The organism is Chryseobacterium indoltheticum, assembly GCF_003815915.1.
GTDB classification, from domain to species: domain Bacteria; phylum Bacteroidota; class Bacteroidia; order Flavobacteriales; family Weeksellaceae; genus Chryseobacterium; species Chryseobacterium indoltheticum.
The window spans coordinates 3,169,494-3,227,164 of record NZ_CP033929.1 but is presented as its reverse complement, the minus strand read 5'-3'; the positions used below and the strand labels follow the sequence as shown (position 1 = coordinate 3,227,164).

General features: G+C 34.4%; 53 protein-coding genes (2 of these 53 cut by a window edge). 50 read left to right on the top strand and 3 right to left on the bottom strand.

Features of this window, described 5'->3' with window-relative positions; all coding sequences use genetic code 11:
- The 6 genes from EG358_RS14970 to EG358_RS14945 all read left to right on the top strand — a co-directional run.
- Positions 1-614 carry the 3' portion of a pirin family protein gene (locus EG358_RS14970; protein WP_076560805.1) on the top strand. Its footprint begins 262 nt before the window's first position, so 614 of the gene's 876 nt are visible here — the last part of the coding sequence; its start codon lies off the left edge, out of view; its stop codon occupies positions 612-614.
- A 367-nt stretch (positions 615-981) separates the two neighbouring features.
- Positions 982-1,671 (top strand): hydrolase, encoded by a 690-nt coding sequence (locus EG358_RS14965; RefSeq protein ID WP_076560807.1) that lies wholly within the window; start codon positions 982-984, stop codon positions 1,669-1,671.
- Positions 1,672-1,736: 65 nt separating this feature from the next.
- Positions 1,737-3,509, top strand: coding sequence for an amidohydrolase (locus EG358_RS14960; protein ID WP_076560809.1), 1,773 nt, complete (start codon positions 1,737-1,739; stop codon positions 3,507-3,509).
- A 196-nt stretch (positions 3,510-3,705) separates the two neighbouring features.
- On the top strand, positions 3,706-4,131 hold the full coding sequence (locus EG358_RS14955) for a DoxX family protein (protein ID WP_076560811.1): 426 nt from the start codon (positions 3,706-3,708) through the stop codon (positions 4,129-4,131).
- A gap of 1 nt (position 4,132) precedes the next feature.
- The gene (locus EG358_RS14950) at positions 4,133-5,503 is read left to right on the top strand and encodes an alginate export family protein (RefSeq protein WP_076560813.1); all 1,371 of its coding nucleotides are present in this window, start codon (positions 4,133-4,135) and stop codon (positions 5,501-5,503) included.
- Positions 5,504-5,681: 178 nt separating this feature from the next.
- Positions 5,682-6,431, top strand: a complete 750-nt coding sequence (locus EG358_RS14945; protein ID WP_076560942.1) for a M17 family peptidase N-terminal domain-containing protein — start codon at positions 5,682-5,684, stop codon at positions 6,429-6,431.
- A 95-nt stretch (positions 6,432-6,526) separates the two neighbouring features.
- Here EG358_RS14945 and EG358_RS14940 read toward each other — a convergent pair whose 3' ends face one another.
- Both EG358_RS14940 and EG358_RS14935 read right to left on the bottom strand, forming a co-directional pair.
- Positions 6,527-7,999 carry a contractile injection system tape measure protein gene (locus EG358_RS14940; RefSeq protein ID WP_076560815.1) on the bottom strand — a complete coding sequence of 491 codons (1,473 nt, stop codon included), beginning with the start codon at positions 7,997-7,999 and terminating at the stop codon, positions 6,527-6,529.
- A gap of 49 nt (positions 8,000-8,048) precedes the next feature.
- A complete protein-coding gene (locus EG358_RS14935) occupies positions 8,049-8,363 on the bottom strand; it encodes a hypothetical protein (RefSeq protein WP_076560817.1) in 315 nt (104 codons plus the stop codon).
- A 712-nt stretch (positions 8,364-9,075) separates the two neighbouring features.
- On the opposite strand from EG358_RS14935, the gene EG358_RS14930 reads away from it, so the two are divergent.
- From EG358_RS14930 to EG358_RS14855, 17 genes are all read left to right on the top strand, one after another.
- The gene (locus EG358_RS14930) at positions 9,076-9,645 is read left to right on the top strand and encodes a DUF4255 domain-containing protein (RefSeq protein WP_076560819.1); all 570 of its coding nucleotides are present in this window, start codon (positions 9,076-9,078) and stop codon (positions 9,643-9,645) included.
- 43 nt (positions 9,646-9,688) lie between these two features.
- The gene (locus EG358_RS14925) at positions 9,689-11,455 is read left to right on the top strand and encodes a phage tail sheath family protein (protein ID WP_076560821.1); all 1,767 of its coding nucleotides are present in this window, start codon (positions 9,689-9,691) and stop codon (positions 11,453-11,455) included.
- 77 nt (positions 11,456-11,532) lie between these two features.
- Entirely contained in the window at positions 11,533-13,116 is a 1,584-nt protein-coding gene (locus EG358_RS19855; protein WP_076560823.1) for a phage tail sheath family protein, read from the top strand.
- A gap of 34 nt (positions 13,117-13,150) precedes the next feature.
- The gene (locus EG358_RS14915) at positions 13,151-13,582 is read left to right on the top strand and encodes a phage tail protein (RefSeq protein WP_076560825.1); all 432 of its coding nucleotides are present in this window, start codon (positions 13,151-13,153) and stop codon (positions 13,580-13,582) included.
- Positions 13,583-13,606: 24 nt separating this feature from the next.
- Positions 13,607-14,959: a phage tail sheath family protein gene (locus EG358_RS14910; protein ID WP_076560827.1), complete on the top strand. Its 1,353-nt coding sequence runs from the start codon at positions 13,607-13,609 to the stop codon at positions 14,957-14,959.
- A 34-nt stretch (positions 14,960-14,993) separates the two neighbouring features.
- On the top strand, positions 14,994-15,425 hold the full coding sequence (locus EG358_RS14905; RefSeq protein WP_076560825.1) for a phage tail protein: 432 nt from the start codon (positions 14,994-14,996) through the stop codon (positions 15,423-15,425).
- Between the two features lie 2 nt (positions 15,426-15,427).
- Entirely contained in the window at positions 15,428-15,895 is a 468-nt protein-coding gene (locus EG358_RS14900; RefSeq protein WP_076560829.1) for a phage tail protein, read from the top strand.
- 198 nt (positions 15,896-16,093) lie between these two features.
- Positions 16,094-16,255: a DUF5908 family protein gene (locus tag EG358_RS19720; protein ID WP_164462484.1), complete on the top strand. Its 162-nt coding sequence runs from the start codon at positions 16,094-16,096 to the stop codon at positions 16,253-16,255.
- Complete coding sequence (locus tag EG358_RS14895) at positions 16,255-16,974, top strand: CIS tube protein (protein WP_076560832.1); 720 nt, start codon at positions 16,255-16,257, stop codon at positions 16,972-16,974. The genes EG358_RS19720 and EG358_RS14895 overlap by 1 nt, the downstream gene beginning before the upstream one ends.
- Before the next feature lies 1 nt (position 16,975).
- A complete protein-coding gene (gene vgrG, locus EG358_RS14890; RefSeq protein ID WP_076560835.1) occupies positions 16,976-18,721 on the top strand; it encodes a type VI secretion system tip protein VgrG in 1,746 nt (581 codons plus the stop codon).
- 2 nt (positions 18,722-18,723) lie between these two features.
- Positions 18,724-19,014 carry a PAAR domain-containing protein gene (locus EG358_RS14885; RefSeq protein ID WP_076560838.1) on the top strand — a complete coding sequence of 97 codons (291 nt, stop codon included), beginning with the start codon at positions 18,724-18,726 and terminating at the stop codon, positions 19,012-19,014.
- 151 nt (positions 19,015-19,165) lie between these two features.
- The gene (locus EG358_RS14880; RefSeq protein ID WP_076560841.1) at positions 19,166-19,576 is read left to right on the top strand and encodes a GPW/gp25 family protein; all 411 of its coding nucleotides are present in this window, start codon (positions 19,166-19,168) and stop codon (positions 19,574-19,576) included.
- Positions 19,577-19,664: 88 nt separating this feature from the next.
- Positions 19,665-22,715, top strand: a complete 3,051-nt coding sequence (locus EG358_RS14875; protein ID WP_076560843.1) for a baseplate J/gp47 family protein — start codon at positions 19,665-19,667, stop codon at positions 22,713-22,715.
- A gap of 24 nt (positions 22,716-22,739) precedes the next feature.
- Complete coding sequence (locus tag EG358_RS14870) at positions 22,740-25,574, top strand: hypothetical protein (RefSeq protein WP_076560845.1); 2,835 nt, start codon at positions 22,740-22,742, stop codon at positions 25,572-25,574.
- A gap of 12 nt (positions 25,575-25,586) precedes the next feature.
- Positions 25,587-28,832: an Ig-like domain-containing protein gene (locus EG358_RS14865; RefSeq protein ID WP_076560848.1), complete on the top strand. Its 3,246-nt coding sequence runs from the start codon at positions 25,587-25,589 to the stop codon at positions 28,830-28,832.
- 121 nt (positions 28,833-28,953) lie between these two features.
- A complete protein-coding gene (locus tag EG358_RS14860; RefSeq protein ID WP_076560850.1) occupies positions 28,954-31,536 on the top strand; it encodes a PKD domain-containing protein in 2,583 nt (860 codons plus the stop codon).
- A gap of 90 nt (positions 31,537-31,626) precedes the next feature.
- The gene (locus EG358_RS14855) at positions 31,627-32,538 is read left to right on the top strand and encodes a hypothetical protein (protein ID WP_076560852.1); all 912 of its coding nucleotides are present in this window, start codon (positions 31,627-31,629) and stop codon (positions 32,536-32,538) included.
- Positions 32,539-32,605: 67 nt separating this feature from the next.
- On the opposite strand, the gene EG358_RS14850 is transcribed toward EG358_RS14855, so the two are convergent.
- Positions 32,606-33,268, bottom strand: a complete 663-nt coding sequence (locus tag EG358_RS14850) for a S24 family peptidase (protein WP_076560855.1) — start codon at positions 33,266-33,268, stop codon at positions 32,606-32,608.
- 907 nt (positions 33,269-34,175) lie between these two features.
- Between EG358_RS14850 and EG358_RS19715 the strand changes: the two genes are divergently transcribed.
- From EG358_RS19715 to EG358_RS14730, 27 genes are all read left to right on the top strand, one after another.
- Positions 34,176-34,334, top strand: a complete 159-nt coding sequence (locus EG358_RS19715; RefSeq protein WP_159436372.1) for a hypothetical protein — start codon at positions 34,176-34,178, stop codon at positions 34,332-34,334.
- A 300-nt stretch (positions 34,335-34,634) separates the two neighbouring features.
- Positions 34,635-34,802 (top strand): hypothetical protein, encoded by a 168-nt coding sequence (locus EG358_RS19710; RefSeq protein ID WP_159436373.1) that lies wholly within the window; start codon positions 34,635-34,637, stop codon positions 34,800-34,802.
- Between the two features lie 58 nt (positions 34,803-34,860).
- Complete coding sequence (locus EG358_RS14845; RefSeq protein ID WP_076560857.1) at positions 34,861-35,241, top strand: hypothetical protein; 381 nt, start codon at positions 34,861-34,863, stop codon at positions 35,239-35,241.
- A 435-nt stretch (positions 35,242-35,676) separates the two neighbouring features.
- Complete coding sequence (locus EG358_RS14840) at positions 35,677-39,654, top strand: AHH domain-containing protein (RefSeq protein ID WP_076560859.1); 3,978 nt, start codon at positions 35,677-35,679, stop codon at positions 39,652-39,654.
- Between the two features lie 11 nt (positions 39,655-39,665).
- Positions 39,666-40,181: an imm11 family protein gene (locus EG358_RS14835; RefSeq protein WP_076560861.1), complete on the top strand. Its 516-nt coding sequence runs from the start codon at positions 39,666-39,668 to the stop codon at positions 40,179-40,181.
- Between the two features lie 147 nt (positions 40,182-40,328).
- Positions 40,329-41,117 carry an AHH domain-containing protein gene (locus EG358_RS14830; RefSeq protein WP_076560863.1) on the top strand — a complete coding sequence of 263 codons (789 nt, stop codon included), beginning with the start codon at positions 40,329-40,331 and terminating at the stop codon, positions 41,115-41,117.
- 3 nt (positions 41,118-41,120) lie between these two features.
- On the top strand, positions 41,121-41,762 hold the full coding sequence (locus tag EG358_RS14825; protein ID WP_076560865.1) for an imm11 family protein: 642 nt from the start codon (positions 41,121-41,123) through the stop codon (positions 41,760-41,762).
- A gap of 16 nt (positions 41,763-41,778) precedes the next feature.
- Positions 41,779-42,267, top strand: a complete 489-nt coding sequence (locus EG358_RS14820; RefSeq protein WP_076560868.1) for a hypothetical protein — start codon at positions 41,779-41,781, stop codon at positions 42,265-42,267.
- Complete coding sequence (locus tag EG358_RS14815; protein ID WP_076560871.1) at positions 42,234-42,596, top strand: AHH domain-containing protein; 363 nt, start codon at positions 42,234-42,236, stop codon at positions 42,594-42,596. Before EG358_RS14820 ends, EG358_RS14815 begins: the two co-directional genes overlap by 34 nt.
- A 16-nt stretch (positions 42,597-42,612) precedes the next feature.
- Entirely contained in the window at positions 42,613-43,296 is a 684-nt protein-coding gene (locus tag EG358_RS14810) for a hypothetical protein (protein WP_076560872.1), read from the top strand.
- 150 nt (positions 43,297-43,446) lie between these two features.
- On the top strand, positions 43,447-43,779 hold the full coding sequence (locus tag EG358_RS14805) for a hypothetical protein (protein ID WP_076560874.1): 333 nt from the start codon (positions 43,447-43,449) through the stop codon (positions 43,777-43,779).
- A gap of 110 nt (positions 43,780-43,889) precedes the next feature.
- A complete protein-coding gene (locus EG358_RS14800) occupies positions 43,890-44,579 on the top strand; it encodes a hypothetical protein (RefSeq protein ID WP_076560876.1) in 690 nt (229 codons plus the stop codon).
- Positions 44,580-44,637: 58 nt separating this feature from the next.
- Positions 44,638-44,814: a hypothetical protein gene (locus EG358_RS19705; RefSeq protein ID WP_159436374.1), complete on the top strand. Its 177-nt coding sequence runs from the start codon at positions 44,638-44,640 to the stop codon at positions 44,812-44,814.
- Positions 44,815-44,921: 107 nt separating this feature from the next.
- The gene (locus EG358_RS14795; RefSeq protein WP_076560878.1) at positions 44,922-45,506 is read left to right on the top strand and encodes a T6SS immunity protein Tdi1 domain-containing protein; all 585 of its coding nucleotides are present in this window, start codon (positions 44,922-44,924) and stop codon (positions 45,504-45,506) included.
- Between the two features lie 436 nt (positions 45,507-45,942).
- On the top strand, positions 45,943-46,773 hold the full coding sequence (locus EG358_RS14790; protein ID WP_076560880.1) for a hypothetical protein: 831 nt from the start codon (positions 45,943-45,945) through the stop codon (positions 46,771-46,773).
- 352 nt (positions 46,774-47,125) lie between these two features.
- Positions 47,126-47,956 carry a hypothetical protein gene (locus tag EG358_RS14785; protein ID WP_076560882.1) on the top strand — a complete coding sequence of 277 codons (831 nt, stop codon included), beginning with the start codon at positions 47,126-47,128 and terminating at the stop codon, positions 47,954-47,956.
- A 389-nt stretch (positions 47,957-48,345) separates the two neighbouring features.
- Positions 48,346-48,906, top strand: coding sequence for a hypothetical protein (locus tag EG358_RS14780; RefSeq protein ID WP_076560884.1), 561 nt, complete (start codon positions 48,346-48,348; stop codon positions 48,904-48,906).
- 89 nt (positions 48,907-48,995) lie between these two features.
- Positions 48,996-49,262 (top strand): hypothetical protein, encoded by a 267-nt coding sequence (locus EG358_RS14775; protein WP_076560886.1) that lies wholly within the window; start codon positions 48,996-48,998, stop codon positions 49,260-49,262.
- A 5-nt stretch (positions 49,263-49,267) separates the two neighbouring features.
- Positions 49,268-49,792 (top strand): hypothetical protein, encoded by a 525-nt coding sequence (locus EG358_RS14770; protein WP_076560888.1) that lies wholly within the window; start codon positions 49,268-49,270, stop codon positions 49,790-49,792.
- Complete coding sequence (locus tag EG358_RS14765; protein ID WP_123890123.1) at positions 49,789-50,148, top strand: hypothetical protein; 360 nt, start codon at positions 49,789-49,791, stop codon at positions 50,146-50,148. The genes EG358_RS14770 and EG358_RS14765 overlap by 4 nt, the downstream gene beginning before the upstream one ends.
- Positions 50,149-50,156: 8 nt before the next feature.
- Positions 50,157-50,714: a hypothetical protein gene (locus EG358_RS14760; RefSeq protein WP_076560893.1), complete on the top strand. Its 558-nt coding sequence runs from the start codon at positions 50,157-50,159 to the stop codon at positions 50,712-50,714.
- Positions 50,715-51,297: 583 nt separating this feature from the next.
- Positions 51,298-51,747 carry a hypothetical protein gene (locus EG358_RS14755; RefSeq protein ID WP_076560894.1) on the top strand — a complete coding sequence of 150 codons (450 nt, stop codon included), beginning with the start codon at positions 51,298-51,300 and terminating at the stop codon, positions 51,745-51,747.
- The gene (locus EG358_RS14750; RefSeq protein WP_076560896.1) at positions 51,747-52,367 is read left to right on the top strand and encodes a hypothetical protein; all 621 of its coding nucleotides are present in this window, start codon (positions 51,747-51,749) and stop codon (positions 52,365-52,367) included. Before EG358_RS14755 ends, EG358_RS14750 begins: the two co-directional genes overlap by 1 nt.
- Positions 52,368-52,578: 211 nt before the next feature.
- Complete coding sequence (locus tag EG358_RS14745) at positions 52,579-53,451, top strand: immunity 49 family protein (RefSeq protein WP_076560898.1); 873 nt, start codon at positions 52,579-52,581, stop codon at positions 53,449-53,451.
- Positions 53,452-54,491: 1,040 nt separating this feature from the next.
- Positions 54,492-54,902, top strand: a complete 411-nt coding sequence (locus EG358_RS14740) for a 5-fold beta-flower protein (protein ID WP_076560900.1) — start codon at positions 54,492-54,494, stop codon at positions 54,900-54,902.
- Positions 54,903-55,403: 501 nt separating this feature from the next.
- On the top strand, positions 55,404-56,261 hold the full coding sequence (locus EG358_RS14735) for a hypothetical protein (RefSeq protein ID WP_076560902.1): 858 nt from the start codon (positions 55,404-55,406) through the stop codon (positions 56,259-56,261).
- A 251-nt stretch (positions 56,262-56,512) separates the two neighbouring features.
- Positions 56,513-57,671: the beginning of a coiled-coil domain-containing protein gene (locus tag EG358_RS14730; protein WP_115596380.1), read on the top strand. 2,561 nt of this gene lie beyond the right edge of the window; 1,159 of the gene's 3,720 nt are visible here — the first part of the coding sequence; it begins with the start codon at positions 56,513-56,515; its stop codon lies beyond the right edge, outside the window.

Sequence of the window (57,671 nt, the reverse complement as noted above, 5' to 3'; positions counted from 1 at the left end):
GAATGCATTTTGGTGTTCTCAGAGTTTTGAATGATGACAAAGTGGAAGCGGGAAGAGGTTTCGGAACGCATCCCCACGACAATATGGAAATCATCAGTATTCCCTTGGAAGGTGATTTGGAGCACAAAGACAGTATGGGAAATTCGGCGATTATCAAGAGTGGAGACATTCAGGTGATGAGTGCCGGAACCGGAATTATGCACAGCGAATTCAATAAAAATAATGACAGTTTGGTGAAGTTTCTTCAAATCTGGGTGTATCCAAACAAAAGAAATGTTGCACCGCGATATGACCAGATTACTTTAGACAAAACAAAAGGTCAGAATAAATTTCAGCAGATATTGTCTCCCAACACAGATGACGAAGGGGTTTGGATTCATCAGGATGCCTGGTTTCATTTAGGAAACTTCGAAAATAATATTGAAACCAATTATCAAATCAAGAAAAAAGGAAACGGTATTTATGCTTTTATTTTAAAAGGAAGCGCAGAAATTGAAGGACAAAAAGTGGAAACGAGAGACGGTTTCGGAGTTTGGGATATTGCAGATTTAAATATCAAATCAACAACAGAAGGTACAGGAATTTTATTGATGGAAGTTCCGATGACGATGTAGTTGAAAAAATTAAACAGTCACTTTTAGGAGAGTGAAATGTTTATAGAAAATAGGCCTGGATTTTATTATCTGAGCCTATTTTTTTTGTTTTAAACTAAATCTTCTTTTAAGTTTGATTGAGTTTAAATAATTGATTGTTAGAGTATTAATATGCTGTGTAAATGTTTTTTTTATTGATTTAAAAGTGCCTGTCTATAATGAACAATAAAAAGGATTTAAATTTTTTTTAGAAATGTAATTTATTAAACTAGTTAAATGTGTAGGGTTTCTAACCGCCCTAAATTTGTCATATCAAAATCAAACAAATACTTCAGACAGAATTTAATTATCAATAAAAATAAACAACAACATTTAAAAATTAAACATTATGAAAAACTTAATCTTAACATTCGCAACAGTAGTATTATCAGTAACAGCATTTGCTCAGAAACCCGGAAAAACGATGCTGAACCCAACCAACCACGCTCTGGTTTTAGTTGACCACGAAGGGCAAATGGCATTCGCAACAAAAAGCATTAGCATGGAGGAATTAAGAAACAATGTAGCATTAATTGCAGGCGGTTCAAAAATCTTCAACATTCCGACCGTGGTAACAACAGTAGCAGAAAAATCTTTCGCCGGACCTGTTTTCCCGGAAATTTCGGAAGTTTATCCTGAAGCAACAAGCGGATATGTAGACAGAACCACGATGAATACTTGGGAAGATCTTAATGCTCACAAAGCGATTACCGGAAAAAATAAAAAGAAATTGGTTTTCGCAGGATTATGGACGAGCGTTTGTATCGTGGGTCCGGCTTTATCGGCCATCGACGAAGGTTATGAAGTGTATGTCATTACGGATGCTTCAGGTGATATTTCAAAAGAAGCTCACGACCAGGCTGTTACAAGAATGGTTCAGGCCGGTGCACATCCGATTACGTCAGTTCAGTATGTTCTTGAATTACAGAGAGATTGGTCTAGAAAAGAAACGTACAAACCGGTCAATGATTTAATGAAAAAATATGGTGGTGCTTACGGATTGGGAATTCAGTACGCTCAGGATATGCTTAAACACTAAACAATTCAACAACGGCAGGTTGAAAACCGACCTGCCTTTTTCTTCAACCCATTAAAAAGTAGATTATGAAACCACTCCATAAAATTCTATTCTCATTCGTCTTAGGTGCCGGAATGTTCAATGCTCAGAAAGCAGATTTAATTGTAACCAACGGGAAAATCACCACAATGGATGATAAAAATCCGGAAGTTCAGGCGGTTGCTATTAAAGACAACAAAATTTTCCAGACGGGAACAAATGCCCAGATTTTAAAACTAAAAGGAAGCGCTACAAAAATCATTGATGCTAAAGGAAATCGTGTGATTCCGGGATTGTTTGACAGTCACTTACACGTCATCCGAGGCGGGAGATTTTACAATACAGAGCTTCGCTGGGACGGTGTAAAAACTTTGAAAAGAGCTTTGGAAATGTTGAAAGAACAGGCTCAGAGAACGCCAAAAGGTCAATGGGTAAGAGTGATTGGTGGCTGGAACGAGTATCAGTTTGAGGAAAAAAGACTTCCAACTTTGGCAGAAATCAATGAAGCTACAGGCGATGTTCCGGCTTTCGTAATGTATCTCTACGGAAAAGCGTGGCTGAATAAATCAGGTTTGAAACAATTAAATATCAATGGTGAAACGCCAAACCCAATGCAGGGTCTGATTGAAAAAGACAGCAACGGCGACCCGACAGGTCTTTTAGTTGCAGAACCAAATGCGTTTATTCTTTATTCAACTTTGGCAAAATTGCCTGAGCTGACCGAAGCGGAAAAAGAAAATTCCACACTGCAATATATGACCGAACTGAATCGTCTTGGCGTGACGGCTGTGATGGATGCGGGCGGTGGTTTTCAAAATTTCCCAGATGATTACGGAACAACCGATGCTTTGAACAAAAAAGGAAAAATTACGGTTCGTTTGCCTTATTATCTGTTCGCTCAAAAGAAAGGTTCTGAATTATCAGATTACACCAAATGGACAGGAATGGTAGACATCGATGACCACGGGCACAACGACCACAACGGAATCGATTATCACGTAGAAGGTGGCGGCGAAAATCTGGTTTCAGACGGCGCAGATTTTGAAAATTTCCTTTTCCCAAGACCCGAATTGCCTGCAACGATGGAGAAAAGTATGAAAGAAGTCGTAAGTCTTTTGGTAAAAAAAAGATGGCCTTTCAGAATCCACGCCACGTACAATGAAAGCATCACAAGATTCTTAACCGTCATCGAAGAAGTAAATCAAGAAACGCCTTTGAACGGATTGGTCTGGTTTTTCGACCACCCAGAAACGGTTTCTGAAGATAATATGAAACGCATCAAAGCTTTAAATGGCGGTATTGCAGTGCAGCATAGAATGGCGTATCAGGGTGAAAGTTTTATCCACCGTTATGGGAAAAAGGCTGCTTTAGCTTCTCCACCAGTTAAAAAAATGCTGGAAATGGGAATTCCTGTAGGATTAGGAACAGACGGAACCAGAGTCGCAAGTTATAATCCGTGGGTGGCTTTGTACTGGATTACTTCAGGGAAAACCTTGGGCGGAACTCAAGTGATGGCCAAAGAAAATGCTTTAGACAGAAAAACAGCGTTATCACTTTCAACTTTTGGAGGATATGAATTGATAAAGGATTACGAAAAAGGAAAAATCAAAAAAGGATATTTTGCAGACCTTATAATTTTAGACAAAGATTATTTCAGTGTTGAAGAAGAAGAAATCAAAGACATTACTTCCAAATTAACCATCGTTGACGGAAAGGTGGTTTATGGAGACGAAACCTACAAAAATGTTTCTCCAGCTGCACTTCCGGTACTTCCAGAATGGTCTCCTGTAAAATACTACGGAGGTTACCAGACAAAATAACTAAGATTTAAACAAAATAATTTCGCAAAAAATTCCCCTCCTCTGGAAATCGAGGAACGAGATTCGCCGAAACAATTAAATAAGTAAAAAAAATTGAGGCACTGGTAGCGAAAATTCAAAGAATTTTTGACGAGGTGGTTTAAAACTGACAATCAAAATAACTCAATACACACCCGAAAACTCAAACCTAAAAATAATGAAAAAGCTCATCCAAACTATCATCAATACAAACCTCGAAGGCAAATTAATTCACTTGGCATTATTCGTTTTCAGAATTGCATTATCATTAGAATTAATTGTTGCCCACGGAATGAAAAAACTCGGAGTAGGCGTTGCAGAAGCAGAACAGGTTCCGAATCCTTTACATCTTCCGGAAGCATTCAACAGTCTTTTTGCAGACGCAGCCAATCTGGTATTTCCTGTATTTGTCATCTTCGGATTATTCACAAGAATAGCAATTCTGCCAATTTTAGCGGTGACTTTGACCGGATATTTTATACTTCACTGGAACGATGCTTTGCTGATAAAAGACACGCCGTTTATGTACAGTCTGTGTTATCTGTTTCTGCTTTTTGTTGGTCCTGGAAAATACTCAATCGATCAATATTTAAGAAAAATTTAAAATGAAAAATCTGATTAAGATAGTATTGATTGTCCAGATTATGCTACCAACAGTAGTTTCAGGTCAATTTAAATTGATGAGGTTTGATGAAGATTATTCAACATACAAAGATTCTGCAGATACTTTTTACAATTCCATCAAATACATTCCGCTTTCCGAAAAAAATAACAATACATATTTATCATTAGGCGGAGAGGCGAGAGCAGAGTTTGTGGAATTTAATAATGAAGACTGGGGAAGATTGGGAATCGGAAGCAACCCGTTTTTTATTCAAAGATATGCGGTTCACGCAGATTTGCATTTAGGTTCACGAGTGAGAGTTTTCGGACAGTTGAGAAGTGCCTGGGAAAACGGGAGGAAAAATGGACCGAGACCGATTGATGAAGACCATTTGAATGTTCAAAACCTTTTCATCGACGTTGATGCCATTAAAAATGAAAAAGAAAAATTGACTGTTCGTGCCGGAAGGCAGGAGTTGGATTACGGAAGCGGAAGACTTATTTCTGTGCGTGAAGGTCCGAATTTGAGGCTGTATTTTGACGGACTGAAACTGATGTACAAAAGAGGAAACTTTAAATCGGATGCGTTTATGATGATGGCGAGTGAAATCAGTACCGGAGTTTTTGATAATAAACCTTCAAAATCGGTTAATCTCTGGGGAAGTTACAACACTTTGGCTCTTCCGAAAAGCGGGAATCTGGAATTTTATTATTTGGGAATTCACCGAAAGGAAACCCGTTTTGAAGATGGAACAGGCGATGAAACCAGACATACTTTGGGCGGAAGATTCTACAGATATGGCGGCGGATTTATTTATAATTTTGAAGGCGCTTATCAGTTTGGAAATTTTAATAAAGGAACCATCAGCGCGTGGACTGTTTCTGCAGACATCGGATATCTATTCGAAAATGTGAAAGGAAAACCAACCATCAATCTTCGAAACGATTACATTTCCGGAGACCGAAACAGAGAAGACGGAAAATTGGGAACTTTCAATCCATTATATCCAAAAGGCGGTTATTTTGGGTTCAATCCGCAAATAGGACCTGTGAATTTAATTGACATTCATCCGTATGCAACCGTAGATTTGAACAGCAAAATGACGGTGCAGGCCGATGTGGTTTTCAACTGGAGATATTCTACGCAGGACGGCGTTTATAGACCGAGCGGTTCTTTAAACCTGACTTCAATGGATTCTAAAAAGAAATACATTGGAACCGCTTTTTTAGGAAGCTTTAATTATAAAATCAATAAATTTTTCACTTTCAATACGGGAATTCAGTATTTCAAAACCGGCGATTTTGTGGATGATATTATTGAAAATGACAAAGACGGATTGTTTATCAACTCAAGAATTGTTTTCAAATTTTAAAGATTAATTAAAAATTTGAGAATGTGGCAATTTGAAAATTAGTCTCATTACTTATCTCACATCAATGGCAAATGTTATTTCTAAAACTACCTTTGAATAACATTAAAACAAAAATAAATTAACAAAAGTGTCATCAGCCAATAGTAAACTGCTAAAGCTAAAAAACAAAAAAAATATCATGAAAAATATCGTAAAAAATACTTTAAGAAAATCATTATTAATCGCAGGATTAGCATTTTCAACTATTACATTTGCGCAAACTGCTACAACTACAGCCAACGCGACTGCAAAAACCACAGCCATCGGAACATCCAAAAATTGGGGTTCAGTGGACGGAATTTCAATGATTGGATTGGTTCAGGGTCCATCATCGGCCGACGCCGAACTTCAGGTTGCCTGTGTTTTCGAATATACAGATAACGACATTCACAGCGCTGAGGCTTTACCGGCTAATTTAAATGGTTTGGTACATTTGGACGAAGCTTTGAAAGGTGAATTTACCAAAATCAGACAGTCTGGACAATTCAAAGGACATTCTCTGGAAACCTTATTGATTACACCTCCCGCAGGTTCTATGTCAGCAAAAAAATTGTTATTAATCGGTTTAGGGGATCGTAACAACTTTACTCCCGAACTGATGACTTCCGTAGCAGAAGTGGCTACCAGAGAAGCTTTGAGATTGGGCGTGACCAATTTTGCGTTTGCAAGTGATTTAAAAGATGCCGGAATAGATTCTTCAACCGCTTTAGTTGCCGGAAATGTGGTAAAAGGTGTTGTCTTGGCTAATCGTTCGGAAATTTATTTAAGAGAACATAATCTTTCCAAAACAAAAAAACTGGAAAAAGTATATTTGTTGGCTGGTCCGGCTTTCTTTGAAGTTGCGGGTGGCGGAATCCAGGCTGCAATCGCAGAAGTGAATAAAAAATAATAGATTTTTTAACTATATCAACAGATTGCGCCACTTTAAAACAAGTGGCGCAATTTTTTGTGGCTGTAATTTCAATGCAATATAATAATTTTTGATTACCAGTTTACAAATATGAATTTTTCCTGCCACGGTAGTTTTACAAGACCAATTCCCCAACCCAAATTTTCAAGCAAAATGTCTTGTGTTTTTCTTTCGACCGTCAGGGTATACTCATGATTGGTGGCAACCAATTTACCCGAGCGTTGAAAAAACTCGTTTTGTAAGAGTGCAACAGATGATTTTCTCATTGAATTCCAGTTGTGCTGTACACTTTCAATGACATTTTTGGCTTCTGTTTTATGTTTTCTCGAAAGCTTGATGTGTCTGTTAATGGTTTGATTTGTCGGTATATTACACAAGAATTTTTCAAAAACCAGATCATATTCAGGAGCGTTAGTTTTTCCGGTAGCGATATAATGTAATAAATGGGCACACAATTCAGGATCGGTAAGTTGCTGAGTTTTCGGATGCAAAAGTTCACAATGTTCAAAGAGGGTTTTGATGAATGGATGTATTAAAATAAGTCCTGCATTCTGAACATATTGCGCATCATTTTGAATTAAATCCTTGTCGTTTTGAATTATATCTTCCTGGTTTGTTGCATCATTCTTTTCATGTGTTGTATCTATTGACGTTCCTGCATCTTCACTGCTATCTTCTGAATTATTTTTAATGTTTTCAAGAATCTCATCTTCTTTTATAAATGGAAATATTTCAATGACTGTTTTCAGATTCTGAAGCTTGCTTTTTGCGTGTGATAAAACAGTTGAAGCTGATTCTGTCTTTAAAATTAGTTGCAGAAGATATTCCTTGAGACCATTATTTGATGAGTTAAAGTGTTCAGATAAAACATTCAAAACCAGATGCCAGACGATTTGTCTTTCGGCATGATTCAGTGTTGAGATCTGTTGTATTATATCAACATTTAAATTGATTTTTAATTCAGTGTCTTTTAAAATAGATAAACATAATCCCGCAATCTGTTCGTTTGAAAGTTGGCTGATAATTCGTTCCTGAACGTTCTGTTTCGACAAAACAGGAATGATACTTTTCTTAAAATCCTTAATCAGAATCAAAGTTTCAAATATTTTTGGTTCCAAAAAGGCAATACTTTTTTTATCCGAATTCCACCACGGCATGTAGCCATTTTCTAAAAAATAGATAAAAGTTTGTACTAATTTTCTTTCATTGTCAATAAGATAGGCTTTAGAATCGCTTTCTGTTTCTTGATCATAATTCTCAACCGGTTTCGTCATTTCAGAAAGCTCTTCCTGAAAGAGCTGAGTGATTTTATCTTTTAATTCTGTATTTAGTGAGCTGTTTTTCACATCCAAATTCAATTCTAACCGGGGAATTTGAAGGGTGTGATCAGAAAAATTATATTCTAAAGCATTGATATACTTTTCTATTTCCGGAAAAACGTCAATAGCCAAAAAGTTATTAATGTCTTCTTTAATGCTAAATGCTTTTTCTTTGTTGTTGATGGTAATTTCAACAAAAACCTTCTGAATGATATGATCCTGATTCACACTAAATTGTTTTAATTATAAAAAATAAGACACCGTAAATTGCGTTGTTTTAGTCGAATTCTCCTCCCCAAAAACCTGCTGGACAATGGCTTAATGTTGATCTTTGTTTTGCACTCAATCTGCATCCGCAGCCTCTGATAAAACCATCTTTTGGATAGTCTGCAACTTCCAATGTGCTGGGATTTAGCCATTTCATGGCATTGCAATTGTTGCCGTTTTTCAAAGGGCATTGGTTACAGATTTCTTCTCTTACAGAAAAAACATATTCTTCGGTTTGATTCGCCAAGCCTATTTTTGACCGTAATTCATTGAAATGGCCGCCGATGATTTCGTTTCGCTTGCCAAAAAGTTTCTTGATATTCATGTGATTAATGTTTTAAAATTACTGGGGTCAAAATTAGACGAACAAAAGACATTTTACGAATTATAAGGCGGCTCTATTCTGTCTTTGCAGTAAAAGCAAAATATTATTTCCTGATGATGCGGTTTTGCAATTTTTGAAAGTATTTTGACGAAATAGGGAACACTTTTTACTAAGAAAAGATCGAACTTATTATTTTTTTGGAGCTTTATCCCGCTTTTCATTACAATCTTTTTTGGCAAAAAAGGATTTTCATTGCAATCGGGGCTAGGATTTTTGTCGTTTATCTAAACAGTAGGAAAATATCTAAAAAGTTGTCGTTCACAAAAGATTCGGACACGAAAATTAACTACAACTTTGTGATAATAGATTGAAATATTAATTTCGAAAAAACAGATCTGAAATCACAAAAATTCGCATTTAATTATTTCATCAATCTGATCTTTAAATACAATAATTTTCACAAAAAAAGTAACCTAATTCCCAAGCTTAAATTTCACTATGATTAGATTAAAATAATTTTTATTTAAGTTTTGTTTTTTAAATTATATTTTAAAAAATTGATTTTCAGTGTTTTAATTGAATTATTCCTTACTGTTTTCAAAACTAAGTGAAAATATAATTTACTGCAAAGACAGGTTAGAGCCCCCGAAATATTTGTCTTTTGGTTGGCGATGATTGTATGTTTGCAGCATAATAATTAAGAACAGAAATTATGATAAACGAAGTATTGACAATTTTAAAAGATCAACTGAATGATTCGGAAGGTTTAGTTGATATTGCTGTTGTTGATGACATAGCAAAACATGATGATGACACTTCAGGTCTCGACAATAAGGTGGTAATCAGTCTACTCAACGTTGAGGAAGAATCAACATTAAAAAACAGATCACGATACAATAAAGTGATAAGTGAAAACCCGGCTCAGTTTGATATGAAAATGGAGAGTCCGCCGGCTTATTTAAACTTATATGTGATGATTTCTGCCAACAGATCGACTTATGCGAATGCTTTAGCAAATATTTCAAAAGTTATCGAGGTGTTTCAGACCAACAACGTTTTAGAATATATCGATCCGCAAGACAACAGAGAAAATGATTTTAAATTCAGAATCGAATTACACTCTGTCCCTTTTGATCAGCTAAGTTATATCTGGGGATTATTGGGCGGAAAGGTGATGCCTTCTGTCTTGTATAAAATCAGTGTGATAAAAATTGTGGCTAAAGAGGAAACTTCTATTGAATTAATACATGACATTAATGTACAAAGCATTAAAATTAATTGACCATAAAAACAAAAACTAATAACCATTTTTCAAATTTTTAAACATGCTAAATCCAACAACACCAGGTGTTTCGGTTGAAGAAATTACAAAACTTCCGTATTCAGTCACATTAGTAGATACCGCTATACCTGTATTCATTGGGTATACTGAGCAAATACCCGAAGGTTATGATATTAATGATAACGAGAATAAAAAGCTTAAAATCAGTTCTCTTTTAGACTATGAAGATCAGTTCGGAAAAGCTAAAAAAGAAAAACTTCAGCTAAAAGATGTAGAAGGTAAAGGAGTAACTGTTGTAGAACCGCAGGTACAGTTTTTAATGTACTATTCGCTTCAGATGTATTTTGCCAATGGCGGCGGCCCATGCTATATTATTTCTGTGGGCACTTATGCTTCGGCTTCTGCAGGAGTACAGTTATCTTCACTGAAAAACGGATTAGACAAGATCGAAACCTTAAAAGCTATTAAAGATCCGATTCTTATTCTTTGTCCTGACGCAATATCGTTAGCAGAACCCAACTTTTATGAGCTGTATAATTATACAATAGGAAAGCTAGAGACGAAAAATAGGTTTGCCATTTTAGATACTTACGAAGGAAATTCTGCAACGATATCAAACGGTCTTGATACCATTGGGAATTTTAGAAGAGAAGTCAACCCGACCAGCCATGCTGCAGCTTATTTTCCGCACCTTAAAACTATTTTGAATTACACTTTCGATGAGGATGAAACGCCGATTGTACATGCTGGTTTACAGGAAGAAGGAGAAGACAGTGCTGTTTTTTATGCCGGTGAGATTGCTGCTTTAGATGAGCTGAAAAATTTGGCGAGTGACGAGATTTCCGGTGGCTCCGCAAATGGTTTTGTACTGGCTGATTTATTGGGACAAGCTATTGCAATTGCGCAAGAGGTTATTGCAACAGCTGATGAATCAACCGATGAAACAGTGAATGCAAAAGCTGATTTAAAAGAGGCAATAAATGAAGCAAAAGTAGTGTTGGAAGCTATATATGATGGGACAATTGATGATTTTATTGTACCAGAAGATTTAGACGAAAGCGCACCTATTTTTAGTGGAGAATTCGAAGGATTAAAAAATGCTATCCTCAACGTAAAAGATCAAAAAGGAAATGCAAACGGATTACTACTTAAAAATTTGCAATCATCCGATTCTTTATTATACAGTGAGATAAAAGAAGCTATAAAATCTTTAAAAGTTGTTGTGCCACCATCATCAGCAATGGCAGGCGTGTATGCAAGAATAGACAGTACAAGAGGAGTTTGGAAAGCTCCGGCCAACGTAAGTCTTAGTTATGTAATCAACCCAACAGAAAAAATTTCTGATCAGGAACAGTCAGACCTCAACATTCACGATTCCGGAAAATCAATTAATGCAATCCGAACATTTACAGGAAAAGGAACCCTAGTTTGGGGAGCCAGAACCCTCGATGCGAAAGACAAAAAAGAAAATAAAGACAATGAATGGAAATACGTGCATGTACGTCGATATTATAAGATGATTAATCAATCGATAAGTGATGCGCTGGCAAAATTTATTAACGAGCCCAATATATCCTACACTTGGTTACGAGCAAAAACAATGTTGGAGAATTTTCTTAATCAGCAATGGATGGAAGGCGCATTGGCGGGTAATACTCCCAAAGAAGCGTATGAAGTAAAAGTCTACGGCAGCAAAGATCCAATCACTGAAAATATTACCAATACGATGATTGTAGAAATCAAAATAGCATTGGTACGCCCGGCAGAGTTTATCATCCTGAAGTTCTCACACAAATTACAACAATCCTAAAACTCAATCGATCACGAATGAACATTCGAAGTTTTTACTTCGAGGAATAATTAATATTAATTTTAAATTTTTAACAAATGAATTACAAAACCCCTGGAGTCTATGTGGAGGAACAGGCAAAATTCCCACCTTCCGTAGCGCAAGTTGAAACAGCTATTCCCGCTTTTATTGGATATACCGCTGATGGACCAAAAAATAAGCCGACAAGAATCTCTTCAATGTTGGAGTACGAAGCACTTTTTGGAAAAGCAAACCCTGAAACTTTTGCTGTAGCTTTCAAAGACGGCGTTGCAACAGCAACACAAACTAAGGTAAGCGATTTTAAAATGTACTATGCCATGCAAATGTATTTTGCCAATGGTGGTGGCGCTTGTTATATCGTTTCTGTAGGAGCTGAGAATGTTTATTATTCAGCAGTAAGTTTAGCTGAATTACAAGCAGGCCTCGACTTATTAAAAAAAGAAGACGAGCCTACATTGATCGTTTTCCCTGATCTTCAAGGTTTGGTTGCTAGTTCGGCTGATGTAGTTGCTGCACAAAAGGTTAAAGACCTTGCTCAACACGAACTTACACTTGCAAATACAGCAGTTGTAGCTGCTCAGGCTGTATTTGATGATGCAGAAGATAACGGTACGCCTGAAGAATTGGCGCAAGCCAGTAAGGCTTTGACAGATGCTAATGCTGATGCATTAACAGCTAATGCAGTTGCTACGATTGCAAACACTAATTTAACAAAGGTTACTACTGCAAACTCCAACGCTGCAGCTGCTAATGCGTATAATTTATATAATCTGGCTTTAGATCAGTCAGAGTTATTAAAAGACAGATTCGTCATTATGGATGTTCTTGGAGAAATTTCTGCATTTAAAGGAGATTCAGGTCCTTCTTCCGGACAAAGTGGTGAACGCTTAAAATACGGCGCAGCATATTATCCAAAATTAAAAACAGTGTTGAGCTATGATTTCAAAGACGCAAATGTTTCTGTAATGGGTGTTTCTGGTGTAACAAATTTAGCAGAGCTGAAAACTTCAAGTTCAGAATTTTACAATCAAGCTAAAAAAGCAATCGAATCTAAACCTGTAGTCTTGGCTCCATCATCAGCAATGGCCGGAGTGTACGCTAAAGTAGACAGTACTTCAGGAGTATGGAAATCGCCGGCAAATGTAGGACTGAGCTTCGTACAGGAGCCGACAATTAAAATTTCTGATAGAGATCAGGATGCTCTCAATATCGATTCAAATGGTGGTAAATCAATCAATGCGATCAGAACTTTTACCGGAAAAGGAACATTAGTTTGGGGCGCAAGAACTTTGGATGGAAACAGCAATGAGTGGAGATATATCTCTGTACGTCGTTTCTTCAACATGGTAGAAGAGTCTGTGAAAAAAGCTACAGAGCGTTTCGTTTTCGAGCCAAATACTGCAAATACCTGGATCCGTGTACAAGCAATGATCGAGAATTTCTTAAATCAACAATGGCAAGACGGTGCATTGGCAGGAAGCAAGCCAGAAGAAGCGTATTACGTAAGCGTTGGCTTGAATAAAACAATGTCGGCTCAGGATATTCTGGAAGGCAGAATGGTCATTGAAGTGGGTATGGCTGCGGTACGTCCTGCTGAATTTATCGTGCTACGTTTTTCACACAAGTTGCAAGAAGCATAAAATAAGTAAAACAACAAATTAAATATAAATAATTATGAATACATATCCATTAGTAAAATTTGCCTTTGAAGTAGATTGGGGCGGAACAAAAGTAGGATTTCAGGAAGTAAGCGGTTTGAATGCCGAAGCAGCTTTAATTGAATACAGGCATGGAGCAAGTCCGGATTTCAGCAAGATTAAGATGCCGGGACTGAAAACTTTCAGCAACATTACTTTAAAGAGAGGAACTTTCAAAAGCGATAACGAGTTTTTTACTTGGTTCCAAAGCATCCAGTTAAATACGGTAGAAAGAAGATCAATTACCATCTCACTTTTAGATGAGAACGGAGAGCCGGCAGTTACCTGGAAAGTAAAAAATGCATTCCCGCTTAAAGTAAATGCAACAGATTTGAAGGCTGAAGGTAATGAGGTCGCTATTGAAACTCTGGAAATTGCACACGAAGGATTAACTATTGAAAATAACTAATATTAACTTTTAAATTTAAAAAAAATGAATTACAAAACACCTGGAGTCTACGTTGAGGAAATTGCAAAATTCCCACCATCTGTAGCACAAGTAGAAACGGCTATCCCTGCTTTTATCGGATATACAGCAGAAGGCCCAAGAAATGAACCAACAAGAATCTCTTCTATGTTGGAATACGAAACGATTTTTGGAAAAGCAAAAGCTGAAACTTTTTCACTTACTGAAGTTCCAGCGACTACGACTCCAACAGTTAAACCCAGAGCTGTTACTGCGACTTTAGCACCTAGTCCTTTCAAAATGTATTATGCGATGCAAATGTATTTTGCCAATGGTGGTGGACCATGTTATATCGTTTCTGTAGGAAGCGCTGTAGGTTACCCAACTGGAGTAGATGCAGTAGATTTAGATGAGTTGAAAGCTGGTCTTGCTACTTTAGAAAAAGAAGACGAGCCAACTCTTATTGTTTTCCCTGATGCTGAAGGTTTAGATGGACTAAAAGCTTATAATTTATATGAATTAGCTTTAGATCAGGCAGAATTATTAAAAGACAGATTTGTCATTATGGACGTTGTCGGAAATACTGCTGATGCAGTTAAGGATTTCAGAGATAATGTTGGATCTGGCCCTAGTGGAGAGCGTTTAAAATATGGAGCTGCTTATTACCCAAAATTAGAAACGGTTTTAACTTACAGTTATGATCCAACAGTTATGATTGCTGAGCATACTCTAGAGTACTGGAAAACGCATGACTCTGAACTATACAACTTAGCTAAAGCAGCAATTGAGTCTAAAAAAGTAGTAATGACTCCATCATCAGCAATGGCCGGAGTATACGCTAAAGTAGACAGTACTTCAGGAGTATGGAAATCACCGGCAAATGTAGGACTGAACTTCGTACAAGAGCCCAAAATTAAAATTTCTCACGAAGATCAGGAAAATCTTAATGTAGATGCAACGGCTGGTAAATCAATCAACGCAATCAGAACTTTTACCGGAAAAGGAACATTAGTTTGGGGCGCAAGAACATTAGACGGAAACAGCAATGAGTGGAGATATATCTCTGTACGTCGTTTCTTCAACATGGTAGAAGAGTCTGTAAAAAAAGCTACAGAGCGTTTCGTTTTCGAACCGAATACTGCTAATACCTGGATTCGTGTACAAACAATGATCGAGAATTTCCTAAACCAACAATGGCAAGACGGAGCATTGGCAGGAAGCAAGCCTGAAGAAGCTTATTACGTAAGCGTTGGTTTGAATAAAACAATGTCGGCTCAGGATATTCTGGAAGGCAGAATGGTCATTGAAGTGGGTATGGCTGCGGTACGTCCTGCTGAGTTTATCGTGCTACGTTTTTCACACAAGCTTCAAGAAGCATAAAATAATTAAAACAACAAATTAAATATAAATAATTATGAATACATATCCATTAGTAAAATTTGCCTTTGAAGTAGATTGGGGCGGAACAAAAGTAGGATTTCAGGAAGTAAGCGGTTTGAATGCTGAAGCAGCTTTAATTGAATACAGACATGGCGCAAGTCCGGATTTCAGCAAGATTAAAATGCCGGGACTGAAGACTTTCAGCAACATTACTTTAAAGAGAGGAACTTTCAAAAGCGATAACGAGTTTTTTACTTGGTTCCAATCAATTCAGTTAAATACGGTAGAAAGAAGATCAATTACCATCTCACTTTTAGATGAAAATGGAGAGCCGGCAGTTACCTGGAAAGTAAAAAATGCATTCCCGCTTAAAGTAAATGCAACAGATTTGAAGGCTGAAGGTAATGAGGTCGCTATTGAAACTCTGGAAATTGCACACGAAGGATTAACGATCGAAAATAACTAATCATGGCTCTTTTATATCCTCCAACTAGTTTCTCTTTTATTGTTAATGGGATTTCAACAACAGAGGGTATTGACTCCAGATTTCAGTCTATATCTGGTTTATCAACAGAAATTGTAACTGAAGAATATGCCGAAGGAGGCGAAAACAGATTTCTTCATCAGCTTCCTTTGAGACCAAAATATGAAAATTTAGTTCTTAAGCGTGGTTTAATCGTAAGTTCCGGATTGATAAGCTGGTGCAGAAATGCAATGGAAAACTTTGAGTTTGAACCCAGAGACCTTATCATTACTCTTTCAGGAGGCCTACAATCTACAGCACCTTTAATGGTTTGGAATGTAGTTGGGGCATATCCTGTAAAATGGAACGTTTCAGAATTCAACGCAGAAGAAAGCAAACTTGCTATTGAAACAATAGAACTGAAATATAGATATTTCACAATACCTTCATCGTTAGCAAGCTTAGGCTTGTAATTTCTAATCTAATCTAAGCACCTGAAAGTGTGTTAGTTTTCAGATAACATTCAGCAAAATTTTTCAGATAAAAAACAAAAGATTGGTCTATAACAAGACTGAATGCACTCTTTGTGTGCTTAGATTTTTAAAAATATACATGTTAAATCATTGGTTATTAGTGTTTTGAATATTAATAATTGATTAAAAACAAACGAAATGCCAATAGAAATAAAAGAGCTTCACATTAAAATAAATGTGGACGAAAAAGCAGAAGCAACGACAACTACCGCATCGGTAGATGAAGCACAAATTATGCGGGCAATCAGCGAAAGCGTAGAGCAAGTAGTAAATATTGAAAAACGTAAAAAAGAAAGATAATGAGAGGAGCAATTCAAAAACTTACAATAGGAACATATGAAGACTCTGATTATAAAAAAAGAGTTGATAGTGGAGCTTTTACAGCTTTTATAAATCCTACTGGTTATTCCGTTACATATAAAACAGAACTGGAACCTGGTCAACCATTAGGAGCGCCTAAAGAGACTAAAAAATATGTCGCGTCACCTTCAACAGATTTACAGTTAGAATTTCTATTTGATGGTACAGGTGTAACAGAAGCTTTTTCTGGCAATAAACTTATCAATAAAATAAAAGGGAAATTTTTTGAAAAAACATCAGTAAAAAAGCAAGTCGAAGCTTTTTATATAGCTACAGGACAGGTTGATGGTCTTATTCATAAACCTTATAATGTTATTCTTAACTGGGGGGATTTTGAATTTAAAGGAGTATTAGCAGAATTTACTGTCGAGTATAAATTGTTTGACAATGAAGGGCGGCCATTACGAGCCATTGGGAAAGCGAAATTTAGTGAATCAATTAGTCAAGAACTTGCAGCAAAAGAGGTAAAAACATCTTCTCCGGATCTTACACACAAGAGAATAGTACAAGATGGAGACACTCTACCATTAATGACCGAAAGAATCTATGGAGATTCTAAATACTATTTAGAAGTAGCTAAAGTAAACGGATTGGTCAACTTCAGACAGTTAAAACCAGGAAGTGAAGTATACTTTCCACCCATAGATAAAATATCATAACATGAACAATAGCGGATACATAAAAACAGCAAAAAATCCGGACCTGATTACTTTTAAAGTGATGTCCGGAGGTACCGAATTGCCAGGTAAATATGGTGTAAAAAGCATAGTGGTAGAAAAAGAAGTCAACAGAATTCCTTATGCCCGCATTGTGATTTTAGATGGAAGTGTACCAGAACAAGATTTCAAATTAAGTAATGAAGACCTTTTAATTCCGGGAAAAGAAATTGAAATTACTGCCGGATACCATTCTGAAGAGGAAACCATTTTTAAAGGAGTTGTTGTAAAGCATAACATAAAAGTTAGAAACGGCTCTTCTTATCTTATCATAGAATGCCGAGATAAGGCGGTAAAAATGACTTTAGGAAGAAAAAGTAAGTATTTCTACGACAGTAAAGACAGCGATATCATTGAAGAATTGATTGGTAACAGCGGTGCAACTGCCGATGTAGAAGCGACTTCAAATTCACATAAAGAGCTGGTGCAGTACCAATCTTCAGATTGGGATTTTATGCTAACCAGAGCACAAGCCAACGGTAAACTTTGTTTTGTTGAAAACGGAACCATAAAAGTTGCTAAGCCAGATTTTAGTGGAAAAGAAGTAGAAACAGTAGTCTACGGATCATCTGTACATGAATTTGACGGAGAAATCGATGCAAGAGATCAATTCAATAAAATTACAGCCAAAACATGGAGTTATACCGATCAGGAATTAACAGAAGTTGAAGCTCAGGATCCTGCAATTAAACTCAATGGAAATCTTACGTCAGGAGATTTGGCAAAAGTTTTCGGAATTGAAGATTTACAATTAAAACACGGCGGAAATCTTACCCAAAACGAACTGCAAGATTGGAGTGATGCAAAAGCAACTTTCCAACAGCTTGCAAGAACGAGAGGAAGGGTGCAATTTCAAGGAATTCCAGAGGTAATACCGGGAGTTTCATTAACACTTGAGGGAGTAGGAAACAGATTCAACGGAAAAATATACGTTACAGGTGTTCGTCACGAAATTGCCGATGGAAATTGGCTGGTTGATGCTCAGTTTGGGCTTTCTCCAACATGGTTTTCAGAAACTTATGATGTGAGCGAAATGCCTGGTTCAGGGATTATTCCTTCAATAAGCGGGTTGCACATTGGCCTTGTTTCACAATTAGAATCAGATCCGGATGGCGAAGACAGAATTTTAGTACAAATCCCAATCATCAATAACGAAGAAGAAGGAATTTGGGCGAGAGTGGCTACGCTGGATGCAGGAGAAAATAGAGGTTCGTTTTTCAGACCGGAAATCGGAGATGAGGTCATCATCGGATTCATCAATGACGACCCGAATGACGCAGTGGTGCTTGGAATGTTAAACAGCAGTGCCAAACCGGCTCCCATTGTAGCTTCTGATGATAATCACGAAAAAGGATTTGTAACCCGAAGCGAAATGAAAATGATCTTTAATGACGATAAAATTTCATACACGCTGGAAACTCCAAAAGGCAAAAAAGTGATTTTGGATGAAGATGCAGACATTATTAAAATAGAAGATGAGTATTCTAATATTCTTACGCTTAATAAAGATGGTATCAGTATCGAAAGCGGAAAAGACATCAAAATCAAGGCAAAAGGCGACATTACGATGGAAGGAACCAATATCAACATTAAAGCCAGTGCCCAGTTTAAAGCTGAAGGCAGCTCTGGTTCTGAGCTTAAATCGGGAGCAGTAACAGTCGTAAAAGGATCTCAAGTAAAAATTAATTAATCATGAAACCGGCAGCAAGAATTACAGACATGCATACCTGTCCCATGGTGACGGGAACAACTCCACACGTTGGAGGTCCTATCATTCCGGCAGGGGAACCGACTGTGTTGATCGGAGGAAAACCGGCAGCGAGAGTAGGAGACAAAGCAGTATGTACAGGCCCTCCAGATACTATCGCAGCAGGATCTTCAAGTGTCATGATTGGCGGAAAACCAGCCGCAAGAATGGGAGATTCTACAGCTCATGGAGGTGTAATATCCGCTGGCGAAGCTACTGTTTTAATTGGTGGATGATGTTTAAAGACAAGTTTTACACAGTGATAAACCGCATTTAAATAACATTCAACTAAAATAAAAATGTAAAACATCCATAACAAAACAGTTAGAAAAACTAAAACTCTATGTTACAGATGCAAGATGCTATAACTAATAATACAAATAACGTATGAAAATAAATACAGATTTTTTGGGAATAGGCTGGAGTTTTCCGCCTGAGTTTAATGAGACTGAAGGAAAACTGGCAATGACCACCGATGTAGAAGACATCAATAACAGTCTTATTATTTTATTGTCAACGAGACCGGGTGAACGGGTAATGTTCCCGGATTACGGATGCGATTTGCAGGAAATGCTCTTCAAACCTCTAGACTTAACGCTGATCACTCAAATGAAAGGAATCGTTGAACGTGCTATTTTATACCATGAGCCTAGAATAAACATTTTAAGTATTGAAATTGATACTCAGGACGAGCTTGAAGGAGAAGTTTTGATACACATTGACTACGAAGTAAGAAATACGAATACAAGAAGCAATATTGTTTTTCCTTTTTATAAAGGTGAAGCGACTGAAATATAATGAATTACGGGATGTCTGTAGCCACTTTGAATACTACCAACATTACAATAAGTATTGCATCTGACCATAGAAAGATAAATATAAACAAATGAAAAAAACAGATACATTTTCACATTATCGTGAAGGAAAATCACAAATGCAGCGCTTTTTAGCAGAATTAGATCCGGGCAATCTTGAATTACACGATTTCGATTTGTTTGATTGGCTGTTATTCGCAAATAATTTTGCTAATCGTGTAAACTATTTTGATAAAGATGATAATACAAAACCAAAAGGGAATTGGGGAAACTTCTTCCTGGGTGATGATGCCAATGCTATCCCGCGCAGAGAAAGTGTTGAGTATAAAAGTATGAAAAAACAGGTTGCAGATCTGATGTCCCAGTTTGAACAAGACAGCAACTTGACTCCTCATTTAACATTATTTGTTTGCTTTTTAAAATTATTAGATTTCTCAAAAAAAGCTTTCAATAATTTGACGAAGAGACATTTGGATTTCTATTATAACGAAATACTTCAAATTGAAAAAAACGATGCCCAATCAGACAAAGCGTATGTGATTTTTGAATTGGCAAAAAAAGCAATTCAGGAAAAAATTCCCGGCGGCACATTGCTGGATGGCGATAAAGATGCTAAAGGGAAAAAACTAGTTTACAAAACAGATGATGATCTTATTGCCAATCAGGCAAAAGTAGTCGAGGTAAAAAGTTTTTTAAACGATGTCAAAAAAAGAGAGCTGAAAATGGCTCCGAAAGCAAATACAGCAGATGGTCTGGGTGATAAATTACCGGAAGACAGCAATTATTGGTGGCCTTTTGGATATAATTCTGATGAAACAGTTCCTGAAAAAAAATCTATTTATAAAGAGCTTCCAAAAGCTAAACTGGGTTTCTCGGTGGCTTCATCATTATTTGATCTGAAAGAAGGTGAAAGAACGGTCACTCTAAAAATCGATTTTAATAAAAATTCTAGTCAGAAATTACAAAAGATTCCTACAGGAGATATTCAAAATAATATCAAAGTGCTTTGTAGTGGTGAAAAAGAATGGCTATCAGGAATTTTTTTAAAATGTCTTAAAAATGAAGAAGATCAATTAGAGCTTTCTTTTACATTACCAAAAGATTTCCCTGCAGTTGTACAATACAATAAGAAAGTACTTTTAGAAACGTTTCAGACGAGCTTTCCGGTCGTAAGGTTTATGATTGAAGGGGAAAATTACTACGATATTTATGAAGCTCTTTCAGAAAAACTAATAAAAAACATAGAAATATCGGTTGATGTAAAAGGAGTAAAATCTATTCAGATAGAAAATGATAATGGCGTTTTAAATTCAGAGAAATCGTATTATCCATTCACTGCACAGCCGATTAAAGGATCCAATTTTTATATTAAATGTCCTGAAATGTTTTCTAAAAAATGGCAAAACGCAGACATTATCATCAATTGGAAGAACACTCCGGAATCTATAAAAGATTTATACAACGGATATGTTATTAAACCTAATCAAAATGTCAGCTTAACAGATTATCAGGCACTAAAAACTCCGGTCGTAGGTTCTGATGCTTATTTTAAAGTAGATACAGCGCTATTAGACAAAGAAATTTGGTATCCGGAAGCTAGTAATATTGATGTATTTAAAAAAGTAGAAAACGGGTATCAAACTCAGTTTTCTATCAGGAATGTAAGTGATAAATCGGGGACAGGTGAGTCAATCAGATTGACGTTCAACCAATCATCATTACAGGATGTATATCCCAAATTGTATACTTTGGCATTATCAAGTGATTCTAAACTGGGAAAACTGATTCCAAATGAACCTTATATTCCGTTTGCTGAAGATATCGAACTCAATTACAGTGCAAAAGAAAGTGCTTACTCTTATTTAAGAAAAGATTCTGAAGGAGACTTTTCAAAAAGTGAAGATGTACAATTGTATCATGAAGATGCATTTGGGCAATACGAAAAAGAAGTAAAAGTACCGAATATTGTTCCCGTACACGAAAATGGAGGCGAATTATACATCGGTCTGGAAGCTACGCCACAAACTACAGTTTCACTATTAATTCAAATGCTGGAAGGTAGCGAAAACCCGATTGTTGATACTTTTGACGAAAAAGAATTCATAGAATGGAGCATCCTTTCAGGCAATACATGGATCGATCTTTCAGGTAATATACTACAAAATGAAACCAGAAAATTTTTGGAATCCGGTATTGTAAAGTTTAAAATTTCTAAAGATATCGACACCAGTCATACAAGATTTACTGACGGATTGGTCTGGATAAGAGCGAAATCAAAAAGAAGTTATGATGCGGTATGCAAAATTCAGGGAATATATACACAGGCTATTTTGGCAACCTTCCAGAATCAGGATAATGATCTTTCTCATTTAAATAACGGATTAGCTGCAAACACCATTTCAAAACTCATCACAAGAGTTCCTCAGGTAAAATCGGTTAGCCAGCCTTACAATTCATTTGACGGTAAATACAAAGAAACAGATACAGAGTTTTACAGACGTGTAAGTGAACGATTGAGACACAAACACAGAGCGATTACACAATGGGATTATGAGCATTTGGTGTTACAGGAATTTCCGGAGGTTTTTAAAGTAAAATGTTTAAATCATACTTCCGAAAAATCTTACATGGCTCCCGGATATGTAACCTTGATGGTGGTTCCCAATATTAAAAATAAAAATGCTTTCGACATTTATCAGCCTAGAGTAAGCAGAGCAAGTTTAAATAGAATTCAAAATTATGTAAATGAATTAAATACGATGCATGTTACCGCTCAGGTGATTAACCCAAATTATAAAGAAGTAAAAGTAGAAACAAAGGTGAAATTCTTTGAGCAGTATGACGAAACATTTTACCTCAAGCAACTAGACGAAGATATCAAAAAATACATTTCGCCCTGGGCTTTTACAGATGCAAAAGATATTGATTTTAATGTGGTACTGAATGTTAATCAACTTGTTACCTACCTCGAGCAGCTGCATTATGTAGATTACATCGATGAGGTGAAAATATTGGTGAATAATGTGATACAAAAACAAGCTCTGATCGAGGTAGATCCGAAATCAATTTTGGTCTCTGCCAAACAACACAACGTGAGTATTACCAATCAAGTATGTATTTAATAATAAATAGAAGAAAACATAATCATGTCAGAAAATAAGCACATAAGTATACCCAAAAATATAGAAACTGAAGACCAGAACGATTTTCATTTTCTAAGAAAAACAGGTATTGAATACATCGAAAAGTTAGGAGGAAAACTCTGGACCGATTACAATTCTCATGATCCCGGGATTACCACGCTGGAAGTTTTAAGTTACGCCATTACAGATCTCGGGATGAGAATGAATCTTAATATGGAAGATATCTTAGCATCTGAAGACGAAGAGAAAAATATTCATTCACAGTTTTTAAAAGCTACAGAGATTCTGCCTTCAAGACCTTTAACAGAACTTGACTACAGGAAATTATTTATCGATATCAACATGATTTCAGGACCCAAAAGACCGATCCGCAATTGCTGGCTGGTTCCTAAAACTGAAAAGCTGTATGTTGATTGCGAAAATGGAAATCTGGACTTTGTACCGATCGGGGAAAAGACAAAAGATTTCAACGTAAAAGGGCTGTATGATCTTTATGTAGATTATGCTGAAGATATTGATACCAGTGATATTGGATGCGGAGATTCTAGCGTTAAAGCGATGATTTTGGAACGTTATCACGCCAACAGAAGTCTTTGTGAAGATTTAGCTGAAATTAAACAGGTTGAAACCCAAAAAGTTGCCGTGTGTGCCCGTATCGGACTTGCCAATAAAGCTGATGAAGAATTGGTGCATGCTAAAGTAACCAGAGCGATCAACAATTACTTATCTCCGGAAGTTCATTTTTATTCACTGCAGCAAATGCTGGACAAAGGTTTGTCGACAGATCAGATTTTTGAAGGACCACTTTTGGATAATGGCTTTATTGATACTGAAGAACTGAAAAACAGCCAACTGAGAAAAGAAGTTCGTCTTTCGGATATCATCAGTGAAATCATGAAAATTGATGGCATTAAAGAAATTCATGAAATTTCTATTGCTGGTTGCGACAGTGTAGTAAAACAGAATAACGACTGGCTGATCTGTATTGAAAAAGGCAGAAAACCGGAGCTTTGCGAATTGAGTTCTTTCAGCTACAGTAAAGGTGCGCTTCCGCTAAATATCAATGAGCAAAAAGTTCAGGATTATTTAGAAACTCTTAAAAGAGAAGAAGAAGTATTGAGAGACGATGCGAGACAAAATAAAGAACTGCCTGTACCACAGGGAACTTCATACGATATTGCAAACTATGCTACTATTCTGAATGAATTCCCCGATACGTATGGAGTGGGAATGTCAGGAATTATAGGAAATCATAATCCCGAAAGAGAAGCTCTTGCAAAACAATTAAAAGGTTATTTATTGTTTTTTGATCAGATTCTTGCCAGTTATTTCAAACATCTTGAAAAAGTAAAAGAAGTATTGAGCGTAAATGGAGGTGTCACCAGAACCTATTTTACGCAGGCGCTTAAAAATATAAAAGGTTTTGATGAATTGGTTTCTGATTATGACATTGAAAACGATGATCAACTTACAGATTCGTTATACGAAGAGCTGGATAACAGTGTGGAACGCCGAAATGAAGTTTTAGATCATTTGATTTCCCGTTTTGCCGAAACATTCAGCGATTATACGTTCTTGATGAAATCATTGTATGGAAATTCTGCGGACGAAATTGTTTTAAGTAACAAAGAGAACTTCCTAAAAGAGTATACATCACTGAGTAAGGACCGGGGAACAGGATACAATTATACATTGTTTTCAGATTCAGATATTTGGAATACCAATAATATTTCCGGTGTTCAGAAGAGAATAGCGCGTCTGTTGGGGTTAAAAGATTATACGCAGAGGAGTTTATCTCAATCACCTGTTACAATCATTAAAACAAAGAATGATGATGGTAAATACACCTATACTTGGAAGATAAAAGACGCCGAAAACAATATTGTTTTATCATCTGTAAAACCCTACAAAATCGAATATGCTGCAACCAAAAATCTGAATGAAGCGATTTATCAGACCATTCAGATAGACCTCGAAGATCTCAACAATGCCTTAGAAAAATTAGACGAGAAAAATCCTGAAAAAACCATTGATGAATTAAAAAAATGTGAAAAGAATTTCTGCTTAATCGGAAATATAAAAATCCGTGTTTCATTGAATGATAACTTCTATCTGGAGATTGTAGATGATTCCGTTGAACAAAATGTAATTGCTGCTCACAAAAAAACAAATCCTTATTCTACACTCGAAGAATTAAAAAAAGGAATTGTAAGATTGGTAAAATATTTAAAATATGAGTTTACAGAAGAGGGTATTTTCCTTGTTGAGCATTTATTACTAAAGCCAACCACAAAAGATTACAAACTCATGGGCGGTATCGGCTGTATGTCGATTGGTGAAACTTTTAGAATAGCCTATGATCTTGAGGAAGAGCCTCCTATACAAAAAGATCCTGTAAAAGTCTCGGAAACCTTCATGACTTCTTGTGAAGATGATTGCGAAATAGATGTTTACGATCCTTATTCTTACCGTATAAGCGTTGTTCTTCCCGGTTTTGCCTATCGTTTTCAGGATCCTGATTTCAGAAGGTATGCCGAGACGGTTATCAGGCAGGAAATTCCGGCTCATGTTTTAGCAAAAATCTGCTGGGTTGGTGACCGGATGAGCGAAACAGAAACCGCACAGGAAGACTTAGAAAGATTTGAAGTTGCCCTAAAAAAATATCTTTCAGATAAAGCAAAAAACAATACTGCAAGTTTAGGAAACAGTATCCGTGATTTAGTTGACGCACTTACTTTCTTAAACAATATTTACAGACCAGGAAAACTTCTGGATTGTGCAGCGGAGGATGATGAAAACTCAGACGGAAAAATAATATTAGGACAATCAAACATATAAAATCTAAAAACAATGAATGCTAAATTAAATAATATAACAACCCAATATAGAAAGTTTAACGCAAATCAAGTCTTAACGGAAGGTCAGTTAAACGAATTTATAGACTATTTCGAAGATCAGGATAGGCTTTCAAGAACCCGTCTTAGTGGCGTGGGTGTAGTGTGTGGTTTTAAATCAACTTATATAGATGTAACACTCCAGCCCGAAATTTTGGCAAGAGCAGAAGATACTTCTTTGCTTCATACCATTGAGATTACACAGGGCAGCGGTGTTACCACAGACGGAGACTTGGTAACGCTGCGCAAGAAAGGAAGTACATCATCAGAAGCTACCATAGACTTTGGGGCTAGAAATTACAAATATTACAGAGACTATAAAGACGAAACAGGATACGAGCATTTTCGTATTGATGGTAAGCAGGTACCTCTTTTAGAATTGGTTACAGAGGATGAGTATAAAGCTTTGGGTACTAATATTGAAGGTTTCAAACCGTTAAGTGACATTGGCAGTAAAAATATATACAAAAAAGTAATCATTCTGTATCTGGAAAGTTATTCTAATGAAGAATCACCATGTCAGGATGCAGATTGTGACAATGCCGGCGCAGAGCAGGTTTCTAATCTTAAAGTACTTTTGGCAGATTCAGAATCTGTTTTAAATCTTATTGATAAAAGCGATGCAAAAGATACTATTTACAAGGCTCACGATGCGTATGAGAAACTGTACGAGGTTTTACCAAAAATAGAGGCGCCAAGAGTTATTCTGGATCCTACTGTTACCACAGCATTTGAATTAAAAACCAGATTTCAAAAAGCTACTAATGTTGCTGCAGAATTAAGCAAAGGCTTTGATGCAATTGCAGATACGTTTAAAGTGAGTGTCAATCTGGGCGGACAAGTACTTATTGATAAATTGAATTCTTTACTGTATCCTAGAGTATCTAGGTTAGAAGATTATCAATATCGATACGATTTACTAAAAGATTTAATTGATACCTATAATGAAATAAAAGGATTGATCTTGCATCTGAATGTTGACTGCTGCCCAAGTGTAACTTCATTCCCAAAACACCTTATGTTAGGTTCTGTGGGTGCTAAATTAGAATTGGGAGAACGTACTCTTTACCGTCACCATTTTTACAATTCGCCGGTAACTACAAATGACGACGAAAATTACGAGAGAATCGTAATGCTTGCCAATCGTTTTGTACAGAAGATCAACGGATTTCAATCATATATCGGACCTGTAAAAATTACTCCTTCTAATCTTAATGTAAGATTGGGCGACAAAGCAATTCCATATTACTATAATGTAGATAAACCATTATTAACGCAATGGAATTTTGAAAAAACAAAAACCGACAGAGAAACCTACAATCTAAGTTATCACACGACCAATTTGGCAGGAGAAGACTTTGTGCAGAATCCGTTGAATTATAATATTGATAACAACGACTTCTATAGAATTGAAGGTCATCTTGGGATGCCTTTTGATACGGCATATCAAAACATCAACGATCTCAAAAAACAATACGGATTGGCTTTTGATGTCATCGTACTTCTTTTACAAAAAGACGCGAAAGGTGATGCGGTGCTTACCACTGAGGCAAAAACAGTATCAATTGATGAGCTTAGAAAACAATTGGTGTCAATTTCTAGCGATATCAGCAAAGAAAAAGGTGATGCGAAAACAGCTTTATTAAACTTATCAAAACTAGACAGTCAATTAAAGTTATTAAATAAGGTAGACTTTGCAAGAGCTGCAGATCCGTCAAAAGAAGAGGTAACGATTGTAAAAGAAGATCCTAGAAAAAAAGAAATTGCAAGCGAACTTCTGAGCGAGTTTTTAGAAAGAAAATCAGGTTTAGAGCACTTGGCAGGTGTTAAAAGGGGCGGAACCTTTGTATTGATCTGCGGATCGAATACAAACAATCAGGTTCTTGCAGATTTCTCATTGCCATACTTGTGTTGTTCGAAAGAAAAACCAAATGTTCCACCGATTGCTCTGGACGATAAAGCGTCTTGTATGCTTGGGAAAACAGTAGTTATTCCTGTTTTGAGTAATGATTATGATGCAGATAATGACATCTTAACTGTTATTAAGAAAACAGATCCAGCTCACGGAACCGTTGTATTAAACAGTGACAATACGTTCACTTATACCCATGACGGTTCATCTAATCTTTCAGATTCATTTACTTATTGTGTGAATGATGGTAGAGACGACAGTAATATTGCCACGGTATCTATCGCTGTTAAATCTGCTCCGGTAGCAATAAATGATCATGCTACTACACAAATTAGAGAATATGTTGATATAGCCGTTAAGGATAACGATTATGATTTAGGAAATACACCATTAACTGTATTTATTAAAACACAACCAACTTATGGAACAGCAACTCTAAATGCTGATGGTACAATCAGATATACGCACAATGGTTCATCAAACACTACAGATTCATTTACATATTATATAAACGATGGTGAATTAGACAGTAATATCGCAACGGTAACAATCACGATCGCACCTCCTCCATGTGATTCGGGTATGGATGTAGTATTCATATTTGATTATACAGGCAGTATGTCGTCTCAAATTGGAGCTGCTAAGACTGGCGCAAATAGTATTATATCAACTATTGCAACACAATCTGGTAGTAAAGCTTATAGATTGGGTCTTGTACTGGCAGACGAATATGGTTCGGGAACTGCTTCTGCTTATCATACTGCGCCAGCGTATACAAGCTTACCTGCATCTCAGAAATTTATAAATACCGGAGTGGGAGCAAGGTTCCAATGGATAACCGCAATGGAAGTAATGTCTGATAATAACAGTGGTACTTTTACTGATCAGCTTAATAAATTGAATAATCCTGGAGGCGGATTGAGTCTTGGATCTGGATATGGAACCCCGGAACCAACAGATATGGCATTAAGCAGAGTTGTGGAATATAATTTTGCCGGAGCATTTAGAAATAATGTAGCAAAATATATTATACTAATTACAGATGCTGTTCCTGGAGGTAATGATGATAATGCCAACAGTCTTGATGTTGCAGAAATGACCAGATTGAAAAATGTTTGCTTAGCAAAATCAATTAAAGTTATTGTGCTTGGAAGTGGTGTTAATGAAAAAATAGATGGGAAATTTATTTGGAAAGAATTGGCTGATGGTACAGGTGGTTCTTGGAACTCAAGTTACAATGCAAGTGCTATTCAATCTGCAATTATAAATGGTTGTGGCGGTACAAAATAATGTAAAATATCTCACCATGTAGAATAATATATTCTATAGAGATAAACATGCTTCTTGGGTAGAGTAATCTGCCTGAGAAGTTTATGAAAATCACCTTAAAATCATTAAAAAATGAATCATAATGGATAATCAATTAAAAAATATATCAACCCAATACCGCAAATTCACAAAAGGACAATATGTAAAATCTCCCCAATTCAATGAGTTTTTAGATTTTTTTGAAGATCAGGATCGTTTGTCCAGAGTACTGTTGCAGGGAGTAGGTATTGTGTGTGGTCTCAAACCAAAACCTATTTATATAGAAGGTCTTTTGAATAGTGTACAGCTTTCTCAGGGTGTCGCTCTTACGACCGACGGAGATTTGCTGACCTTAAATAAGACAAGTGAAGTAAGTACAGAACTGTTTATGAGCGATCTGAAAACGATCAAGATAGACAGTAAAGATTTTACACATTTTAAAGTGTATGATAATTCTAAAATAAAATATCCTGCATTTACGATCGGAACAGACAGTCAGATCGATCTTTGGGAGCTGGCAACAAGCGAAGAGGCAAATTCCGATTTTCAGTCTGTTGAGAGGCTCTCAAATCTGGAAGACAAATACCTTTTGCTGTATTTGGAAAGTGATGAAAAAGAAATTAAACCTTGTAGAGGAGTTGATTGTGACAATCACGGAGTGCAGCAGATCCGAAATCTCAAAGTACTGCTTACTACAGCTGCAGGAATTGAAAATATTCTTCAAAGCGATAAGATTCAAAAACATCCTTTGTTTATAGATGGGGTTTTGGGTGCTGTAAGTCAGGAAAGAGTGATTGTTGAAAGGCTTATTTTGGAAAGAGGAGCTGAAAAACCATTTTATTCTTCCGATCTCAAAGAAATGTATCAGGATGTTTTAGAAAAAAATAATTTTGGTAAAATCGTCTTCGACAGAATTAATGCAATTGCTCAAATAATAGGGATTCCAGGAGTAGATCATCCGGGATTTAAGGCTTTACTTAACGAATGTCTTGCTCAAAAAACAGGCTTTCAGTATGCGTACGATGTAGTGAAAGATTTGATGGATACCTATTCTGAAATCATAAAGTTGCTGCCAAAATCATTTACCAAGTGTTTTCCTGATTTAGTTTCTTTTCCTAAACATGTAATGCTCGGAAAATTAATCTCAGACAAGCAATTGGATTCTGCAAGACATCAGTTTTATAATTCGCCTGTTTTAGATCATGACAAAGAGACCCACAAAGTAAAAGTACTCATCAATTGTTTTAGGCAACAGGCGCAAAATTTCAGATATTCTGATAGTTTTGAAAATGAGGCGCAGATTAAAATTACGCCGTCAAAAGAGCTTAATCCTCTTAGCAATAAAGCGGTTCCTTTTTATTATCAGGTTACAGAAGAGTTTTTGAAAACCTGGAATTTTGATAAAACGAATAATCGGGTTTTTAAAGATAATTTAGGATATGACAGTAGTCTGCTGTCTGCAGATAAGCATATACAGACTCCTTTGAATTTTAATATCGATAATAATTCTTTCTATAATATTGAAGGCCACCAGGGAATGCTTTATCAGGATGTCTTTGAACAGATTAAGCAAATCAGAGATAAGAAACAGTTGGGGTTTGATGTTATGGGCGTCTCTTTACAAGAATTAGCCGATAATAAAGACATGTTTAAAGCTTATTTTAATGAATATGTAGAGAAACATCCGGGATTAGAGCATAAACGCGGAGTCGAGCACGGAGGCAGCTTTATAATTGTTTATGATAAAATTGACGAAGAGTCAAGAGTCGTTGCAGATTTTTCGCTTCCGTACATCTGTTGTACACCAAAAGTTGATGTGAAATTAACGTTACCAGATCCTGTTATCTGTTCCAAAGCGGCGCCGGTACCTTTTACGGTATTTCCTATGAACGGCGATGTAAAAGCTGTTGTTAATGTAGGTTTAGATGGAGGTGTAGAGGTGAAAGAAGGTAAATATTTCTTCAATCCGTTACGTGTAAGTGAGGCTTTGTATAATAAAGATATCAGCTTTACGGTCAACGGAAAACCTACCAATTGCAGTATTAAAGTTATCCCGCAATCTTACATGAATGTAGTGGTTGGTACTATTACTTATCCACCTGCTGGTTCCAGAGAAACAAAGGTAAACTTTAAAGTTTCAGGAAGCGGCTTTAGAAATTACACTTATACCTGGGATTTCTGGGATAATGGTAATTGGGTTAATTTAAATCCGGATGCTGAAGGAAATGTTAGCTACATTTTCCGTGATCTGAATCCAAAAATAATTCCGACGATACGAGTTAATGTAAGTCTTAACGGCTGTACTCAGAATATCATTATAGAAGATTGGTATGATGCTCCTGCTGCTCCGACTGTTGCCATCGATAGTGTTGATTTTTCACGAGAAAATTGCTGTGAAAATATTATTCCTGTTATTAATGCCGGAATAGAAGAATCTACAGATGTTCCTTTATCTGCGAGAGAATTTATATTAGTAGGAAAGGGCAGTGGGCCGTCAACACTTATGTATTCTTGGACAAAGATAAAAGGTCCTGCAGCACAGCTTATCGGAGCCAATCAGGCTAATCTGAAAGTTACCAATTTGGCTGAAGGAGATTATGCGTTCAGGCTTACAGTTCTTCATGCTGAAAGCGGTGTATTTGATAATGCCGAAATAGGAGTGAGGGTATATGTTGAGGATAAATAATGAATACTGTAGAAAGGGGTGGTTTTATGATGATAAAATCATCCCTTATACATCAATGAATAATATAATAACAATAAAAAACATAATATAATGGCAACGGCAACAACGAAATGTAATATTTCATTTCAAATATATTATACTTCTTCTATACCGACAACGGGTGCTACTGCTTCGTTTAGATATAAAATCAAAGATTCTGCAGGCTCTTATACTCAGTACGATATAACTTCTGTACCCGCAAGTGGAGGTGTGATAAGTATCCCGAATATTCAGGTTACCGGTGAATATGAATATATATTAGAGTTATCAGCAAATGGAGTGTCAGATACTCATACAGGTATTTTCAATGTAGAAAAATGTACTCCTCCGGCTTGTGAAACCCCTGTCATAAAGAGCGTGTATCTGGGAGAAGGTGATCAGATAATAATGGATTATCCTGTAGATGAAGCAGATCTTTATGCGATAGAATATCAGATAGCGACCGATGATAAATTTACGAATATTGTTCAGGTGCGGGTGATCATGGGAAGTGATTATACACCGATCGAATTTATTGAGATGAATGATGGTGCTATTACCAATGAAACTGCTTATTACATCAGAGCCAGAAGACACTGTTCAAAATCTGTAGTTTCAGATTGGTCGAATGTATTTGGGTTCAGATCAGGAAAATGGGGCGTTCGAAGAGTTTTAGAAGCCTATTGCTTACCTGCTAACTATGATCTTGATAAAAAAAGTATCTGTCAGACAGGAGGTGTCTGGAAAAAGCAGGTCATTCTGGATACACCAGAACCACGGGCAGGAAGTTTCATTTTCCTGATTGATGGAACAACCTCTGCTATACCTGGAAATTTAAGAGAATTTGAAAGTGATAATCCTGTTGGGTTTAATCAGCATGGAATAAGATGGATCAGATTTGAAGCGCCTGACTGGAGTATAATTTATAATGTAGACCCAAAAATTGGTAAGATCATCGATATTTCGTCTTACTGTGAGAGCTAATCATGAGTCTGAAAACTAATAAAATCCTCAATATTTGAGGATTTTATTCAGTTAAGCAGTTCTTTAATTATCTTCTGTTGTTTTTTCGTCTTGTACTAATAATATTAAAAAGTTTTGCGACATCCTGTAAGTGGATATCAAAATCCTCGTAATATTCATTTAAAGAATGAAGAGTGATAATACCTCTTTCAACATCGTGGTTAACGATTCGCTTTACCAGAATTCCTTTCTCTTTGTGAACGATCACAAAATCCCATTTGTCGTAATGCAGCTTGCTCATCCAGTAATCTTGTCTTATGTTTCTGCACAGAATAATGTCACCTTCCAGATAGCTTTCGTACGATCCGTTATCCATGCTGTCGCCTTTTATTTCAAAACACATGTATTCGCCTCGGTGCTCTACATCGTCAGTAAAAGGAATTGTAGGTAAGCTTTCTATATATTCTTCATCTGCAAAATTGTGCAGATAGCCGGCTTGTGCATATTGATTCGCAAGCGGAACATTCATGATCTTAAGATCTGAGAAAACAACAGGCGAGGCGCCGATATTAAGCTTCTTTTGTTGTTCCTCGAGTAAGTTGGTTACGAAATAAGCCGTTGTTTCTGGTATTTTTCGTTCGCCTTTTTCCCAATATTGTACGGCTCTGGTGCCAACACCTATAGATTTTGCAATATCAGCCTGCTTCATCTTTAGTTTCTTTCTGATTTCTTTGAATTCTAAATAGTTCATTTTGATACGTTTATAATTATTTATAAAAATATACGAAAAATAATCACATTTTTATTTTGAAAAACGAACAATGTTCGTATATTTGTTTCGTTGTTAAGGACGAACGGTACAAATATACAAAAATATATTAATGATTTAAGGTTATTTTAATATTTAAATAATTGATTAGAATTAATTTAATACTTTAAATCAAATAGTTAGATGTTGTTTTCGTAAATATTGTGTCGTGTAATAGAATTTTATCTTTTTATTTTATCAAGCGCTAATTAGAATGAAAATATAATTTTTTACTATAAAAGATGCGAAGATTACGTTTTATGGATTAGTATAAATGTTATTTGTTCGTTTTTTTAATAATCTTAATAATGAAAAAAATGCGTTTATTTTGAAGGGTGTTCAAATTAAACATTATTTAGCTCTCTGTTTTGCCAAAAACACCAAAATGTAGTGTAGCGCTACTGTTTAGTATATAAAATATCGATTAATTATAGCTATCAGTAATACGTTGAATACATCTCAAAAGGCAAAACAGATTTGTGAAAAGCGCACTTGTTTTAAAGGAATTTAAAAGTAAAATGTTGCACTTATTTACAGTCAATTACTGGAAGTGAATATTCGTTATTGAACGGTTTATAAAAAATCGATTCTTTGTAAACACCAATATCGGTATTCGCCAAAAGTGAGATTTAGAAGAAGAAGTTGGGATTTGTATCTGTAGAAAAATACCCGGTACTGGCTTCTTAAAAACCAAAATTAAATAATATAATTAGACATTCGTTTAAAGGCTTTAAAATAGGCCTTTAGAGGTTTCCTGTTGGCTAAAATTAAATAGAAAAAATTAAGCAAAACGGAAACTTTTCTAGTTCAAAAAAAAACTTTTAACCATAAAAACTTTAACCATAAAAAAATGAAACGTAGTAAAGAATTAGTAGAGAAAAGAAAAGATTTTGTTATTGAATATGTAAAGCGTAATCAAAATAAACAGATGAAAGTAATTGTAACCGAATTGACGGAGATGTTGTTTTTGTCGGAAAGAACGATATATAACATCCTCCTTCAGGCTTAGTCGGTGCAATAGTGACTTCAGACTTATATATTCTAAAAGATAGAAAAGGATTCAAAGTTATCACACTTCGGTAGCTCACCCATCGATCATATTAAAAAAGAGGGTTGTCCTGTCATCTTACACAATTTCAGATTTGTATGCAAAATACTGAGGTGAAAATGGTTTTTTGCTTTTTAGTTCGATTGTTTCAGACGAAACCTTGAACCCCGAAAAGCAGGAAACTATTTGATCCCGGATTACCGGAATAGCAATTTAAAAGATAAAAAAAACAATAGCTCATTTAATTAAATTTTAGAAACCATGAAAAAAAAAGAGAAGAAAAAAAATAAGAAAAATAATGAAAAACTTCACAAGCCAAACAAAGACATCAGTGCTCTTATCGACGAATTGGCTTATGTAAATGAAAATGAAAATATTCGAAAAAGCAAAAGATTTTTAGATGATATATACATACTTGATCAGGATTGATCAAACACCTAAGAAGCTTTTAGACAATCGAATTTAAATAAATAATAGATAAAATATAATGAATTTAGATGGTATAAAAGCTCTGTTAATCGGAACTGCAATTGCATTTTCAGGAGGATTATTGCGGGTACTGGTTTCCATACAAAACAAAGAGAAAAAACAATTATGGGAACATTTTGTTACACTTGCGATAGTTGTCATTGTTGGTTTTACCATGAGTTATTTAATGAACAGAGCCGATTTGCATGACAAGTGGTATTCTACAGGAGTCCTGTTTGTGCTGGGCTATGGCTATGATAAATTTTTGAAAATGATCACTACCAATCTTCCGTATTGGATTGACACCACAGTGAGCCTTTTTATTGAAACCCGATATGGCGTTAAAACAGATAGACATACTCATGTAGAAGAAGAAAAGAAAGATGATCTGATTCCGTAGATAATTAGGTAATAAAGAAAAAATAATATTGGGTCACGTGTGTCATTAAAATTAATCAATTGAGACATGCGTTCACCAGATGATTTATCTAAAAGCTTAGAACATTGCAGTAATAGATTCTTAAAAAAGACACTTCACTGCAACTACAGAATACATCCCTTAAAAAGCAAATAATTCTCGAGAAAAAGACTGAATTTTGAACTTGAAAACTTGGAACTCAAGAGACAAGAAAAGGAAAAACTATAAGTGGCTCAGCATTACCTGTTTCTCATCACAAAGTTGATTAACCACTTTTAATTACTCAAATTCTTTAAAAAAAATCGGCCATATCACGGTCTGATTTTTCACTCCAACAGGTAAGTATAAAAAAGCACAACACATAGGGTTGTGCTTTATATACATTTTAAAATAATATGTAATCAAAAAACTAAGTCAATGAAAGCAGCAACACCTGTAGAAAAAGACAATAAAGTCCACCAAAATCAGGGCAAAAACCAAAGGCAGAAAGAGCCATCGGCCATACCTCTGTCTGAGACAGAAGTAATCGGTGCACAGATACAAAAAACTGAGGATTCAGCCACCAAATCAGGGTCAGCAAACCTCAATGGCAGCACTGCAGCCGTTCATGGTTCGCAAACCATCTACGATAAGGGTTCAGAAATAATGTACCAAAAGCATCAAGAGAGCCTTGCCGAAACCGGAGATATCAATCATCCGGACACCAAAAACATAGAAAAAGGATATATGACCACCCTGAGTATAGATCAGGCACGTGATTATAACGACCTAAAATCGGGAACGTATCTGCCAAAGACGGTGGAGGAGCAGGCTGTAAATCACCAGGAGAGTAAAAAGAATAACGAAATAAAACCGAAAGAAAAAACAAAATTAGGGAACAAAGATAATAGCGATGCTTCTTTGGCTGATTTGTCAACTTCTCCGGCTACGCAGTTGGTTGGTGATTTTAACGCTGTTCAAAATAACAGTACGGCACTTTTAAATATTCAGACAGAGAAAGCAACAGGCGAACTTCCAAAAGTAAATGCAAAAATAGGAAGCGCTTTCTCAGGAAATAAATCTAAAGGTAAAGCCGGTAAAGATAAAACTGTAGCAAAATCAAGTAAAAAAACAGTTAAATCTACAGCTCAGAAATCACAGCCAAAAGAGGTTTCTTTCCCACAAAGCGATCCTTTGAAAAAAGTAAATTACTCTTTTAATTCAACAGGATCCAAAAAAGGAACTTTTGAGAGACAGGCACATGATCAGCTTAAGGGAATTCAACTGAATACCTCTGCAATTCCAACAAAAATGCAGCAAAACGCACATTTAGATCTTAGCGGAGAAGCAGATACAGAACACTTGTCAATCGAGCAAAATGATGCTTTACAAGATATGAGTATCAAAAAAAATCAGGCAGCAAAAGATGTTCATAAAGATTATGGTGAAAATAGCATCATCAAAAAACCAAAAGATGAAACTCTTAAATCATCGCGTAAAATAACTTCCAAAGCTGTTAAAAAACAACCTATTGATGCCCTTAAACTCGAAGGTATTGATGAAGCGAATATCAATGCTCAGTTTGAACCAATTATTCAGTCAAAAATTGGAGCCGAAAGTGAGAAATATCAAACAGCTGAAGTAGAGCATAATCAAAAGGTGCTGGAGCAGGAAAAAGCTTCTGAAAATCAAATAAATGAAGAGAAAAATAAGTCGCAGGAAAAACAGCTGAAATCTGTAAAAGACGCTCAGGCTGATGTCAACCAATCAAGAGTTGAATGGCAGAGTGCGCTTGATAAAACAGAATCAGATTTTGCAAAAAAATCTAGCAATCAAGCTAAAACAACACTTGGAAATATAAAAACAGAGAAGAGCAAAGGCGAAACTGCAGCTCAGAGCCATATTAATAAAGCTAATGCAGATGCACGTAAAGAAAAAGAAGCCGCAGATAAAAAAGCTCAACTGAAAAAGGCTGAAGAGGATAAAAAAAGCGGGGGCTTCTTTGGTTGGGTTGCCGATAAAGCGACAGCATTTATTAACGCCCTCAAAGATGCGCTGAACTATATCTTCACCAAGCTCAGAGAAGCGGTAAAAGTTATTTTTGAAGCGGCCAAAAAATTAGTTTTAGCAGCATTAGAAATAGCCCGAAAAGCAATTGTGAGCTTTATCAAAGCATTTGCTTCATTGTTAAAAAGTTTCTTAGACGTTGCTTTGGCAGCGTTCCCTGGTATCAGAGACCGATTGAAGGCTAAAATAGACAAATACGTGGCTGTTGCAGAAAAATTTGTAAACCAAACTTTTGAAGTCTTCAAAAAAGCAGTTGTTGCTGTGATTGATTTCTTGGCAGAAGCAGTAGATAAGCTTATTGGTGCGCTTCAGGATTTTTACAATCTGATTCTTGATGCAGTTAATTTTATTGTATCAGGGATTATAAAAATAATGGAAGGTTTATACAACCTAACAAGTTCGGCTATGGTAATGCCGGATAATTTTATGGGACAAATTTCTGAAGAGTTCTTGGGAATGGATGTAACACAACCTTTACCGTTTGAAAAAACAGCAATGGCTGAGGTTGTAAGCTCAGGATCAGATTCAGAATATGATGATTTGTTAGGTAGAAATTCTTATAACGAAAACGATTTTCATGTTGATCCTGTAGCAAATGACATGGAATTGAGCCCGGAACTTCTTGCGCAATTACAAGGCAGCAACGGTGAAATTAATTTCGGAGCCAATAGTAATACGCTTGATATGTTTAAACAATCTGCTGCCGGATCACAAGAAATGGAAGGTGATGCAACCGCAGCCGAAAAACAAGACATTCCAGCCGATCCATACGCTCAAGCTGATTGGTTTATTGATTATCAAAACAAACAATCACCGCCTAGTACAGATACAGGAAGTGCTTCTGGTAAACAGGCTGCAACAGAAAGCTCAATGCCTGAAGAAATGAAATTGGTTGGTCCTTGGACTCCTTTAGTTCGTATGTATTACCTAAAAGAGCAGATGTGGTCAGGAATTAAGAAAAACTGGGAAGAAAACAAATGGAAGTATATCGGTATCGGAGCTGCAATTGTTCTCGGAATAACAGCATTGGCGATTTTTACAGCAGGAGCTATTTTTGCCTTGATTCCACCTGCACTCGAAATCTTTGCTGCTATAATGATGGCACAAGCTGTTGCAAAAGCGAGTGGTTTCTTCAAGACATTTATGACTGATGGTTGGCTAGGAAAAACAGCTACCGCAGGAAAAGCTTTGGCAAGAGCAATCGGGATTATTTTAGTTGAATTAATTTTTATACTTTTATTCGATTCTGCAGCTTTGTTTAAAGTGCTAAAAACAGCAGCTAAAGGCGGAGTAAAAGGAGTGGTTAATTTAGCCAAAGCGGGAGCGAAAAGTACTCTGAAAGCCGGCAAAAATGCTCTTGTTGCTACCGGAAAAGGATTTGTGAAACAGGCTGGTAAAGCGAAGTTCTTTGTTCAGGGAATAGGAAAAGGAATAGCTAAAGGCGCTAAAAATTTAGACGAGTTAGGCGAAAACTTAGCGAAACGTTTTAAATTCAAAGGATTTAAAATTGTTGTAAAAGGATTTAAATTTTATCTTTACGGAAGCGTTAATCCTTGGGTTTTACTGGCTACAGGTGAAGTGAAACATATTGACAATGAATTAGCACAAGGTAAAAAAATAGGAGAAAAACTTGAAGTAGATGGAATACAGGCACGGTTTATTGGTGATGACATTGAAATTGTATCACCATTAGGAAAAGATATAGCAGATTCAGGATTTACTGGAAGCAGAAATGTTAGGGATATGGCAGCTCAATCTCTTAGTAAAAATAAAAAGATATTTGAAAGAATAGAAAAAATAGATGCCGATGAATTTTTAGATGTTGATACAAAGCTTAAGAAAATAAAAAGTCAATTAAGATCTCCTTCAGCCAATGCCTTAAATAAATTAAAATCTGCTATTAAAAAAGAAATAAAAGATAGAAATAAAAAAGGATTATTACCAGAAGAAGCCATGCCTTCCGATTATCAAGCTCATCACATTGTGCCTAAGGAAATGGAAATTTTTTATGGAAAAGCATTTGATGAATTAGGAATTAATTTAGATGAAGCATTTAATGGAACTATGCTTCCTCCTGTGCACAAATTTGATGAAGTTGTAGAAAAAGCCAGAAATTCCTTAAAAGATTCTGAAATTCCTGCTAATTTTTGGAACAGAGCCAAGCATCAGTCGCATCCTCAATATAATGACATGATAAAAGAAGATTTAAGTCAGATGTTTAAAGGATTTGAAAATTTATCTAAAAGCGAAAAAGAATTAGTAAAGGCAAGGTTTTATAAGGTGATAAAAGAAAGAAAAACTTGGCTAGAAACATTAACCGCTGAAAATACTTTGATAATATTAAAATAATAAAAAAAAATATGAGTTATTATTTGCTAAGACATGAGATTAACGAAGACGACATTTACGTTAATATTGAGCAACAGGGACCATTAGAATTATTGTCGGAAGGAAAAACGCCAAGAATCTCTAAGATATATTATCAAGGTAAAAATAGTACAGATTATATTTCACTTGGAGGTTTTGGAGTATCTTATAATGCTATGTCGTTTTTTAAAAAAGAATGTGGAGAAAATGTTAGTTTTGTTCCCACTGTAATATATAGTAAAGATACTGACGAACCATTAAATATTTACTTGATGAAGATAAACATTGAACTTGATTGCGTAGATTACGAAAAATCGGAACTTTTCGTTTTAAGTGATAAGATAATAAGAGGAGTAGATAAAATGGTATTAAAAACTGATATTAATGAAGATATTTTTACTATTAAAAATCTTTCAAGAATATTTATAAATGAGAGTTTGAAAGATAAAATGATTAATTATGGCTTAAAAGGTTTTGAATTTGTTCCTATTGAAAAATTTACTTTTTAGTTTAAATTATTCTTGAAATGTCTTTTTTTTAACCAAACAGCCACAAAATTTACTTTTGTGGCTGTTTCAACATCTTGAAATTTAGGTGAAAGCTTAGCAAAACGCTTTAAATTTTATCTTTACGGAAGCGTTAATCCTTAGGTTTTATTGGCGAGTGGAAAGTTGGAATTTGTAGATGATCCAAAATTAGGAAAAGTTGGTGATAAGGTAAAAGTTGGTACAGAAGAAGCATTCATTGTTGGAAGTCATAGTTCCAAAGGAGCTGAAAGCGCAAAAGAAGCATTGGAGAAAGGAGGTGTTAGTAGGTTTGTTGATGATCTGGTTGAAATATCTGATGATGTTGATGCACTAAAAGCTAAATTTGATGAACTAGATCTAGCTCCAAATGCAAAAAATATAATTAATAAGGGGAGTAAAGACCCTGCTTGGTTCAGCAATCCAAACATATCTCAGGCGGCAAAAGATGCGGCAAGAAACAGATCTCAGCTTAGAAAGAATCTTAAAACACCTCTCGGAGAAGAAGCACATCATGCACTTTCTATTTCAATTATGGGTAAAAGTAAAGCATATCGAGATGCTGTTGATTCAGGATTTGAAATTAATACTATAGTAAATGGTATAAATCTTAAAAAGTATAGTAAATCGTTAGGGTTAACTGACGGAGTGCACGCGAGTCATCCTTTTTATGATGATGCAGTTAATAGGATATTGAAATCATTTTCAGATGAATTCATGCATCTTCCTAATTATACTAAATCTATGTCAAAAGGCTTTGTAGAAGAATTATCTACAAGAATGCTAAAAGAATTAGATGTATTATCTAAACAGAGAGGAATAAAGGTTGATGATTTATTTAGACAAGGAGATGGAATGGGTAATTTAAATTCAGAAGCAATATACAACGATGTATTAGAAAGTTTTTTAAAAAAATATTAAATAATGAGAAAGGTAGTTTATTATAGTTTAAGATTGTCAACAGAAAGTGAAATTGTAGGCACTTGGCCACAATTGGATGTGCCACAAAAATATTTTAAAGTTCCTAACAACTTTGAGATACTCTCGTCGAGATCTTTTCCTGAGAAATCTCCCAATTTGGAAAATTTTATTTTTAAAAGTGGTTCAAAAATAACGGATTTATTAAGTTCATATTTACCGGATTTAGATATTGGTGTTTTTGTAAATCAAAAATTTAAAGACTTAATATTGAAATTTTACATTAAAAACTTTCAGTTTTACAACTGTTCGTTAATTGCTGCTGACAACGACTTTACTAAGAAATTGGCTGAAGATACTTATTTTTTTCTTCATCTGATACATGTAAATGAAATTGTTGATTTTAGTAAATCGGTATTTAAAGATTTAAAAACAGGCGAAATAATTTCTGTAGATAATGAAGAACAAAGATCTCCGTTTTTACGCCCTGTGAAATTATTTTTAAAAGAAACACCTGATTTGTTTCGTTCTCCTTTCAATATAGCCCTTTTAGTTTCAGAATCACTTAAAAAAGCTATAGAAGAAGCTAATATTTCTGGTGTATGGTTTGAGGAATTTAAAGGGAATGAATTCTATACTGAAGAATAAAACAGAAATTTAAAAAATGAAATTAAACCGAAACTCTAAAAAAGTTTCGGTTTTTTTATTTTATGAGTTGCTTACACTCAAACTTCATAATGATAAATTATATCTTTATGGAAGTGTTAATCCTTGGGTTTTACTGGCGAGTGGTGAAATTACAGAAGTAAAAGAAGTAATAAATAAAGGAGGTAAAAAAGTAGGTCAAAAAGGAGAGTTTACTACTATAGCAGGTGAACAAATTGAGGGAATCCTTATCGGGACAGGAAGAGGAACAAGAAAATCTAAATTTGTAAGAGCTATAGAAGATGGAACTCAAGATGCAGATGAATTCTTGAAATTAGCTGATGACTCTGCTAGACAACAGCTCATACGAGGTGTAGATGCATTTAATTATGAAGAAGCTGTAAACGATATGGTCAAAAAGTTGCTGATATTATTAAAAACAGAAGCAGTATTGCTAAAAATGCCGGAAAGCATTTGGCTAAAGAGTTTGAACAGGCTCACCACTTAATTCCAATAGAATTGATAACCAATGAAAAAGTTGGTAAGTTTATACAAAAAGCTATAGAAGGAGGTTTTGAATTTAATGGAAAGATAAATGCGAAATGGCTAAAACAGTTTAGTAGTAAATTCGAGCATCTAAAAAATGGAGTACATGCAAGCCATCCACAGTATACAAAAGGTGTTGAGGATATGATTGGGTCTATTTTACTGACATCTGGAAAAGGCATTGATGAAATTACAGAAAGTCAAGCTAAGATGATGCTAGAAAAAATAGCCTCACAAGTATTGAAGAAGATAGAAGAAAATCCAACAATAAAAATTAATGAATTATTCTAAAATTCTCTATTAAGTTATGTTAAAATATTATCGAATAAATTATTCTGTAGATCAGGATAAAACTGGTTGTAAAGAAGCGCAGATTTACGACTTTTATAATAAAAGTTTAATCAAAGAATCTGAAATTAAAAAATATAATGATAATCGCAAAAACAGATTTATTGATACAAGTCAAATTAATATAGATAATTTTGCTTTAAACGCAGAAGCAAATCTAACTGATGTTCTAAATAGTAATTATTTATTTCTAGATGGCTTTTTTATTAGTAATAAGTTGAAAATACTATTTGAAAATAGTATAATTAAAAATTGTATGTTTCTAAATACGAGTTTATATAAATATAAAAATTTGATTAAAGATTATTATTTTTTTAACGTAATAGATACTGAAAATATTGATTATACTAAAACTATTTTTAGAGTTGATTCAACCCTTGTTTCATGGCGTGATGGAGGTAAAGAAATTGTAATCAATAATAAAGAAGAATTATTTGAGAAAGGGTGGGAAGTTGTATTAGATGATGCCACAAAAACTATTTTGCCTAAAAAAGCTTATATAAATCAATATACAGATATTCTAAGATTTGCTAATTCACATCTTATTTACTGTTCAGCACTTCTCAGACAAAAAATAGAAGAAGAAAAGCTCACTGGAATAGTGTTTGAAGAGACAGATATAGAGTTTTATCTAAATGAATAAATTGGTTCTACTGTTGAATAGAAACTCCGCAAATTTTAATTTGCGGAGTTTTTTGTAAATTAAAAGAGTTTGAATAAACGCACCACTTGATTCTAATCGTATTGAAAACAAATCAAAAAGTTGGTGGACTTAATATACAAAAAGCAATAAATGCTGGTTTTGAAATTTAATGGAAAGATAAACGCAAAATGGCTCAAACAGTTCAGTAGCAAATTTGAACATTTGAAAGACGGAGTTCATGCAAGTCATCCACAATATACTGAGAGATTATTTAATTACATAGAAAATGTCGGAATTTATAAATATCTAGATGACATTGGAAAAACTAACATAGATGATTTAACAAAACTAGAGTTAGAATTAAGTAAATCACAAATGACAAATCAGCAAATTGTTCATTCATTTATTAATTTCGCTAATTATACCGATGAATTTTTTGAAGCTTCTTTTAGATATATACAGATGATATGGGACAAAGTTTAACTAAAGATGGATTGGAAGAATTTACAGAACAGTGGTTACAAAATAATCCATATCGTAACGCAGCAAGAGAGTCAATAAGAAATAGCATGAGATAATTCAATTTATAAAAAATGAAAATATACTTTTTACTTGGAGTGCCAGTAACTGGAGCATTAAGCCCAAATACAGTTAAAACGGAAGTTATTATTTGTGAATCTTGCAAGAGAAGAAAAACACAATACACTAATATTACTTATGTTTTTGATAGATGGAGAGGAGAAGATATTATTAGTGGATCTGCACAATTTTTCATTTCCCAACGGTTAAAAGAAAAGTTAGATGAGAGAAATATTAAGGGATTTGAACTGACTCCTATAAAAACTTCCTTTTCTGAACAAAGAGGAGGAATTCGTAAATTTGGAAAAGGGGCATATCAAAAAGAATTACCTAATTTTTATTATTTTGAAATTATTGGAAGAGCAGAGGGAGATATTGATGAATGGTTTAAAATTATTGATCCAAATGAATGTCCGAAATGTAGAGCCAATAAAAAAATGTTATCACGAGATGGAATAAGATCCATGGGAAACCCTGAATTAACAGGAGGGGAAGATATTGAAAAACCCCTCTCAAGAAATGTATATAAAAAAAGTTGGCAGGGAGATGATATTTTTTTACTTCAAGACGGTTTAAATCTACCAATTGTAACACAGAATTTTATTGATTGTCTTTCAGAATTGAATATAAAAGTTAATGAAAGAGAAGGTGTGTGGTTTCGTCCTGTTAATTGGATTGACGAAAAAAAAAATATTATAGAATAATTAAATTCTAGCTTTATAATCTACTCCGCAAAATATAAATCATTTTGCGGAGTTTTTTATGCAACGTTCTAAAATTATTGTAAAAGGATTTAAATTTTATCTTTACGGAAGTGTTAATCCTTGGGTTTTACTGGCGAGTGGAAAGTTAGAATTTGTAGATGATCCAAAATTAGGCAAAGTTGGTGTGTCTCAAGCAAATTGGTACACAGCAATGGCCTCGAAAAGAAGATCATGAAAAACGAGCTACAATATTAAAAGAACATGCACAATTACAATATGACAAAGCTCCTGAGTCTAATAAAGACAAATTAATGATGAGCGTAACACTAAAAGTAGTATAAAATGATACATCAAAGTTTTATTAACGTATTAGGACAACCTAAAACAATTGGCGAAATAGAAGTCACCTTATTAAAAGAAAAATTTGAAAAACAATTAAGTTATTTTAAAGACAATGATGTTCTTTTAGAGTATTTAGAACACTATGGAGAAGCTGTTTTTAAAGGAGGTTTTTTTTCTTTTATAAATCCATTGGATTATGATATCCAATTGAAGCAATTTCCAAAATTAAAAAATCAATCTATTATGCCATTTGCAAAAACTGCTATGGGAAACTTTTATTTAATTGGCGAAGTAGATGATGAAGTTTGTCTTGCTTTCTATAATATTCATACAGAAGAGTATAAATATGTTGATTATGAGTTCACCTTATTTTTTACAACATTGGCGGGAGGTAAGTATCATAGAGAGACCGAGGCATATGGATTGATAGAAATTCCAGCATTAGAAAAATATGGACCTGTAGAAATAGATGAGTGTTTAACGTTTGTACCAGCCTTAGTTCTTGGTGGTGATGAAGATATTAGAAATATACAGAAAGTAAAATTAAAAGAAAATTTAGAAATATTATCACAAGCTTTTAGTTAAAGTATTTATATTAATTTTTTATAAAAAGGCTCTCGCTGCCGCACGAATCCTTTCGTGCGGCTTTTTATTATCCAACATATTCTCAAAAAGTTTTCATCATTATAAAAATATAATTGATGAATTGTAACCATAAGTTCCACGATTCAAGAATTATATTTCACAATTTTGCTTTTGTATGTTAGCTGAATGTTTTTAAAAACTTAAATCATATTTTTGTTTAAAATGTCTGACTTATAATGTTAAACCACACGAAAGAATTCGTGCAGTAGCGGGGGCATTTAAGGATTTTGATTTGTTTGAAGATAGAATGACAAGATATTATTCATTGAATCGGACTGGAAAAGAATCAGAAAGAGATGCGGGAATTACTAACATTAATACGATGAGTATAACAACAACTAGCCGACTTGTAACTTTTAAATTTAAATAATACGATATGTTAGAAAAATTTGAAGATTTTATTACTGATTTAAAAAATAATTCCTTTGTTATAGTTAGGGAAGATAATGTAGAAGATAATAGAGAATTACTTGAATACAGAGATGCAGAAGGAAATTTTGAAGAGGTTTATGAAGAAATGAAAATAAAAGTACCGGAAAAAGATTGGGAATATGAAGACTTAGGTGCCTTGAGCCTTGATTGGGACGCAGTTACCGATCAATCCGATGAAGCATATCTTTGGGGTGGTTTTCAGCTTCATAATTTTTCGTCTGCATTATCATCCCCTTCTGATTTTTGGGAACCTTATAATGAAGGTCGTCGTTTTTGGGAAAATAATCCACAGCCTGAAGCTGAGGCTATTTGGAAAGATTTTTTGCCTAAATTGAATTATATCAACGGGTCTGGTCATGGCAGTGATGGTACTTTTGGCTGTATATTGCGAGAAGAAGGCGTATATCCATGTCCTATGTATTTTTATGATTCAGGAATTTGGTTTGAGTTAAATATGACCCTTGAAGAATATTACAATACCATGCTCCAATGTAAGGCGGTCTACTACTGGCAGTATTTTTACATTGACACAGAAGAAATCGTAAAGAAACTAGGTAATTTTAAACCTGTCTTTATAGAGCATGGAGGGCAATATCTGGAAGGGCCACATGCATTTGATGATAAACTGAGAGACGGTACTATTTCTACTTCAGTCGAGGGTGTTTTGTTGCAAATGAAAAACATCATTAAACGCTTCCCTAAATTATTTCCAGATGTAGATTTAGCTTATTTCAAAGAAAGATGCGATACTTTAGAAAAAGCTTTGAACAAATAAAATTCAAAAGCGAAATTTCTTAGAAGTTTTCTATACTGCCGCACGAATCCTTTCGTACGGCTTTTATTTTCTAATCACTTTCTTAAAAGTTTATTTTATAAAAATATAATTGATGATTGTAACTATAAGTTCCACTATTCAAGAATTATATTTCACAATTTTGCTTTTGTATGTTAGCTGAATGTTTTTAAAAACTTAAATCATATTTTTGTTTAAAATGTCTGACTTATAATGTTAAACCACACGAAAGGATTCGTGCAGTAGCGGAGGGATAAAGAAATTTTAAACTCAGGATTGAATGACATTGATACCTTAGAGAAAACTAATAGAATAACATTTTAAAACTCGTTTTATGAAAATCTTAGAGAAATTAGAAGGGCTGATTTTTGAAATTTGCAATAATGATAAAATAAATATAGAAAACAATAACATTGATAAAATTAAAAATAGAACTTTTTTTAGCCAACGGATTTTATCAAATGCTAAAGAATTTATGAAAATAGATTTTCCAGAAGAAGATTATCAATATCATACTATAAATGGTTTAATCTTGGATTGGGATTCTACTACCAATGACTCAGACGAAGAGTATCTTTGGGGAGGGTTTGACATTTTAGGTCTTTTCGAGTCTTTAGGTTATCCCTCTCATTTCTGGGATATTTACAACAACGACATCCGTTTTTGGAAAAATAACCCACAACCCGAAGCAGAAGCCGTTTGGAAAGAATTTTTACCTAAACTTAATTATTTTCATAAATCAGGTCATGGAGATGATGGTACCTATGGCTGTATATTGCGAGAGGAAGGAGTTTATCCGTGTTCTATTTATTTTTTCGATTCGGGTATCTGGTTTAAAATGGATATGAGCCTTGAAGAATATTACAATACCATGATTTACTGCAAAGCAGTTTACTATTGGCAATACTTTTATATTGATACACAGGAAATTGTTCAAAAGTTAGGTAATTATAAACCTGTTTTTATTGAATATGGCGCGAAATATGTTGAAGGACCACACCCATTTAGTGATAAATTTAAAGATGGTACATTTACTTATTCGGCAGAAGGCGTTTTACATCAAATGAAGAATGTTATTAAACGTTTTCCGAAATTATTTCCAGATGTAGATTTAGCTTATTTCAAAGAAAGATGCGATGCTTTAGAAAAAGCTTTGAACAAATAAAATTCAAAAGCGAAATTTCTTAGAAGTTTTCCATACTGCCGCACGAATCCTTTCGTGTGGCTTTTATTTTCTAATCACTTTCTTAAAAGTTTATTTTATAAAAAAATAATTGATGAGTTGCAACGATAAGTTCCACTATTCAAGAATTATATTCACAATTTTGCTTTTGTATGTTAGCTGGATGTTTTTAAAAACTTAAATCATATTTTTGTTTAAAATGCCTGGCTTATAATGTTAAACCACACGAAAGGATTCGTGCAGTAGCGGAGGGCTGTGGATTATGAAGCATATATTATTATGGACAATAAAAATACAGGCGAAGTGATTAGATCAAAAACAGCAAATGCAGATATTTGGTTAGACGATTTATTTAAAAAATAGAACAGGGAATGAAAAAAATAGTAGAATTTTTAAAGCTTTTATTTGAAAAAGAGCAGGAAGCAATTTTTTTAGAATATCAAAAAGATAAAATTGAAGAATATAATATTTTTATAGAAGAACAGATAAATATACATTTTGAAAATTCCTATGAAAAAAGTCTTGGAAGAGCTATACCTTTCAATTTAATTGGGAAAATACATAATCCTGCTTCTGACAGATTTTATAAATCAAAAGAGAATGCTTCATATCCAACCCAACGTAATCTTTATAAGATAACTCATTATCAAAATGGAACTTATGGAGATTTATGGGCTTGTTTTGTATCTGTTGATAATCCTGGAACAGGACAAACAAAAATATTACATTCGTGTTTTATAGTTACATTGATAGATGAAGACTTAAAGATTGTTGCTCAATTTAATCCAGATAGGGATACAGGAAAATGGGCTTTTGTAGGAGGAGATAGAGAATTAAAAATGTATAAACTAGGCAAATTACTTTCTATTGAACGATATTTAGAACCAGTAAATGATGATTGGGGTAAAGAACAGTATAATAAAGATATTTAACAAAGCACTTACAAGCTTTTCACAAGCGAAACCAATTAGGGTTTCGCTTTTTTACTGAATGTAAAAAAAATAAAATTGTTACTTTTGACATGACGGTTGCTGCAACCTTTGAAGTTTTACCAGATGATAAGCTGATAGAAACCTTACAAGAAGCAAAACCAGAACTGAATAATGATGATAACGCCTTGAAAGCAACGCTGAGAAAATTAAACGAAAAGCAAGATCCAAGAAGAGTTGAGATTGTTTTTTACAAAGCAATTGTTAACGAGGGAGATAAGACTGTTTTAGAAACAGTTAGAGCTCAAACAGAACATGGTGATATTTGGTTGAATAATTTATTTGGTATAAAAGAATAGTATTAATGGAAAAAATAAAAGAATTTTTATCCTTTTTATTTGAAAGGGAACAAGTTGCTATCGATTATGGTAATAGGAAAGATGATTTTGAGAAATATAATGTTATTGCAAAAGAAATTAAATCTTATATGAGCGATATTACTGTTGGCTTTGGCGTACCTGTTTTAGAGAAACCTGCTCCAGATTTTTTTTATGATGAAGGTGCTCCATATCCAACCCCACGTCATCTTTATAAGATAAGTCATTATCAAAACAAAGATTATGGAGATTTATGGGCTTGCTATGTTTCTATTGCAAATCCGTACAATAATATTACAGGCATAGATGATTGCTTTATAGTAACAGAAATAAATGGAGAGCTAAAAATTGTTGCTAAATTTGGACCTGATATAGATCAACCTAAATGGAAATTTTATGGTGGAGATAGGGAATTAAAAATTAATAAATTAGGAAAATTACTAAGTATTGAGCGTATTATGGAACCTATCGATGATGCTTGGAGTATGGAACAATACAATAAAGAAATTTGATAAAACTATTTATCTTTCACAAAAGCGAAACTTCTAGCTTGAAGTTTCGCTTTTTTTTATTGAATTTTTTAAAAATTAAAATTGTTACTTTTGACATGACCGTTGCTGCAACCTTTGAAGTTTTATCAGACGATAAGTTGATAGAAACATTACAGGAAGCAAGAGCGGAACTGAATAATGATGATAAAGCTTTGAAAGCTACATTGAAAAAATTAAATGAAAAACAAGACCCACGACGTTGTGAGACAGTAGATTATGAAGCATATATAGTAATCGATAATAAAGATACAGGCGAAGTGATTAGATCAAAAACAGCAAATGCTGACGTGTGGTTGGATAAATTATTTAATAAATAGTTATATAAATGGAAAAAATTAGAGAATTTTTAATAGAGTTATTTGAAAAGGAACAAAAAGCAATTTTTTTGGAATATAGCAAAGATAAAATTGAAGAATATAATATTTTTATAGAAGAGAAAATAAATATTTACTTTAAGAACCCGTATGATAAGGATTTAGATAAGATTATCCCTTTTAATTTGATTGGAAAATTACATAACCCTGCTTCTGACAGATTTTATAAATCAAAAGAGAATGCTCCATATCCAACACCACGTCATCTTTATAAAATAAGTCATTATCAAAATGGAACTTATGGAGATTTATGGGCGTGTTTTGTTTCTATTGCAAATCCGTACAATAATATTACAGGAATAGATGATTGTTTTATAGCTACAGAAGTAGATGGAGAGCTAAAAATTGTTGCTAAATTTGGACCTGATATAGATCAACCTAAATGGAAATTTTATGGTGGAGATAGGGAATTAAAAATTAATAAATTAGGAAAATTACTAAGTATTGAGCGTATTATGGAACCTATCGATGATGCTTGGAGTATGGAGCAGTACATTAAAGATATTTAACAAAGCACTACAAGCTTTTCACAAGCGAAACCAATTAGGGTTTCGCTTTTTTTATTTTTAAAGTTGGAAATCATTACTTTTGATTTAACGCTAGCCTCTACTTATCAGGTATTAGAAGCAAGATCCGTTGATAGAAACATTGAAAATGGAGGATACTGGTAATATGATGCTTTTCAGTAAAACCAACAAAGTCCTAATCGGGGGATAAGTCGTTAACTTTGCTGGCGCGAAGGGTCACTTTGTTGGTTAGGTTGTTTTGTTAAAATTAGGAATTTACTACTTTACAAATCTAAAGGCTGTCGCACGAATCCTTTCGTGTGGCTTTTATTTTCTAATCACTTTCTTAAAAGTTTATTTTATAAAAAAATAATTGATGAATTGTAACTATAAGTTCCCCTATTCAAGAATTATATTCACAATTTTGCTTTTGTATGTTAGCTGGATGTTTTTAAAAATTTAAATTATATTTTTGTTTAAAATGTATGACTTATAATGTTAAACCACACGAAAGGATTCGTGCGGTAGCTGTGAGAGTTGGTTAAAAAAAGGAGACATATATTTTGATGATCAAGGTAGAGAATTGATGAAAATTTCTAAATTAGATAGATTTACCAAAACACCTGATTATCGTGAGATATTTGCGCTAGCCAACAGAGCAGATATTTCCAATGATGTTATTCATCATCTTATTGAAAAAGGTTCTGATTTTGCGTATCTTTTTGAAAAAGAATTGATTAATGCTCCAAAAAGTTTGAGAGCAATACCAAAAGGAAATATTAATAAAATTCTGCACTTGTCAGATATACGAATCGCGTGGAATGAGGTTTATAGTCATATAGATGAATTGAAGATATTAAATATGATTAATGATGCGGGTATAAAAACAAGAATAGTTGATTTTGCTGCAAAAACAGATGTTTTCATAGCAAGATCTCTAGATGATATTGCAAGAGCTGAATTGAATGCAGGAAGACAGTTGACAGAAAACGAAATAGGAACGATTACTAATAATTTAAAACATTTACTTAACTAATGAATAATAAAGAAAAAATATTCACATTCAATTCAAAAAGTTGGATAGGTAATTTAGGAAAAAAAAGTTCGAGAGTACAACAGCCTAAATGTCAGATATGTAATAGAGAGTTAAAAGAAGAAATTAGATATTCGAAAGTTGAATTAGAAATTGAAAGATATGAAGGCGAAGATATGATTAGTGCTTCTAATATTTTAATTGTTTCGGAAAATCTATACAATGCGTTAATAAAGTCTGAGATTAAAGGTTTTGCACCAATAAAGGTAAATAAAGTAAAGCATAAATATGGTAATGTTGATATTAAAACAGTTCCTACATTGGTCTATTTAGCTATTTTGGCTCCAGCTGTTAGAAATATACCTATAGCAAGTGATTTTACGGGTATTTGTGAAGGTTGTAATTTATATTTAAATCAATATAATGAAGAAAAATCAAAATTAATCATTAGAGGTACTGAAGAAAATGCAATTCATCTGCAGGTCATTCATGACTCATATGAAGGGGCAGATATTTTTAATTTTGCAGACCATGGAGAGGTTGGAGTGACCCAAAAATTTCTTGATGTCATCAAAGGCTTCAATTGTCCAGAAAATATTGTTATTCCTGCCGAATGGATATAATATTTTTTTAAATAAACTAACAAGCATCTCATTATCGGGATGCTTTTATTATTTAACCACTTGTCATTTAAAATTTTAACTAAATTCGGGTTCAAGAAAATTTCCTTTAAATATGGAAATGTTAATATATAGTAATACAATAAAGGATTACAAAAGCGGATGATATAGGACAATTTACAATTAAAGAATTTGATATAACAAGATAAAAAATATGGAAAAAATTAATTTACATAAGGTTGATTTGCCTGATGTAATCAAAGAAAATTTTGATTGGTTAAATGGGAAATTACACAAATCTATTAATAAGTCAAAAGAAATGTTTAGGTTTCTGTTTTATGTATATAGAGATTCTTCAGAGCTATTACAAATGTCTGTTTTGGAGAAACCAGAAGTATCTCAGCAAAAGTATTGGTCTACTTATGGACTTAACTGTATTAGTGAATTTTGTCGATTAGCCCATTTTCCAGGCGAAGTAAAAGAAGCGCAAATAGACGAAAGTGGTTTATTCCCTATTAAAGTGGAAGAAACAAACCAGCACATCAATATTTTGAGAGCCCTTTTTATGGCGACTATTGCAAGAGACGAAGAAAAGCAAAAAATTATAGCTAGTAGCCCACTTTATTTATGGGAAATGAAAGAAGAAAATCAAAATAAAGGTAATTTTGTAACGTGTTTTTTATTGTTAATGAAAGAATATTATACAAACAAAACATTTAATGAAGAACTTTTTGAAAAATCTCAACAAGATTTAATCTCAATGAAATCTGAAATAGGTCCTGATGTTAAGCAAAAATTTTGGATCTATTACATGAATAAGTTTTTAATCGCTTTCAAATCTTTAGTTGATGAAAATGAAGCAGAGTTCAATCAGAATTTAATTAAAGCAATTCATGCTCATAAAGAGGTCTGGAGTCAAAAGAAAGCTTTAAATCGTGGTGGAACTCCATTATGTAGGGAAAACGAAGGATTTTTATCGTGGGGCTGTACAGCTTTAGCTGCTATGGCTCATGATAAAGGCTGGAAACTTGAAGTTGAGTCGGATTATATGCCAAGTTTTATGGTTGATGGCTCTATAAATAAGTAAAATTATTTTTATTTCAATAATAAGCATCTCGTTATCGGGATGCTTTCATTGTTAAATTATATGACATTTTAAATTCCCACGCTGCCGCGCCAATTCTTATAAAAAGATCAGGAAAAACCGTATTTTAAATACATTTTTCTACTATAAAATAGTCAGTTGACATTTTGCATCAGACAGTCAGCTTCTCGAATTGGTCAGATGGTTTTCCTAAGTAGCAAGAAGGCTTTCCGACCCAGTCAGATGATTTTGCGAAACAGACAGATGAATTCCCACACTAGTTAGATGGCTTTGCGGATCGGTTAGATGTTTACTTTAAGTAGCAAGAAGGCTTTCCGAACCAGTCAGATGATCTTGCGGAACAGGCAGCTGAATTCCCACAATACTCAGATGGCTTTGCGGATCGGTTAGAGGTTTATTTTAAGCAGCAGGAAGGTTTTTCGACCCATTCAGATGATTTCCGGAACTAGTTAGATGACTTTTCGAAGGTGTACAATCATTTTTCGAAGTGATCAGATGGTTTCCGGAACGAGTACGTTGTTTTTTCTTAACTGTCGCATGAATTATTTATGATGCGTGTTAATATTACAGACCAACAGTTCGAAATTTATTGAAGAGAAATATCTGCATTTTAGAATTTTCAGTTTTGTGTATTCAAAAAACTCTCTATCTTTAAACAGGTAATAATATCTAAAAAAACCGTTGTGCATTTTGAATCATTGTCTTTCGAAAATCCTAATTAACCTCAGTTCGGGATAAGAGATTCTGATAATGTTTTTAAATCATTAAACGTAAAAATTTTATAATTAAACTATTTATTTTAGAAAGCAAAGGCAAATAAATGCGCTTCGCAAAGCTTGAGCAAAAGCTTTACAAAATCAATTTGTTGGTTCTTCTTTGCTAACTTTATTATAAAAGAATAAAATTCACCTTTGCGTTAAATGTATAATCGACTCAAAATTAATATTTTACCATTATTGCTTAACCCGAACTCAGTTAATTAATATTTGAATCAATAAAAAAACTTATTAAAACTTTAAACCATGAAAAAAACACTAATCATCTGTTCCCTTTTGTTCAGTCTCTCTATTGTAAGCGCACAAACGATAGAATCCGGAAGTCGTAATACTGCAGGGTATATCAAAAGTGACGGAACTATAGAAAACAAGAGTCATTCTACAGTAGGCTACATCAAAAGCGACGGTACAATCGAAAATAAAAGTCACAGCACTATTGGTCGCATCAAAAGCGATGGGACGATAGAAAACAAAAGTGGCTCTACTGTTGGGTATGTAAAAAAAGACGGTACGGTAGAAAACAGCAGCCACTCAACCATTGGTTACATCAAAGACAATGGAACGGTAGAAGGCAGTAGTCATGGTACTATTGGCTATGCCAGTGGAATTAAAAAAGAGTGGGCAGCGGTAGCTTTTTTCTTTTTTAAATTAGATTAAAAGATAGACTGTCCCATTGGGGATATCACATTAAAAAAGTAAAGCCTGGATTTTATAATTCAGGCTTTTTTTGTGCGTGTAATTCTAATATTAGATTCCAATTTAAAATCAGCATGGTTTGTTTCAATATTTCATGCTAAGTTACTGCAACTACCAATCAGAGCGGTTCGAAAACTTTCCTAAGAATGAAAAAAGGATGAATTTTGGGTTTTAAAATCTAACAATTATTTATCTGATTCTGAATACAATAAAGATTGCTGAAACTACAGATCAGAGAGGCCTCAAAACTTTTTTAAGAATAAAAAAAGTATGAATTTTGAACCTTAAAATTAAGCAAAAACTCATCTGTTTAAAAAAGAATATATCTTCTGAAACGACACAACGGAAACGCAATTTTTATACGTAAACGAAAAAGATAAGTTTTAAGCTTAAAAAGCAAATAACAATAAGAGCAGAACAGTATTTTCTAAGAAAATAAGCGGCAAAGAATATTAAAATATTATGGAAATAGAAGAATTAACAACACGGGATCAGTTAAAAACATATTTTGAAACAGGTAAATATCCTACACAAAGCCAATTTTCGGATTTGATAGATTCTTTCACACTTAAGGAAGATGTAATGACCAATAGAGAAGCAATAATTCTTGCCAATAGATTGGCGTCTATTGATAATGCATTCATTTACTATTTTACAAATAACATTGAAAATTTAAAATTTCCTATAGTTATAAGTTCACAGGATGAAGAAGATCAGGTGATCACACTAGAAGAAACCAATAGTCTCAGGGTAAAGCAATTCTTATTAGGCAGTGCTCCTTATACATTTAAAACAAAAAAAATCTCAGAAGGAAATCTAAAAGAAACAGAATATTATGGCTTGGAATATCAATTAAATCAGAATTATTTCATCTATAGATTGTTCGGGAATAATCTTAATACAATTCCTGAAGGATTTGAATTTGGAAAGCTGGATAATATTGGTTTACCCATACAAATTTCAAAAGGAGATTATGGAAGGAGAATAAACGTTGTAAACACAAGCGTTAAGTTCGTTAATAAGACAGAAGTCTCTATTCAATATAGAATTGAAGCCGCTGGATGGAGTGATAGATACAGAGATGAAGACACCGTTACCGATCATTATGATATTGGAGATTATTTAGTTTTTTATTACAATGCAGATCTTAGGAAAACCGATCAGTCAATACAGTGTGATATCTATGATGAAGATAATGGTAAACTCTTAACGACAGGCTATTTACATGCAGGACAAAATCAAACCTCTTGGAATGGAGGCCAGATAGTGGAAGTAAGAAATGCAAGAATCGAATGTTATTATTCTGCAGGTGAAAAATAAACAAACGGTAAAAAGAGCTCAGGAACAATAAGTATAGATAACAAACAATCAGTCATTATTCAACAAGCTGTTCATATTGCATTACCTCTTATTAGATTAAAAAAGAAATTGTAGCAACCCATACCGGAACAGCAAGCCCCTATTATTTCGACGATATTATATTATGGCTAATTCTCGACCGATGAGCCTGTGAGGGTATGCTATTGCTGAAACACAACTTTTATAATACTAACCAAAAATTAATAAACGATATGTCAATACCATTAGATACAATATACACCTACTTTGAAACTGGTGATTTCCCGACTCAGGAACAGTTTAAAGAATCTTGGTCATCATTTTGGCATAAAGATGAGCCTGTCCCTACAAATAAAATTGCAGGATTAGATAGCTTGCTGCAAAATAAAGTTGACAAAAATAGATATGAGCTCCATTTGGCAGATGCCAATGCGCATACTTCATTTTTAGCCAGGAGAGACGCATCTAATCTGAATAGTGACAATGTACAGTCCTGGAAAACAATGCTTGAAGTAGGGAATTTTCCTTCTAATACCGCCACTGTTGATGATTTTGATGAGCTTGGCAATATTTCTGAATTTGGAAATGTCTATACGAAGAACCAGAGTCATGATACATTCATATCTCTTCAAGATTACACAGACAGCAACGGAAATATCCTGGCTGAAAAGATAGAGGCTTTAGGTTTAACGACTTTAATTGAAGCCGTTGAAACTACAATTTCTGATTTTGCAAACCATTCAGACACTTACGATTTTGAAGATAACGACTTCATTGCTATTCCGGTGAATGATGAGAATTATTCTCTTTATCTATTTAAAGGTGGCGCAAAAAATGATAAAAGTAATTATCTGTCAACCGGGCTTTCGAATATTACAATCGGAATGGTAGAAGGTCTTCAAAGCGAACTTAATAAAATAAAAATTGTTCAGGACGGATTAACCAATCTAAATTCCAGCCTTGCAATTAAAGCGGATAAAGCTACAGTTCTTGAGCAATTCAACAGTGTTAATATTAATTTAGGATTAAAAGCGGATAAACTTACGCTTCAGCAGGAAGTGAACAGAATAAAAGTTGTTGAAGATGGATTAGTTGATGTGAATTCTAATCTTGCCATTAAAGCAGACAAAGCCACAGTTATTGAGCAATTCGGCACCTTCACAGCAGATCTTCAATCTAAAGCCGATAAACTTACCCTTCAGCAGGAAGTTAACCGAATAAAAGTTGTTGAAGATGGATTAGTTGATGTGAATTCTAATCTTGCCATTAAAGCGGATAAAGCCACAGTTCTTGAGCAATTCGGCACTTTCACAACCGATCTTGAATCTAAAGCCGACAAACTTACCCTTCAACAGGAAGTAAACCGAATAAAAGTTGTCGAAGATGGATTAG

Coding starts and splice junctions, on each gene's coding strand:
- EG358_RS14965 (WP_076560807.1), top strand. CDS start 982: ATGAAAAACTTAATCTTAACATTCGCAACAGTAGTATTATCAGTAACA.
- EG358_RS14960 (WP_076560809.1), top strand. CDS start 1,737: ATGAAACCACTCCATAAAATTCTATTCTCATTCGTCTTAGGTGCCGGA.
- EG358_RS14955 (WP_076560811.1), top strand. CDS start 3,706: ATGAAAAAGCTCATCCAAACTATCATCAATACAAACCTCGAAGGCAAA.
- EG358_RS14950 (WP_076560813.1), top strand. CDS start 4,133: ATGAAAAATCTGATTAAGATAGTATTGATTGTCCAGATTATGCTACCA.
- EG358_RS14945 (WP_076560942.1), top strand. CDS start 5,682: ATGAAAAATATCGTAAAAAATACTTTAAGAAAATCATTATTAATCGCA.
- EG358_RS14935 (WP_076560817.1), bottom strand. CDS start 8,363: ATGAATATCAAGAAACTTTTTGGCAAGCGAAACGAAATCATCGGCGGC.
- EG358_RS14930 (WP_076560819.1), top strand. CDS start 9,076: ATGATAAACGAAGTATTGACAATTTTAAAAGATCAACTGAATGATTCG.
- EG358_RS14925 (WP_076560821.1), top strand. CDS start 9,689: ATGCTAAATCCAACAACACCAGGTGTTTCGGTTGAAGAAATTACAAAA.
- EG358_RS19855 (WP_076560823.1), top strand. CDS start 11,533: ATGAATTACAAAACCCCTGGAGTCTATGTGGAGGAACAGGCAAAATTC.
- EG358_RS14915 (WP_076560825.1), top strand. CDS start 13,151: ATGAATACATATCCATTAGTAAAATTTGCCTTTGAAGTAGATTGGGGC.
- EG358_RS14910 (WP_076560827.1), top strand. CDS start 13,607: ATGAATTACAAAACACCTGGAGTCTACGTTGAGGAAATTGCAAAATTC.
- EG358_RS14905 (WP_076560825.1), top strand. CDS start 14,994: ATGAATACATATCCATTAGTAAAATTTGCCTTTGAAGTAGATTGGGGC.
- EG358_RS14900 (WP_076560829.1), top strand. CDS start 15,428: ATGGCTCTTTTATATCCTCCAACTAGTTTCTCTTTTATTGTTAATGGG.
- EG358_RS19720 (WP_164462484.1), top strand. CDS start 16,094: ATGCCAATAGAAATAAAAGAGCTTCACATTAAAATAAATGTGGACGAA.
- EG358_RS14895 (WP_076560832.1), top strand. CDS start 16,255: ATGAGAGGAGCAATTCAAAAACTTACAATAGGAACATATGAAGACTCT.
- vgrG (WP_076560835.1), top strand. CDS start 16,976: ATGAACAATAGCGGATACATAAAAACAGCAAAAAATCCGGACCTGATT.
- EG358_RS14885 (WP_076560838.1), top strand. CDS start 18,724: ATGAAACCGGCAGCAAGAATTACAGACATGCATACCTGTCCCATGGTG.
- EG358_RS14880 (WP_076560841.1), top strand. CDS start 19,166: ATGAAAATAAATACAGATTTTTTGGGAATAGGCTGGAGTTTTCCGCCT.
- EG358_RS14875 (WP_076560843.1), top strand. CDS start 19,665: ATGAAAAAAACAGATACATTTTCACATTATCGTGAAGGAAAATCACAA.
- EG358_RS14870 (WP_076560845.1), top strand. CDS start 22,740: ATGTCAGAAAATAAGCACATAAGTATACCCAAAAATATAGAAACTGAA.
- EG358_RS14865 (WP_076560848.1), top strand. CDS start 25,587: ATGAATGCTAAATTAAATAATATAACAACCCAATATAGAAAGTTTAAC.
- EG358_RS14860 (WP_076560850.1), top strand. CDS start 28,954: ATGGATAATCAATTAAAAAATATATCAACCCAATACCGCAAATTCACA.
- EG358_RS14855 (WP_076560852.1), top strand. CDS start 31,627: ATGGCAACGGCAACAACGAAATGTAATATTTCATTTCAAATATATTAT.
- EG358_RS14850 (WP_076560855.1), bottom strand. CDS start 33,268: ATGAACTATTTAGAATTCAAAGAAATCAGAAAGAAACTAAAGATGAAG.
- EG358_RS19715 (WP_159436372.1), top strand. CDS start 34,176: ATGAAACGTAGTAAAGAATTAGTAGAGAAAAGAAAAGATTTTGTTATT.
- EG358_RS19710 (WP_159436373.1), top strand. CDS start 34,635: ATGAAAAAAAAAGAGAAGAAAAAAAATAAGAAAAATAATGAAAAACTT.
- EG358_RS14845 (WP_076560857.1), top strand. CDS start 34,861: ATGAATTTAGATGGTATAAAAGCTCTGTTAATCGGAACTGCAATTGCA.
- EG358_RS14840 (WP_076560859.1), top strand. CDS start 35,677: ATGAAAGCAGCAACACCTGTAGAAAAAGACAATAAAGTCCACCAAAAT.
- EG358_RS14835 (WP_076560861.1), top strand. CDS start 39,666: ATGAGTTATTATTTGCTAAGACATGAGATTAACGAAGACGACATTTAC.
- EG358_RS14825 (WP_076560865.1), top strand. CDS start 41,121: ATGAGAAAGGTAGTTTATTATAGTTTAAGATTGTCAACAGAAAGTGAA.
- EG358_RS14820 (WP_076560868.1), top strand. CDS start 41,779: ATGAAATTAAACCGAAACTCTAAAAAAGTTTCGGTTTTTTTATTTTAT.
- EG358_RS14810 (WP_076560872.1), top strand. CDS start 42,613: ATGTTAAAATATTATCGAATAAATTATTCTGTAGATCAGGATAAAACT.
- EG358_RS14805 (WP_076560874.1), top strand. CDS start 43,447: ATGCTGGTTTTGAAATTTAATGGAAAGATAAACGCAAAATGGCTCAAA.
- EG358_RS14800 (WP_076560876.1), top strand. CDS start 43,890: ATGAAAATATACTTTTTACTTGGAGTGCCAGTAACTGGAGCATTAAGC.
- EG358_RS19705 (WP_159436374.1), top strand. CDS start 44,638: ATGCAACGTTCTAAAATTATTGTAAAAGGATTTAAATTTTATCTTTAC.
- EG358_RS14795 (WP_076560878.1), top strand. CDS start 44,922: ATGATACATCAAAGTTTTATTAACGTATTAGGACAACCTAAAACAATT.
- EG358_RS14790 (WP_076560880.1), top strand. CDS start 45,943: ATGTTAGAAAAATTTGAAGATTTTATTACTGATTTAAAAAATAATTCC.
- EG358_RS14785 (WP_076560882.1), top strand. CDS start 47,126: ATGAAAATCTTAGAGAAATTAGAAGGGCTGATTTTTGAAATTTGCAAT.
- EG358_RS14780 (WP_076560884.1), top strand. CDS start 48,346: ATGAAAAAAATAGTAGAATTTTTAAAGCTTTTATTTGAAAAAGAGCAG.
- EG358_RS14775 (WP_076560886.1), top strand. CDS start 48,996: ATGACGGTTGCTGCAACCTTTGAAGTTTTACCAGATGATAAGCTGATA.
- EG358_RS14770 (WP_076560888.1), top strand. CDS start 49,268: ATGGAAAAAATAAAAGAATTTTTATCCTTTTTATTTGAAAGGGAACAA.
- EG358_RS14760 (WP_076560893.1), top strand. CDS start 50,157: ATGGAAAAAATTAGAGAATTTTTAATAGAGTTATTTGAAAAGGAACAA.
- EG358_RS14755 (WP_076560894.1), top strand. CDS start 51,298: ATGAAAATTTCTAAATTAGATAGATTTACCAAAACACCTGATTATCGT.
- EG358_RS14750 (WP_076560896.1), top strand. CDS start 51,747: ATGAATAATAAAGAAAAAATATTCACATTCAATTCAAAAAGTTGGATA.
- EG358_RS14745 (WP_076560898.1), top strand. CDS start 52,579: ATGGAAAAAATTAATTTACATAAGGTTGATTTGCCTGATGTAATCAAA.
- EG358_RS14740 (WP_076560900.1), top strand. CDS start 54,492: ATGAAAAAAACACTAATCATCTGTTCCCTTTTGTTCAGTCTCTCTATT.
- EG358_RS14735 (WP_076560902.1), top strand. CDS start 55,404: ATGGAAATAGAAGAATTAACAACACGGGATCAGTTAAAAACATATTTT.